Annotated in this window: 48 protein-coding genes and 1 tRNA gene (1 of these 49 running past the window's edge); 24 read left to right on the forward strand and 25 right to left on the reverse strand. The window is 71.0% G+C overall.

Features of this window, described 5'->3' with window-relative positions:
- From IEY87_RS45755 to ppdK, 3 genes are all read left to right on the forward strand, one after another.
- On the forward strand, positions 1–463 hold a 463-nt coding region (locus IEY87_RS45755), incomplete at its 5' end, for an RNA-guided endonuclease TnpB family protein (RefSeq protein ID WP_229699342.1).
- A gap of 24 nt (positions 464–487) precedes the next feature.
- On the forward strand, positions 488–796 hold the full coding sequence (locus IEY87_RS15960) for a hypothetical protein (protein WP_189139455.1): 309 nt from the start codon (positions 488–490) through the stop codon (positions 794–796).
- Between the two features lie 393 nt (positions 797–1189).
- Complete coding sequence (gene ppdK / locus IEY87_RS15965; RefSeq protein WP_225277080.1) at positions 1190–3823, forward strand: pyruvate, phosphate dikinase; 2634 nt, start codon at positions 1190–1192, stop codon at positions 3821–3823.
- A 1-nt stretch (position 3824) separates the two neighbouring features.
- On the opposite strand, the gene IEY87_RS15970 is transcribed toward ppdK, so the two are convergent.
- Positions 3825–5333 carry a M48 family metallopeptidase gene (locus tag IEY87_RS15970; protein WP_189139457.1) on the reverse strand — a complete coding sequence of 503 codons (1509 nt, stop codon included), beginning with the start codon at positions 5331–5333 and terminating at the stop codon, positions 3825–3827.
- 80 nt (positions 5334–5413) lie between these two features.
- Here IEY87_RS15970 and IEY87_RS15975 point away from each other — a divergent pair, with 80 nt between their 5' ends.
- Positions 5414–6634, forward strand: a complete 1221-nt coding sequence (locus tag IEY87_RS15975; protein WP_189139458.1) for a deoxyguanosinetriphosphate triphosphohydrolase — start codon at positions 5414–5416, stop codon at positions 6632–6634.
- Between the two features lie 30 nt (positions 6635–6664).
- Here IEY87_RS15975 and IEY87_RS15980 read toward each other — a convergent pair whose 3' ends face one another.
- The gene (locus tag IEY87_RS15980; protein WP_189139857.1) at positions 6665–7525 is read right to left on the reverse strand and encodes a M23 family metallopeptidase; all 861 of its coding nucleotides are present in this window, start codon (positions 7523–7525) and stop codon (positions 6665–6667) included.
- Between the two features lie 186 nt (positions 7526–7711).
- Here IEY87_RS15980 and dnaG point away from each other — a divergent pair, with 186 nt between their 5' ends.
- Together dnaG and rpoD are read left to right on the forward strand one after the other, a co-directional pair.
- Positions 7712–9553, forward strand: coding sequence for a DNA primase (gene dnaG / locus IEY87_RS15985; protein WP_189139459.1), 1842 nt, complete (start codon positions 7712–7714; stop codon positions 9551–9553).
- Positions 9554–9919: 366 nt separating this feature from the next.
- Positions 9920–11023, forward strand: a complete 1104-nt coding sequence (gene rpoD, locus IEY87_RS15990; RefSeq protein ID WP_373294350.1) for an RNA polymerase sigma factor RpoD — start codon at positions 9920–9922, stop codon at positions 11021–11023.
- Positions 11024–11084: 61 nt separating this feature from the next.
- Here the strand turns inward: rpoD and IEY87_RS15995 are convergent, their stop codons facing one another.
- From IEY87_RS15995 to IEY87_RS16025, 7 genes are read right to left on the reverse strand one after another with little or no spacing between them, the layout of a single operon-like run.
- Entirely contained in the window at positions 11085–11894 is an 810-nt protein-coding gene (locus IEY87_RS15995) for a transporter substrate-binding domain-containing protein (protein ID WP_189139460.1), read from the reverse strand.
- The gene (locus IEY87_RS16000; protein WP_372462244.1) at positions 11891–13276 is read right to left on the reverse strand and encodes a GlnX family signal transduction membrane protein; all 1386 of its coding nucleotides are present in this window, start codon (positions 13274–13276) and stop codon (positions 11891–11893) included. The genes IEY87_RS15995 and IEY87_RS16000 overlap by 4 nt, the downstream gene beginning before the upstream one ends.
- A 2-nt stretch (positions 13277–13278) precedes the next feature.
- Positions 13279–13908, reverse strand: coding sequence for an FHA domain-containing protein (locus IEY87_RS16005; protein WP_189139462.1), 630 nt, complete (start codon positions 13906–13908; stop codon positions 13279–13281).
- Positions 13908–15197, reverse strand: coding sequence for a vWA domain-containing protein (locus IEY87_RS16010; protein ID WP_189139463.1), 1290 nt, complete (start codon positions 15195–15197; stop codon positions 13908–13910). The genes IEY87_RS16005 and IEY87_RS16010 overlap by 1 nt, the downstream gene beginning before the upstream one ends.
- Complete coding sequence (locus IEY87_RS16015; RefSeq protein WP_189139464.1) at positions 15190–16230, reverse strand: PP2C family protein-serine/threonine phosphatase; 1041 nt, start codon at positions 16228–16230, stop codon at positions 15190–15192. The genes IEY87_RS16010 and IEY87_RS16015 overlap by 8 nt, the downstream gene beginning before the upstream one ends.
- Entirely contained in the window at positions 16221–18455 is a 2235-nt protein-coding gene (locus IEY87_RS16020; protein WP_189139465.1) for a serine/threonine-protein kinase, read from the reverse strand. The genes IEY87_RS16015 and IEY87_RS16020 overlap by 10 nt, the downstream gene beginning before the upstream one ends.
- Positions 18452–19621 carry a hypothetical protein gene (locus tag IEY87_RS16025; RefSeq protein ID WP_189139466.1) on the reverse strand — a complete coding sequence of 390 codons (1170 nt, stop codon included), beginning with the start codon at positions 19619–19621 and terminating at the stop codon, positions 18452–18454. Before IEY87_RS16025 ends, IEY87_RS16020 begins: the two co-directional genes overlap by 4 nt.
- Before the next feature lie 166 nt (positions 19622–19787).
- Here IEY87_RS16025 and IEY87_RS16030 point away from each other — a divergent pair, with 166 nt between their 5' ends.
- The 3 genes from IEY87_RS16030 to IEY87_RS16040 are packed head-to-tail and all read left to right on the forward strand — an operon-like array spanning position 19788 to position 21738.
- The gene (locus IEY87_RS16030; protein WP_189139467.1) at positions 19788–19958 is read left to right on the forward strand and encodes a hypothetical protein; all 171 of its coding nucleotides are present in this window, start codon (positions 19788–19790) and stop codon (positions 19956–19958) included.
- A 32-nt stretch (positions 19959–19990) separates the two neighbouring features.
- Positions 19991–21265, forward strand: coding sequence for an amylo-alpha-1,6-glucosidase (locus tag IEY87_RS16035; RefSeq protein ID WP_189139468.1), 1275 nt, complete (start codon positions 19991–19993; stop codon positions 21263–21265).
- Complete coding sequence (locus IEY87_RS16040; RefSeq protein ID WP_189139469.1) at positions 21262–21738, forward strand: hypothetical protein; 477 nt, start codon at positions 21262–21264, stop codon at positions 21736–21738. The genes IEY87_RS16035 and IEY87_RS16040 overlap by 4 nt, the downstream gene beginning before the upstream one ends.
- Before the next feature lie 25 nt (positions 21739–21763).
- Here IEY87_RS16040 and IEY87_RS16045 read toward each other — a convergent pair whose 3' ends face one another.
- Positions 21764–22081 (reverse strand): YtxH domain-containing protein, encoded by a 318-nt coding sequence (locus tag IEY87_RS16045; RefSeq protein WP_189139470.1) that lies wholly within the window; start codon positions 22079–22081, stop codon positions 21764–21766.
- Between the two features lie 124 nt (positions 22082–22205).
- Between IEY87_RS16045 and IEY87_RS16050 the strand changes: the two genes are divergently transcribed.
- The 9 genes from IEY87_RS16050 to IEY87_RS16090 all read left to right on the forward strand — a co-directional run bounded on the left by IEY87_RS16050 (position 22206) and on the right by IEY87_RS16090 (position 31804).
- A tRNA-Asn gene (locus IEY87_RS16050) sits at positions 22206–22280 on the forward strand.
- 429 nt (positions 22281–22709) lie between these two features.
- On the forward strand, positions 22710–23639 hold the full coding sequence (locus IEY87_RS16055; RefSeq protein WP_189139471.1) for an SDR family oxidoreductase: 930 nt from the start codon (positions 22710–22712) through the stop codon (positions 23637–23639).
- A 101-nt stretch (positions 23640–23740) separates the two neighbouring features.
- Positions 23741–24688 (forward strand): SMP-30/gluconolactonase/LRE family protein, encoded by a 948-nt coding sequence (locus IEY87_RS16060; protein WP_189139472.1) that lies wholly within the window; start codon positions 23741–23743, stop codon positions 24686–24688.
- On the forward strand, positions 24685–26121 hold the full coding sequence (locus IEY87_RS16065; RefSeq protein ID WP_189139473.1) for an amidohydrolase family protein: 1437 nt from the start codon (positions 24685–24687) through the stop codon (positions 26119–26121). Before IEY87_RS16060 ends, IEY87_RS16065 begins: the two co-directional genes overlap by 4 nt.
- 80 nt (positions 26122–26201) lie before the next feature.
- Positions 26202–27578: an MFS transporter gene (locus IEY87_RS16070; protein ID WP_189139474.1), complete on the forward strand. Its 1377-nt coding sequence runs from the start codon at positions 26202–26204 to the stop codon at positions 27576–27578.
- Between the two features lie 46 nt (positions 27579–27624).
- The gene (locus IEY87_RS16075) at positions 27625–28563 is read left to right on the forward strand and encodes a fumarylacetoacetate hydrolase family protein (protein ID WP_189139475.1); all 939 of its coding nucleotides are present in this window, start codon (positions 27625–27627) and stop codon (positions 28561–28563) included.
- Positions 28564–28589: 26 nt separating this feature from the next.
- On the forward strand, positions 28590–29123 hold the full coding sequence (locus IEY87_RS16080) for a cupin domain-containing protein (protein WP_189139476.1): 534 nt from the start codon (positions 28590–28592) through the stop codon (positions 29121–29123).
- 48 nt (positions 29124–29171) lie between these two features.
- On the forward strand, positions 29172–30710 hold the full coding sequence (locus tag IEY87_RS16085) for an AMP-binding protein (RefSeq protein ID WP_189139477.1): 1539 nt from the start codon (positions 29172–29174) through the stop codon (positions 30708–30710).
- 176 nt (positions 30711–30886) lie between these two features.
- Positions 30887–31804: a LysR family transcriptional regulator gene (locus IEY87_RS16090; RefSeq protein ID WP_189139478.1), complete on the forward strand. Its 918-nt coding sequence runs from the start codon at positions 30887–30889 to the stop codon at positions 31802–31804.
- A 42-nt stretch (positions 31805–31846) separates the two neighbouring features.
- Here IEY87_RS16090 and IEY87_RS16095 read toward each other — a convergent pair whose 3' ends face one another.
- Positions 31847–32341 (reverse strand): hypothetical protein, encoded by a 495-nt coding sequence (locus IEY87_RS16095; protein ID WP_189139479.1) that lies wholly within the window; start codon positions 32339–32341, stop codon positions 31847–31849.
- A 303-nt stretch (positions 32342–32644) separates the two neighbouring features.
- Between IEY87_RS16095 and IEY87_RS16100 the strand changes: the two genes are divergently transcribed.
- Entirely contained in the window at positions 32645–33778 is a 1134-nt protein-coding gene (locus IEY87_RS16100; RefSeq protein ID WP_225277079.1) for a nitric oxide synthase oxygenase, read from the forward strand.
- 81 nt (positions 33779–33859) lie between these two features.
- Entirely contained in the window at positions 33860–34633 is a 774-nt protein-coding gene (locus IEY87_RS16105) for an enoyl-CoA hydratase-related protein (protein ID WP_189139481.1), read from the forward strand.
- A gap of 97 nt (positions 34634–34730) precedes the next feature.
- Here IEY87_RS16105 and galK read toward each other — a convergent pair whose 3' ends face one another.
- Positions 34731–35846, reverse strand: a complete 1116-nt coding sequence (galK, locus tag IEY87_RS16110) for a galactokinase (RefSeq protein ID WP_189139482.1) — start codon at positions 35844–35846, stop codon at positions 34731–34733.
- 73 nt (positions 35847–35919) lie between these two features.
- On the opposite strand from galK, the gene IEY87_RS16115 reads away from it, so the two are divergent.
- Positions 35920–36765, forward strand: a complete 846-nt coding sequence (locus IEY87_RS16115) for a 1-aminocyclopropane-1-carboxylate deaminase/D-cysteine desulfhydrase (protein WP_189139483.1) — start codon at positions 35920–35922, stop codon at positions 36763–36765.
- Here IEY87_RS16115 and IEY87_RS16120 read toward each other — a convergent pair.
- Both IEY87_RS16120 and IEY87_RS16125 read right to left on the reverse strand, forming a co-directional pair.
- Positions 36690–37361, reverse strand: a complete 672-nt coding sequence (locus tag IEY87_RS16120; RefSeq protein ID WP_189139484.1) for a DUF6766 family protein — start codon at positions 37359–37361, stop codon at positions 36690–36692. The genes IEY87_RS16115 and IEY87_RS16120 overlap by 76 nt on opposite strands.
- Before the next feature lie 79 nt (positions 37362–37440).
- Positions 37441–37821, reverse strand: coding sequence for a hypothetical protein (locus IEY87_RS16125; protein WP_189139485.1), 381 nt, complete (start codon positions 37819–37821; stop codon positions 37441–37443).
- Between the two features lie 41 nt (positions 37822–37862).
- Between IEY87_RS16125 and IEY87_RS16130 the strand changes: the two genes are divergently transcribed.
- On the forward strand, positions 37863–38366 hold the full coding sequence (locus IEY87_RS16130; protein ID WP_189139486.1) for a DinB family protein: 504 nt from the start codon (positions 37863–37865) through the stop codon (positions 38364–38366).
- Here the strand turns inward: IEY87_RS16130 and IEY87_RS16135 are convergent.
- The gene (locus IEY87_RS16135; RefSeq protein ID WP_189139487.1) at positions 38363–38878 is read right to left on the reverse strand and encodes an ATP-binding protein; all 516 of its coding nucleotides are present in this window, start codon (positions 38876–38878) and stop codon (positions 38363–38365) included. The genes IEY87_RS16130 and IEY87_RS16135 overlap by 4 nt on opposite strands.
- Between IEY87_RS16135 and IEY87_RS16140 the strand changes: the two genes are divergently transcribed.
- Positions 38877–40451: a helix-turn-helix transcriptional regulator gene (locus IEY87_RS16140; protein WP_225277078.1), complete on the forward strand. Its 1575-nt coding sequence runs from the start codon at positions 38877–38879 to the stop codon at positions 40449–40451. The two genes, IEY87_RS16135 and IEY87_RS16140, sit on opposite strands and share 2 nt — an antisense overlap.
- Positions 40452–40917: 466 nt before the next feature.
- Here IEY87_RS16140 and IEY87_RS16145 read toward each other — a convergent pair whose 3' ends face one another.
- A complete protein-coding gene (locus tag IEY87_RS16145) occupies positions 40918–41463 on the reverse strand; it encodes a hypothetical protein (protein ID WP_189139489.1) in 546 nt (181 codons plus the stop codon).
- A 131-nt stretch (positions 41464–41594) separates the two neighbouring features.
- Here IEY87_RS16145 and IEY87_RS16150 point away from each other — a divergent pair, with 131 nt between their 5' ends.
- Positions 41595–45455 carry a tetratricopeptide repeat protein gene (locus IEY87_RS16150; protein WP_189139490.1) on the forward strand — a complete coding sequence of 1287 codons (3861 nt, stop codon included), beginning with the start codon at positions 41595–41597 and terminating at the stop codon, positions 45453–45455.
- A 67-nt stretch (positions 45456–45522) separates the two neighbouring features.
- Here IEY87_RS16150 and IEY87_RS16155 read toward each other — a convergent pair whose 3' ends face one another.
- From IEY87_RS16155 to IEY87_RS16195, 9 genes are all read right to left on the reverse strand, one after another.
- Positions 45523–46941, reverse strand: coding sequence for a GH1 family beta-glucosidase (locus IEY87_RS16155; RefSeq protein WP_189139491.1), 1419 nt, complete (start codon positions 46939–46941; stop codon positions 45523–45525).
- 12 nt (positions 46942–46953) lie between these two features.
- Positions 46954–49290, reverse strand: coding sequence for an alpha-xylosidase (gene yicI / locus IEY87_RS16160; protein WP_189139492.1), 2337 nt, complete (start codon positions 49288–49290; stop codon positions 46954–46956).
- 31 nt (positions 49291–49321) lie between these two features.
- The gene (locus IEY87_RS16165; RefSeq protein WP_225277077.1) at positions 49322–50179 is read right to left on the reverse strand and encodes a carbohydrate ABC transporter permease; all 858 of its coding nucleotides are present in this window, start codon (positions 50177–50179) and stop codon (positions 49322–49324) included.
- The gene (locus tag IEY87_RS16170; protein WP_189139493.1) at positions 50176–51096 is read right to left on the reverse strand and encodes a carbohydrate ABC transporter permease; all 921 of its coding nucleotides are present in this window, start codon (positions 51094–51096) and stop codon (positions 50176–50178) included. Before IEY87_RS16170 ends, IEY87_RS16165 begins: the two co-directional genes overlap by 4 nt.
- 43 nt (positions 51097–51139) lie before the next feature.
- Positions 51140–52459: an ABC transporter substrate-binding protein gene (locus IEY87_RS16175; protein ID WP_189139494.1), complete on the reverse strand. Its 1320-nt coding sequence runs from the start codon at positions 52457–52459 to the stop codon at positions 51140–51142.
- Between the two features lie 13 nt (positions 52460–52472).
- Positions 52473–54485, reverse strand: coding sequence for a beta-galactosidase (locus IEY87_RS16180; RefSeq protein ID WP_225277076.1), 2013 nt, complete (start codon positions 54483–54485; stop codon positions 52473–52475).
- On the reverse strand, positions 54482–55564 hold the full coding sequence (locus IEY87_RS16185; RefSeq protein ID WP_189139495.1) for a LacI family DNA-binding transcriptional regulator: 1083 nt from the start codon (positions 55562–55564) through the stop codon (positions 54482–54484). The genes IEY87_RS16180 and IEY87_RS16185 overlap by 4 nt, the downstream gene beginning before the upstream one ends.
- Before the next feature lie 112 nt (positions 55565–55676).
- A complete protein-coding gene (locus IEY87_RS16190; RefSeq protein WP_189139496.1) occupies positions 55677–56333 on the reverse strand; it encodes a response regulator in 657 nt (218 codons plus the stop codon).
- Positions 56330–56678, reverse strand: partial view of a HAMP domain-containing sensor histidine kinase gene (locus IEY87_RS16195; protein WP_189139497.1) — the end only. The gene runs 632 nt beyond the window's last position; 349 of the gene's 981 nt are visible here — the last part of the coding sequence; the start codon falls outside the window, past its right edge; the stop codon is at positions 56330–56332. The genes IEY87_RS16190 and IEY87_RS16195 overlap by 4 nt, the downstream gene beginning before the upstream one ends.

The following is a 56678-nucleotide window of genomic DNA, read 5'->3' on the forward strand; positions in this document are numbered from 1 at the left end:
GGACCTCAACGTGGCCGGGATGGTCCGCAACCGGCGGCTGGCCCGCGCCCTCTCCGACGCCGGGTTCGGGGAGATCCGCCGTCAGCTCGCCTACAAGACCGGCTGGCACGGCGGCCGGTTGGTGGTGGCGAGCCGTTGGTTCCCCTCCTCCAAGACGTGTTCATCCTGCGGTGCGGTGAAAGCCAAACTGCCGCTGCGGGTGCGCACCTACGTGTGTGAGGGGTGCGGCCTGTCGATGGATCGTGACGAGAACGCCGCGCGCAATCTCGCTTCGCTGGTGGAGCGTACGGTCGCCGGGAGTGGCCCGGAGACCCGAAACGGACGTGGAGCCGACCATAAGACCCCGCCCGGCGGGGCAGGTGGCCGTGAAACGTCAACCTCGCACCGGGCACCCGCTGCCCGGATCAGACGGGGACCTTCGCCCACACCGGGCGAATCACCGAGAATCCTTGAAACTCAATGAACGGCTACGACAACGTCATCGTCGGTGCACACGGTGGGGCAGGACGACTGGACCACGCTGCCGGATCTCAACGGCAGCACCGACAGCGTCGTCCCGAGCGAGTGCGAGGCCGGGTTCCCGCTGGCCGGGCACCCGTGCGCGGCGACCGGGACCAGCGGCTCGTGGAACCGGTTCACCGGCAACTCGGGCGGCTGGCAGCCGGTGGCGTTCGACCTGTCCGCGTACGCGGGCCGGCAGGTCGAGGTGTCGGTCAGCTACGTGACCGACCCGGGCTCCGGCGGCGGCCGCCGCGATCAAGAAGATCATGAAGCGGCTGATCGGCTGACGTCATGACCTGGGCGGCCCCTGGGGTTCGGGGGCCGCCCAACCTTGCCGACCGAAAAATCGTAGGCAGATCGTGGACCAGGTCGGGGCCGCGGTGCCGCTGCCGGTCATCGCCCCGCAGCAGGACGCCGCCGGCGGCCCGGCTCCCGGCCACAATCCGCTCACCCGGCGCTTTATTTGACGGCGGCGGCGATGTGCTCGACATCACAATGCCGGATGCCAAGGCCCGGAAAATTGGTTTGAACCATTGGTATAAACCAATCTGGTAAGAGACCGAATAAAGATTGGATTAGACCTGTCTAGGCGTCCCTAGCTGGGGAAACAGTGACTTAACCAATGAGTGCAGTTTCATCATCAATTCCGCCGGTAGAGTCCGGAACAGGAGCGTTGATTGGAGCTGTGGTGGCCAAGTACGTTTACGACTTCACCGAGGGCAACAGAAATCTCAAAGACCTGCTCGGCGGCAAGGGAGCCAACCTCGCCGAGATGACGAACCTCGGGCTGCCCGTTCCTCCCGGGTTCACGATCACTTCGGAGGCGTGCCGGCACTACCTGGCCGAGGGCGCCACGCCCGACGCCCTGGAGCAGGAGGTCGCCGAGCACCTCGGCGCGCTGGAGGAGCGCATGGGCAGGCGGCTCGGCCAGGCCGACGACCCGCTGCTGGTCAGCGTCCGCTCCGGCGCCAAGTTCTCCATGCCGGGGATGATGGAGACCGTGCTCAACATCGGTCTCAACGACGAGTCCGTGCACGGCCTCGCCAAGCAGTCAGGCGGCAACGACCGCTTCGCCTGGGACTCCTACCGCCGGCTCATCCAGATGTTCGGCAAGACCGTGCTCGGCATCGACGGCGAGCTGTTCGAGCACGCGCTGGAAACGGTCAAGGGCGACCGCCAGGACACCGACCTCGGCGCCGAGGAGCTGCAGACGCTGGTCGAGACGTTCAAGGGCATCGTCCGCGAGCAGACCGGCAAGGACTTCCCCGCCGACCCGCGCGAGCAGATGCGCCTGGCCGTCATGGCCGTCTTCGACTCCTGGAACGCTCCGCGCGCCATCCTCTACCGCCGCCAGGAGCGCATCCCCGCCGACCTCGGCACCGCCGTCAACATCGTGGCCATGGTCTTCGGCAACTGCGGCAACGACTCCGGCACCGGCGTCGCCTTCACCCGCGACCCCGGCACCGGCCGGCAGGGCGTCTACGGCGACTATCTGCAGAACGCCCAGGGCGAGGACGTGGTCGCGGGCATCCGCAACACGATCCCGCTGCAGGAGCTCGAACGCCTCGACAAGCGCTCGTACGACGAGCTGATGACGATCATGGAGACCCTGGAGAACCACTACCGGGACCTGTGCGACATCGAGTTCACCATCGAGCGCGGCAAGCTGTGGATGCTGCAGACCAGGGTCGGCAAGCGCACCGCCGCCGCCGCGTTCTGCATCGCCGTCCAGCTCGTCGACCAGGGCCTCATCAGCATGGACGAGGCCGTCACGCGGGTCACCGGCGACCAGCTCGCCATGCTCATGTTCCCGCGCTTCAACGGCGGCGCCGGCAAGCGGCGCATCGCCAAGGGCATGAACGCCTCACCCGGCGCCGCCGTGGGCAAGGCGGTCTTCTCCTCCGAGCGCGCCGTCGAGCTCGCCGGGCAGGGCGAGAACGTCATCCTGGTGCGCCGCGAGACCAACCCGGACGACCTGGTCGGCATGATCGCCGCCCAGGGCGTCCTGACCAGCCGCGGCGGCAAGACCTCGCACGCCGCCGTGGTCGCCCGCGGCATGGGCAAGACCTGCGTGTGCGGCGCCGAGGAGCTGGAGGTGTCGGTGTCGGAGCGCAGGTTCACCGCGCCCGGCGGCGTGGTGGTCACTGAGGGCGAGGTGATCTCCATCGACGGCACCAGCGGCGTGGTCTACCTCGGCGAGGTGCCGGTGGTCGACTCCTCCGTGGTCGAATACTTCGAGGGCGCCGAGCCCGACGAGGACCTGGTCAAGGCGGTGGACCGGATCATGCGGCACGCCGACGCGGCGCGCCGGCTGGGCGTGCGGGCCAACGCCGACACCCCCGAGGACGCGGCCAGGGCCCGCCGGTTCGGCGCGGAGGGCATCGGACTGTGCCGGACCGAGCACATGTTCCTGGGCGAGCGCAGGCAGCTCGTGGAGGACCTGGTGCTGGCCACCGGCACCGAGGAGCGGCAGGCGGCGCTGGACGCGCTGGAGCCGCACCAGAAGGAGGACTTCGTCGGCATCTTCCAGGCGATGGACGGCCGGCCGGTGACGGTGCGGCTCATCGACCCGCCGCTGCACGAGTTCCTGCCCGACCTCGTCGACCTGTCGGTCAAGGTCGCCACCGGCGCGGCCACGGACAAGGACCGCGCCCTGCTGGCCGCCGTCAGGAGACTGCACGAGCAGAACCCCATGCTCGGCCTGCGCGGGGTACGGCTCGGCCTTGTCATCCCCGGCCTGTTCGCCATGCAGGTACGCGCCATCGCCCAGGCCGCCCGTGAGGTGCCCGGCGCCAGGCCGGAGATCATGATCCCGCTCGTCGCCGCCGTGCAGGAACTGGAGGCGGTCCGCGAGGAGGCCGTCGCCATCCTGGCGGAGGCGGGCGTGGACGCCCTCGTCGGCACCATGATCGAGACGCCGCGCGCCGCGCTCACCGCCGGCCAGATCGCCGAGGCGGCCGAGTTCTTCTCCTTCGGCACCAACGACCTGACCCAGATGGTGTGGGGCTTCTCCCGCGACGACGTGGAGGCGTCGTTCTTCTCCCGCTACCTGGAGCTCGGCATCTTCGGCGTCTCCCCGTTCGAGACCCTCGACCGGGACGGCGTCGGCCGCCTGGTCGCCCTCGCCGTGGCGGACGGCCGCAGATCCCGGCCGGACCTCAAGATCGGCATCTGCGGCGAGCACGGCGGCGACCCCGACTCGGTGCACTTCTGCCACGACACGGGGCTCGACTACGTCTCCTGCTCGCCGTTCCGCATCCCGGTGGCCCGGCTGGAGGCGGGCCGCGCCGCGCTGAGCGACAGCGACTCCGACACCCGCTGAGCTAGACGGCCGCCTGCTGCTGTGCCGGCTCGGCCTCGGCCGGCACGTAGTCATGGCGTACGCCCAGGTCGCCCAGCCACTCCCGGAGGCCGGTGACGGCGGCCGGGCCGGTCGCGACCTGGACCGCGTACTCCGCCAGCGCGACCTCCTCGCCGTCGTCGTACACCAGCCGGGCCGGGCCCGACCAGGACAGCTGCCACCGGGCCTGGCCATGCTTGATCAGCACGGCCTCCAGCGCCTGCCCCAGCACCTTGGCCAGGACCGGCTCGGTGGCGGGGCCCCAGCCCAGCTCCCTGAGCCGCTGCTCCAGCTCGCCCTGCGCGCCCCTGGCGATGGCCTCGAACGCCGCGTCCAGGTAGGGCTTGGACGCCCCCATCACCCGCTGGCCCGCCACCGCCAGGTCGCGCAGCGCATGGGCGTTGCGGACGCTGTAGACGCCCTCCGCGACGAGCTCCTCCCAGGAGGCCGGGCGCAGCGACATCAGCGCCTGCGGCGTCCACATCGACTCCTCGACCGCCTGCGCGGCCACGTTGGCGTCCTGCAGCAGCGTCAGCGCCGAGCGCGGGTCGGGGACGTGCTCGGGCTCGGGCAGCAGCTCGATCGCCGCCAGCCGGTCGGCCAGGCTCGGATGCGAGTCGTACGGCGAGGTCTCCTCCGGCCGCTCACCCAGCCGCACCAGCTCCTCCTGCCGGGCCGTGTCGTTCAGCATCGAGTGGAAGCCGCCGAACACCGTCGAGGGACGGTAGCCGCCCGCGCCGGTCATCGACAGGTACGCCTCGGTGTAGAGGTCCCAGGCCGTCGCCGTGTAGTGGATCTTGCGCAGCGCCTGGGCCATGGCCTGACGGCCGCCGATCTGCACCGCGAACTCGTCGGCCTCCAGCTCCTGCTTGCGCGAGACGGCCTGCGAGATCCGCAGGTAGAGCTTGGCGTACAGGGCGAAGATCCGCTGGATGAACGGGTGCTTGCCCAGGTTCTGGACGGTCGCGATGAGCGAGACCCGGCCCCGGTAGACCGGCGCGCCCATGCGGGTGTGCGCGCCGCTGTAGTGGCCCAGTTCGTGCCCGAGCACCGCCCGCATCTCGTCCACGGTCAGCGTCTGCAGCAGCGGCAGCCCGATGTACATCCGCCGCCTGGTCGCCACCAGGCCCAGCAGACGGGTGTCCTCCCCGACGGCCGCGTTCACCTCCGGCACCAGCCGGATCTCGTCCGGCGCGGCCGTACGCACCCGCCGGGCCAGATCCTCCACCGTCTGCCAGAGCACCGGCTCGTGCTCGCGGCCGACCACCACCCCCGGCTGCTCGCCGCCGCGACGGCGGCTCACCATCCACAGGGCCTGGAGGAGCGCCGCCGCGGCGAGGGTGAGCACGATCGCCCCCCGCAGCAGGTTGGCGTGGAAGTCGATGATCAGCAGCACGTCGAGGACGACGGCCGTCGCCACGACGGCGCCGACCAGCACGTAGAAGCCGGCGAGCAGGGCGAAGGCCAGCAGGGCCCGCAAAGCTGTGGTCATGAAGGAGGGCTCCCGGGGAAGGGGTTCTCGCGAGGCTCGACACTAGCGGAGACCGGAAACCGGATAAAATCGCTGCACTTATGATCGGCTACGACGAGCACGACCAGGAGCGGTGGGTTCCTGAGCCCCCCGGCAATCCGGAGCGCAGCGCCTTCGAGCGCGACCGCGCCCGCGTCCTGCACAGCGCCGCGCTGCGCAGGCTGGCGGCCAAGACTCAGGTGGTGGGACCGGGCGAGACGCCCGGCGGCGGCCAGCACATCCCGCGCACCCGGCTGACGCACTCGCTGGAGTGCGGCCAGGTCGGCAGGGAGATGGGCGCCACGCTCGGCGTCGATCCGGACCTGGTGGAGACCGCCTGCCTGGCGCACGACCTCGGCCATCCGCCGTTCGGGCACAACGGCGAGGTGGCGCTCAACGCCCTGTCGGCCTCCTGCGGCGGGTTCGAGGGCAACGCGCAGAGCCTGCGGCTGCTCACCAGGCTGGAGGCCAAGGTGCTCACCGGCGACGGCCGCAGCGCGGGGCTCAACCTGACGCGGGCCGCTCTGGACGCCTCCATCAAATACCCCTGGACCTGCGAGAAGTCGGCGAAGTTCGGCGTCTACGACGATGATCTGCCGGTCTTCGCCTGGATCAGGGAGGGCGCGCCCGCCGGCCGGGTCAGCTTCGAGGCGCAGATCATGGACTGGGCCGACGACGTCGCCTACTCCGTGCACGACCTGGAGGACGCGCTGCACTCCGGCCACGTCACCCCGCAGGCGCTGCGCTCACCCGCCGAGCGGGCCCAGGTCTGCCGGATCGCCCGCACCTGGTACGCGCCACAGGCCGACCCGGCGGAGCTGGAGGAGGTCTTCGCCAAGCTGGTCGCCGACCCGCTCTGGCCGCGCCGCTTCGACGCCACCCTCGCCGACCTGGCCGGGCTCAAGGCCCTCACCAGCGGTCTGATCGGCCGCTTCTGCCGCGCCGCCCAGACCGCCACCCTGGACGCCTACGGCCCGCGCCACCGCGTCGACCTGCTGGTGCCCAACGCCACGCTGCTGGAGTGCGCGCTGCTCAAGGGCGTCACCGCCCACTACGTGATGACCACCGAGGACCATCACGCCAAGCAGGCCAGGCAGCGCGAGCTCATCACCGAGCTGGCCTCGCTCATCACCCTGGGCGCGCCGGACACGCTGGAGCCCGCCTTCCGCCCGGACTTCCTGGCGGCGCCCGACGACGCCGCCCGGGTCCGGGTCGTCATCGACCAGATCGCCTCACTCACCGACACCTCCGCCCTGGCCTGGCACCAGCGCCTGTCCCGGTGACGGGGGCAGGGGCAGGGGCAGGGGCAGGGGTCAGGGCGTGTCGGTCGGGTTGAGCGTGAAGGGCTCGTCCTTGCGGTCCGCCTGCTTGGTCTTGCGCGGGGTCGGGGCCTTCTTCGACGCGCACAGGACGGTGCAGGGCGGCGTCTCGCCGACCCTGCCGCGCAGCGCCAGCGTCTCCTGCCGGGGCGAGAGCGTCGGGTTGCCCGACAGCCAGGCGTCCAGATAGTCCCAGGGCTTGACCATGCCCCGGCGCACCCACCACAGGGCCGGGCCGGTCTTCCAGGAGATCGCGAAGTAGAGGTTGGGCGCGGTGCCGCGGGCGTTGCCGGTGTTGCCGATCCGCCCCAGCTGCCGCCCGGCCTCCACCCGCACGCCCGGCCGGATCCCGTTGGCGACGCTGTCGAGGTGGCCGCCGAGGTAGCGGACGCCGTCGTCGCCGATGACGGTGACGAACCGGCCCTCGCGGTGCGCGCCGGCGTCGGTGGCCGGCGTCCACCGGTTCTGGATGTTGACCTCGTCGACGACGCCGCCGACCGGCGCCACGAACGAGCACCCCTTGGCCGCCCAGATGGTCGTCTTCGGCAGCACCAGCAGCTGGCGCTGGTAGGTGACCTTGCAGCCGTCGACGGGGAAGGCGTAGGTGTACTTCGACAGCTTGGGCGGCGGCACCCGGACCGGGTCGTCACCCTCGGGCGCCCGGACGGCCGCCTGGGTGGACGGGGGCGGCCCGGGGATGGTCGCGGTCACGGCGGGAGTGGCCGTGACGGACACAGGCTCGGACGTCGGTGACTGCGCCCTGACTCCGGCGATGCCGGTCGCCGTGCTGCAGGAGGCCGTCAGCAGCACGGCGCCTGTCACCGCCGCCCATCGCACGCTCAGCCCCGCTCGCATGATCTCCACCCGCGTCACCGTATCCGAGGACAACCTTTACCTTTGTAGCCGACAGGGACCGTTCCCATAACAGCTTTCCCCCTATCGGCGCCATGGGGTCGCCACAGGAGCCCGGACCGTCACGCGGGCCACATCGGTCGCTCACCGGTGGTGAGTCTGTCGGAGGCGGGCAATAGACTCACCGGCGTGGCCGGCCGGATCCGTGATGTCGACATCGCGCTCGTACGCGAGCGTTCCCCCATCGCCGACGTGATCGGCGAGCACATTCAGTTGCGCAACGCGGGCGGTGGCAACCTCAAGGGGTTGTGCCCGTTCCACGACGAGAAGAGCCCGTCGTTCAACGTCACCCCCGAGCGGGGGATGTACTTCTGCTTCGGCTGCTCCGAGGGCGGCGACGTCATCACCTTCGTCGAGAAGATCGAGCACCTGCCGTTCAGCGAGGCCGTCGAGCGGCTGGCCCAGCGGGCCGGCATCCAGTTGCAGTTCGAGCAGGGCGGCTATGCCCCCCGGCGCGACCACGGCGAGCGGGCCCGGCTGATCGAGGCGCATCGGGTCGCCGCCGAGTTCTACGCCGACAAGCTGCTCGGCCCCGACGCCGCGCCCGGCCGGCGGTTCCTGTCGGAGCGCGGCTTCGAGCGGGCCGACGCCGAGACGTTCGGCGTCGGCTACGCGCCCAACGAATGGGAGGCGCTGGCCCGCCACCTGATGGGGCGCGGGTTCACCGCCGACGAGATCGTCAAGGGCGGGCTGGCCAAGCAGGGGCGGCGCGGGCCGATCGACCGCTTCCGCGGCCGGCTCATCTGGCCGATCAGGGACGCGACCGGAGACGTGATCGGGTTCGGCGCCCGCAAGCTGCTCGACTCCGACGACGGCCCCAAATACCTCAACACCCCCGACTCGCCGCTCTACAAGAAGAGCCAGGTCCTCTACGGCATCGACCTGGCCAAGCGGGAGATCTCCAAGCGCGCCCAGGCGGTCATCGTCGAGGGCTACACCGACGTGATGGCCTGCCACCTGGCCGGGATCCCCACCGCGGTCGCCACCTGCGGCACCTCCTTCGGCGAGGAGCACATCAAGATCCTGCGCCGCTTCCTGCTCGACCAGGCCGAGTTCCGGGGCGAGGTGGTCTTCACCTTCGACGGCGACGCGGCCGGGCAGAAGGCGGCGCTGCGCGCCTTCGCCGACGAGCAGAAGTTCGTCACCCAGACCTACGTCGCCATCCAGGCCGACGGGCTCGACCCGTGCGACCTGCGCGTCAAGCAGGGCGACGCCGCGGTCCGCGACCTCATCGCCAGCCGCGAGCCGCTGTTCCAGTTCGCCATCCGCAGCACCATCGCCCGCTACGACCTGCGCAGCAACGAAGGCAAGATCGCCGCCCTGGACGCCGCCGCGCCCATCGTGGCCGCCATCAAGGACGCCGGCCTGCGCAAGCGCTACGCCATCGACCTCGATCGGTGGCTCGGCTTCATGGACGAGCGGTTCGTCATCCAGCGCATCGGCGACGCCGCCCGCGCCCAGCAGGGCCGCCCCCAGCGCGCCCCCAAGGCGGCCCCGCTCGACCCGAGCGTGCGCGTCGAAGGTGAGCTGCTCAAGCTGGCCCTGCAGCGTCCGGCGCTACTTGGGCCCCGCTTCGACGCGCTCGCTCCGGAGACGTTCACGGCTGCCAACCACGTGATCCTGCACAAGGTCATCGTTGAGGCCGGCGGTGTGGCCCAGGCAAAAGCCGGTGGGCGGGAGTGGCTGGAGCGGTTGATGGCGCACGCGCACGAAGAGGGCGCGCGGGCCCTGGTGACGCGTTTCGCGGTGGAGGCCATCCACATCGAGGCGCATGCCGAGGAGAGGTACGCCCGCGACATGCTGATCGCCGCTGAGCTGATGCCACTGGACCGGGCGATCGCGCAGCTCAAGTCGCGACTTGAGCGGCTCAACCCGGTGGAGCGGCAACAGGACTACAACAAGCTGTTCGGCGAGCTGGTGGCGCTGGAGGGGCAGCGCCGCGTGCTCCGCGACGGCGCCGCCGGAAGCTGACCCCGGCCTTACCGAATGAATGTGCGTCCCGGCGCGCCGAAGATCGGGGAAAAGTCCACTCAGCCCTCAGGAAGCGGACGGAGTGGGCGAACTCCCCGGCAATTCCGGAGCCGCGAACGCCCTGATGGGACGGCCTGCGGGCAGCGCCGCACAGGCGTCAGGCGGAGGACCTCAATCCAGAGCGCGTAATTTGCTTTACTTTCCTGATCAAACTCCGGCTAAACATTGAGGGGATCTCAATTCGGTAAGGGTGGTCGCCTTACCTTCCGTACCAAAAATGGGTCTGCCATTTTATGGAACCAATACTGCAGACTGTGTCCCGTGGGTGCATCGGTGCTGCCAAGTGGACCGCCATCCGTTGATCAGGTGGCGGACCTCGTCGCAAAAGGAAGGGAGCGCGGAAGCGTAACCGTCGATGACGTCGCAGCCGCGCTCGACCGATCCGAGTTGCCGTCCGACGCGCTGGAGCGCGTCGTGCGGATGCTCGCCGAGAACGGCGTGGAGGTGCTCGAGCCTCAGGGCGACGAGGAGCCTGCCCGCGCCGATGAGGAAGACGTAGGCAAGCGGGCGCCGACCAGCGATCTGGTCCGGATCTACCTTCGGGAGATCGGCCGCGTGCCGCTGCTGACAGCCGAAGAGGAGGTGGAGCTCGCCAAGTCGATCGAAGCCGGCCTGTTCGCCGAGGACAAGCTCGGCAACGGAGTCTCCCGGCTGGCCTTTCCGGAGTTCAGGGAGCTCGTCTGGCAGGGCACCCGGGCCAAGCAGCGCCTCATCGAGGCGAACCTGAGGCTCGTGGTGTCGATCGCCAAACGGTACGTAGGCCGCGGCATGCTGTTCCTGGACCTGATCCAGGAGGGCAATCTCGGCCTGATCCGCGCGGTGGAGAAGTTCGACTACACCAAGGGCTACAAGTTCTCCACCTACGCCACCTGGTGGATCCGCCAGGCGATCACCCGGGCGATCGCCGACCAGGCGCGGACCATCCGCATCCCGGTGCACATGGTGGAGACCATCAACAAGCTCGTCAGGGTGCAGCGTCAGCTCCACCAGGATCTCGGCCGCGAGCCGATCCCGGAGGAGATCGCCAAGGAGATGGACCTTCCCGTCGATCGGGTGGTGGAGATCCAGCGCATCGCGCAGGAGCCGGTGTCGCTGCAGTCTCCGATCGGTGAGGAGGACTCCGACCTCGGTGACTTCATCGAGGACGCCGACGCTGTCGTGCCCATGGAGGCGGCCGCCTTCATCATGCTGCAGGATCAGCTCGACGACATCCTGGCGACCCTGTCGGACCGCGAGCAGCGCATCATCCAGCTCCGCTTCGGCCTGGCCGACGGCCATCCGCGCACGCTGGAGGAGGTGGGCAGGGAGTTCGGCGTCACCAGAGAGCGCATCCGGCAGATCGAGTCGAAGACCCTGGCCAAGCTCCGCCACCCGACCAGGGCCCAGATGTTGCGGGACTATCTGGACTGAGCATGGTCACGACGGCGGGGCGGGGCATCGCGCCCCGGCCCGCCGTCGTTCCGGACAGCTCTCAGACACAGCCTTCGAACTGCGGTACGGCCACCGTGCCGATCCGCAGCCCGGTGTCGCCGAACCACTTCTTCAGCAGCTTGGCCGCCGTGCCGTCCTGGTACATGCCGGTGATCACCCGGTTGACCTCCTCGCAGCCCGCCACGTCCCCCTTGCGCAGGCCGACGCCGGTGCGCTGCTCGTTGAACTGGGCGTTCACCAGCCGCATGCCACCCCCGTCCTGCGCGGCCAGACCGGCCAGGATGATGTCGTTGGTGGTGATGGCGTCCACCTGGTCCGCCTTCAGCGCCGCCAGGCAGGCCTTGTAGTCCGCGAACGGCAGCACCCGCGCGGCGACCTTGCGCTCCTCCAGCACCCGTGAGGCCGCGTTGGACCCCTGCACCTCACAGATGCGCCGATCTTTCAGATCGCGCACGTTGCGGATGCTCGTCTCTCCCGGCCGCACCAGAATGTCCTGATAGGAGATGTGGTACGGCCCCGCGAACAGCACCCGCGCCTTCCGGTCCTGGCTGATCGTGTACGTCGCCACGACGAGGTCGGCCTGGCCCTCGACGAGGACGCGTTCCCGGTCGGAGGCCAGGACCGGGATGAAGTCGGCCTCCTTGCCGAGCTTGGCGGCGATGTAGCCGGCGACGTCGACGTCGAAGCCCTCGAAGTCGCCGTCGGCGGTGCGGAAACCCACCGACGGCAGGTCGGGGCGGACGCCGATGACGATGCGGTCCTTGTCCACGACGGACTCGACGGCGCCGGCGCCGCAGGAGGTGGCGAGCAGCGCGAGCAGGGCCAGCGCCGCCGTCAGCAGCCGCTTCATCTGTACTCCCTCAGTCGAGGCCACACCCCGGCGACGAGCAGCAGGCCGATGCCGCCCATCGCGTACGGCAGCAGCCGCCACAACTCGTCGAGCGCGGCCTCGCCCTGGCCGACGGCCCGTTCGAAGACCGCCTGGTGCCGGTCGGCGAGCGCCGTCAGCTCCTTGTCGTAGGCGTCGAACGCCTCCCGCACCGGCCCCAGCCGGGCGGTGACCGCCTCGCCGGTGTCGCCGGCGGCCACCAGGTCGCGGAAGGTCGCGTCGGCCGCCTGGAAGCGGGTGTAGGCGTCCAGCGCGGGCCGGCCGGTGGCGACGCTGAGCCGCAGGCCGAGCATGCCGAGGTAGTCGTCGGAGCCCCGCGCCACCTGGGTGTGGTAGGTGTCCAGGTTGCCCGCTTCGCGGTAGAGCACCTTCTGCGACTTGTCGAGGTAGGTGTGCTCGTAGGTGTCGGCCCGCTGCTTGTCCAGCAGGAAGCGGCTCTGGTCGCCCTGCATGCTGTTGCCGATGGCGCGGGCCTTGGCCAGCGTGACGATGGCGTCGAACCCGTCGGACTTGGCGGTCTCCAGATGGCCGAGATCCCGCCCGAGCACGTTCCCGCCGACGACGAGCGTCACCAGGGTCAGCACGGTGGCGGCCACCAGCGCGGGCCCGAACACGCGGCGGAAGTGCCGGGTCAGATAGACCTGCAGGCGCAGCAGGCAGACCAGCGCCAGCAGCCCCGCCACCACCACGGCCCAGCGCAGCGCGGGCAGCATGACGGTCTTGTCGTCGTAGGTGCGGCGCACGATCGTGCCGCTCTCCAGCGTCAGGTTGTACGCCTGCGGCAGCAGCACCAGCCGCATCAGGTCGGTGGCCTCGCGGTAGACCCGCACCACCTCGGTGGGCGGCGGACCGGCGGGGTGGCCGGACTGGGCGTCGAGCAGCAGGGCCCGCGCCGCCAGTTGCTCGTAGCGGCCGAGCCCGTCGAGCACCGACTCGATGGTGCGGCGCTCCGCCTGATCGCTGCCGGCCAGCTCGAACGCCTTCAGCAGCGCCCGGTTGGCCATCGCGCGCTGCTGCTCGTACCGGGTGAGGGCGGCCTGGCGGCGGGAGTCGTTTCCCTGGCCCATCACGAGGACGTCGGCGAGCTGGGAGTCCATGTCGCTCAGCCCGAAGTAGAGCCCGGCGGTGGCGACGACCTGCGGACCGGCGTCGCGGCCGATGACCCGCATGCCGTCGCCCGCGACGGCGGCGCCGGCCGCGACGGCGGCGAAGAGCAGCGCCAGCGCGGCCGCCGCGACGCCGGTGAGCACCCTGATCCGGCCGGGCACGCCGCTGCGGGCGGGCAGCGCTTGCGCGGGCGGCGGCTGCCGCGCGGGTGGCGCGGCCGGCCGCACCTGTGTCACGGTCAAGGCGTCCCCTCCCTGATGGTGATGACCGTCCAGGCGCCCACGTGAATGCGGTCGCCGACGCGGACGGTGACGGGCGTGTTGACGGTGACCGGTCGGCCGTTGACCCGGGTGCCGTTGGAGGATCCCGGGTCGACGAGCGTCCAGGAGCCGCCCGGCTGCGCGATCAGCACCGCGTGCAGGTGCGACACGCCCGGGTCCGACGGCGGCCCGGACAGGTCGATGTCCGGCTGGAGGTCACGGCCCCGGCTGCGCCGCCCGATGCGCACCTGCTCGGCCTCCAGCGGGAAGGAGCGCTCCGGGCAGTACGGCGGGAAGGCGATGGTCTCGGCGTCCGGACCGCCTTCGGCGATGACCTGCTCGTAGTAGCCGCGGTCGGCGGCGGTGACCGCCTCCCAGCGGGCGCTGGTCGTCGTCGGCGGCCGCGCCGGACCGGCCGAGCCGTCGAAGGCGTGGCCGCACACCTCGCAGAACTGCCCGGCCCGCGGCGTCTGGCAGATGGGGCAGCTCTCCGCGCCCGCCGGCTGCGGCGGCGCCGCAGCGGGGGCGGCGGCCCCGCCGATCTGCGCGCCGCACACGTCGCAGTAGTCGTCGCTGCCCGACGCGTGGCCCTGCGGGCAGGTCGCCATCAGCTGCCCTCCTCGCTCTTACGCAGCCTGCTGGTACGGACCGAGCCGGTGTCGAGCTCGATCTCGTCGGCCTTGTCCACCTGGCCGCGCAGCCGGGCGGTGCCGCTGACCGGGTCCACCTCGACGACCTTGTCCAGGAGCCGGACGGTGTCCTCGCGGCCGGAGTCGGCCGCGATCTGCCTGGCCTTGGCCAGCCGGGCGGTGGCCGTCCGCTCGTCGCCGGCCGTGCGGGCGCCGAGCCCCTCCTGGATCAGCTCGTGCAGCTCGGCCTGGCCGGAGAAGTGGATGACCTTGCCGTTCATCTGGGTGGACAGGGCCAGGTCGTCGGTCCACTGGGCCAGCACGTTGCCGCTGGCGTAGACGTCCTGGGTGTCGGGCCGTACCAGCTTCACCCAGGACGCGCGGATCTCCTGGCCGAGCTGGCCGGGCGGGACCTCCACGCACAGCTGGTACTCCCGCTCCTCGGCGCCCCACGAGCCGGTGGGGTAGTCGCCGGTCAGCGGGTTGACGTCGGTCCGCTTGCCGGTCAGGTCGAGCAGCGTGGGGGAGACCTGCTTGACGAACTTGAGCGTGGCCGCCTGCGGCACCCACACGCGCAGGGACAGCTCGGCCACGGTCTTGCTCATCGAGTTCTGGGTGATCCGGCGGAAGAACTCGGCCAGCTCGTTCTGGTTGCGGACGTACTCGAAGGTGCCGAGCAGCGCGTCGGACACCTTGCGGAGCTGGGCGGGCGCCCAGTCGGCGCCGACGCCGAGGCTGTCACAGACGAACTTGCCGCTCCAGGCGGCCAGCACGGCGTCGAACACCTCCTCGCGCTCGTTGTTCTGGCCGTCGGTCATCAACAGGGCGTGCCGGATCGCCTCCGGGTGCGCCGACAGCAGGTGCCCGGCGAGCTTGAGCCATTCGCCCATCGCGGTGCCGCCGTGCGCGTTCAGCTTGGCGACGGCCCGCTGCGCCTCCGCCCGGGTGGCCGGGGTGGCCCGGACGAGCCGGCCGTCGCGCGGGTAGACGACCTTGGCCACGCTGGTCCCGGCGATCACCGCGAAGAAGACGCCGTCCCGCAGGGTGTCCACGGCCGTGGCGGCGGCCAGCCGGGCGTCACGGATCTTGCTGCCGCTCATCGAGCCGGACGTGTCGACGATGATCACTTCGGCGGCCTCGGCGGGGACCGAGGCCGCCGGGGCGCCGCCGGTGGAGGAGACCGTGAGCACGGCGTGCACCTCCCGGCCGCCCGTGGGGAGGTACTTGTTCTGGTCGATCTGCAGCGTGAAGGTGGGCTGGTCACCCATGCGGGCCTCCTAGGGGGATCACGACGATGGTCACGTTGTCCTGGCCGCCGGAGTCGAGCGCGTGGCGCAGCATCTGGCGGGCCTGTTCGAGCGGGGTGCCGGAGGTGGGGAAGCGGTAGCCGTCCAGATAGCGCCACAGGCCGTCGCTGCAGATCAGCAGCGACCCCGGCGCGGACGGGACGAAGGTGCGCACGCGCGGGACCACCTCGGCGTAGTCGGCGCCGAGCCAGGCGGTGATCTCACCGGTGGGGGCGGCGTCGTCCTCGGTCAGCGGGGTGCCGCCGGTCAGTGGTGTGCTGCCGGGCAGCGGGGTTCCACCGGGCAGCCAGTAGGCGCGGCTGTCACCGGCCCAGCAGAGCGTCACCCGTCCCGGCTCGGCCACCGCGGCCACATAGGTGCTGGCCGGCGCGTCGTCCTCGGACGCGGCCAGCTTGACCACGGCCTGCTTCGCCAGCGCGAACGCCTCCTCGTGCGGCAGGCCGCGGGCCAGCGCGGCGGCGGCCGTCTCCACCGCCACGGCGGACGCCTCGTCGGCCCGCGGCGAGCTCCCCACCCCGTCACAGACGACCGCCACGACCGCCCCACTGGGAAGCACCCGCGCCGTCGCCGGCTCGGCGGCCCCAGCGGTGATCGCCTCGCCGGTGGACGTCGCCGCCAGCGCTTCGCCGGTGGACGTCGGTGCCGTCGCTTCGCCGGTGGGCGTCGGTGCCGTTGCCTCGCCGGTGGGCGCCTGCTCTGGCGCGCCGACCGGCGGATGCGGCTCGGCCGCGGCGACCAGGGCCATCGCGTCCTCGTTGCGGGCGCGGCGCAGGCCCCTGTGGGTCACGCCCGCCGGGCCGCCGGCCAGCTCCAGCTCCGCGTCGTCCCTGCCGGTGGGCTGGCGCAGGCCGCAGCGCTCGCAGTAGCCCTCGGCGTCCACGGCGGGCGCGCCGCAGGACGTACAGGAGGGAGCGGAGAGCCGGTGGCCGCACGCCTCGCAGAAGGCGTCGCCCGCCAGCACCTTCCCGGCGCAGATCGGGCAGTTCACAGCCACGTCCGGGGACGTACCTGGTTGGCCTGGTCGACCAGGGTGTGGCGCTCCTGGCGGGTGGGCGCGGCGGCGGCCAGCCCCCGGTAGATCTCCTCCAGTTTGCGGCGCACGCCCCGCTCGGTGAACGGGGCGCCCGCCAGGCGCAGCCCCGCGGGCGGCGCGCTGGTGTCGAGCAGCGCAAGGGCGGCGCGCAGAACCTCGGCGGTGAGGTGCTCGCGGCGGCGCGGGTCGAGGTCGGCGAGCTGCTCCAGCCTGGTCACGGCGGCTGCCAGGTCGCCGTGACCGAGCCGGGTGGGGTCGGGCCCCCTGGAGGTGGCGGCGACGCGCGCGATCTGGGCCGCCACCCGGTGGCTGGAGGTGACGGGCACCTCGTCGAGCACCTCCGTCAGGCCGTGCCTGGCCAGGCCGAAGGCGGCGCTGACGTAGCCGTGGTCGGTCCGCCACACGCTCTCGTACCAGCGCACGGGGTTCTGACCGGCGCATTCGAGGGCGAAGGCGAGGCCCAGCCGGGGCGCGACCTCGCCGGGCATCAGCGACACGCAGGCGTCGAACAGCCGCACGGCCTGCGCCGGGTCGCCCAGGCCGAGCGCGGCCGCCGCGCGGTACCACGTGACGCGCCAGTCGCGGGGCAGCAGCCGGTCCAGCTCGTCCAGCACCTGCCACGCCTCGGGCGAGCCCTCCTCGATGAGCAGCCTGGCCAGGGTGAGCCGGGTCTCCGGGGTCGGGGTCATGGCCCGTACCTCGGTCAGCAGCTCGCTGGGGTGACGGCCCGCGAGGCCGGCCAGCTGACCGGCGGCGGGGTCCTCCGGGTGGGCCAGGGGCACGGGCAGCGCGGCCACCGCGTCCAGCGGGCGGAGGTCGTCGAACACCCGGTCGTCGGCGTCGGCCAGTCTCGTCCCCACCGGCGCCCGCTCCGGCCCGAACAGCGTGGACGCGGCCGGGTACGGCACGCCGTCGGCGGCGGCGCTGATCTCGCGCAGCACGCCGACGAGCTGCTCCTCCATCTCCCTGGCGTCGGCGAACCTGTCGGCGGGGTCCGGTGCGGTGGCCCGGTGCAGCAGCCGGGCGAAGGACTCATGGCCGCAGTCGGCGGGCAGCGGGGAGGCCACGCCACCCCTGGCCGGACTGAAGGACGGGATGGTCAGCACCGCGAGCGTCCTGGCCACCGTGTAGAGGTCGGAGCTGATGGACGAGGGCTGGGTGTCCAGCTCGGGGGCGTGGTAGCCGAGCGTGACCCAGGAGGTGCCAGGCGGCGAGCCGATGCGCTGGACGGCGCCGAGGTCGATGAGCATGAGCCGCTTGCCGACCCGGATCACGTTGGCCGGTTTGAGGTCGCAGTAGACCAGGCCCTGCTCGTGCAGGTAGGCCAGCGCGCGCAGGATCTCGCGCCCGTACATCAGGGTCTCGCGCAGTGGTAAGGGGCCCTGGCGGCGCAGCTCGTGCAGGGACTGGCCGCCGACGTACTCCATGACGATGTAGCCGAGGCCGGCCGAGCGCTGGAAGTTGAAGATCTTGACGATGTTGTGGTGGTCGACCGTCGTCAGGAACTTCCGCTCGGCCTCGGCGGCGGCCAGCGCTTCGGGGTCGGCGGTGTTGAGCAGGCCCTTGAGGACCACCCAGCGGCCGTCGAGGTTCTCGTCGGCGGCCAGGTAGATCCAGCCGAGCCCGCCGTGCGCCAGGCAGCCCAGCACCCGGTACTGGCCCGCCACCAGGTCGTCCTTGGCGAGTTTGGGGGTGAAGGAGAAAGGGGTGCGGCAGTGCGGGCAGAACCCGTCGGCGCGGCCCGGCTGCCCGTCCCGCGAGCGCCCGACGGGCTTGCCGCAGGACAGGTTGGCGCAGAACCGCTTCTCCTCGGCCACCCGCGGGTCGGACAGCACCGCGTCGGCCGGATTCCGGTAGGGCACCGACGGCAGGTCGGCGAGCTCGGCGAGCATGCCGGCCCGCGACCGGCCGCTGCTCAACGGCGAGGTCACGCCCCGGCTCGCCGGCCCGCTGACCAGCGCCCCGCTCGCCTGCCCGCCGGCCGGCACGGTAGGCGGGGCCGGGGACGGCTGGGCGCCGGGGGAGCCGGCCGCGTGCCCGCACCGATCGCAGTAACCATCTTCGATCATGCCCGAGCAGCCGGGTTGCGCGCAGGTCGTCAGTGCCGGGCCGGCCGCGTGCCCGCACTGGTCGCAGTACCCTTCCTCGATCGTGCCCGTACAGCCGGGCTGCGAGCAGGTCGTCATCGCCCACCTCCGTTGATCGCGCGCTTGTACAGGTCGACGGTCGAGGCCGCCTTGGTGAGGTCGCAGGGGGCGGTCCACAGCAGCGCCCGCGCCTGCGCGTAGAGCCGGACGGCCTCGGGGTCCTCGGCCATGCCGGTGCGCGCCGCCTTGGCCTGGGAGGCGATCAGCAGCCCGCGCAGCTCGTCACGCCTGCCGACCAGGCCGAACAGCGCCTTGGCGGTGGTCCGGGCCCGCTGGGCGGCTTCCTCGGCGCGCTGTTCGAGGGCGGCGAGCCGTTTGGCCCGCGCCGACCAGGAGTCGGCGGCGGCGTCCAGTGCGTCGAGCTCGGCGGCCAGCTCGGCCACCCGGCTGCGCGGCTGTGCCTGCGGCGGCAGGGCGATCTTCGCCACGACCGCGCCGTGCGCCAGCCGGGCCTCGCTCTCGGCCGCGCGCACCCGGTCGAGGGCGGCGCCGAGGTCCTCGCGCCGCCTGCCGTACTCGTCCCTGACGGCCAGGGCCTGCTCCAGCTCGGCCTGCGTGTCGGCGAGGAAGCGGGCGATCGGGTCGAGCTCCTGCTTGGCGGAGCCCGCGTCGAGCGGGTCTTCGAGTACGGCGGCGCGCAGGCGGGCCAGGTCGGATCGGGTACGGGCCAGGTCGGCGGTCTCGCCCAGGCGGGTCAGGAGGGCGTCCACCTCGCGCAGGGCGCTGTCGGCCGCGTCGAGCCGGGGGAGCAGGGCGGTCCAGGTGGAGTCGATCTCCGTGAGCGCGTCCGTGGCGGCCTGGAAGGCGGTGTCCATCCGCATGACGGTCTCGTCCAGGGTGAGCCGCTCGTCCGGCTGGGGTAACAGCGAGCGCTGCTCGACCGGCCTGGGCGGGGCCTTGACCACGACGGAGGGCCCGGCCAGCAGCTCGGTGAGCGCGGCGAGCTGGTCGCCGCCGAGCCGGGCGCGTTCGGCCCTGATCCGCTCGGCCTGGCGCAGCACCTCGCGGTAGGCGTCGTTGAGCGACCACATGGTGGCCAGCGCGGCCTGCGCCTGCTCCCAGCGCTGCCGCGTCCGGCCGCGTAATCGCGCGTCCTTGAGCAAGCGGTAGGTGGTGTGCGATTCGAGGTCGAGCAGGTCGCCGGAGATACGGTCACGCTCAACGGCTCTGGCGCCCAGCGCGAACTCGGCGGCTTCCCTGCTCATGGGTGGTCCCAGAGTGATCACGCTCCCCATGCAGCAGTCCCCCGATGTCCGGATCAACGGGAGGACTGACCGGTTGGTTCCAAAGAGTAGGGGTATCCCTGACTTGTCCCTGATTGAACCCCGTCTTACCTGCAAAACACTTAAACGATCTCGTACGGTCGCAGGCATGGGACGCATTCTTCTGATCATCGCAGCGGTCATCGCCGCCCTCTTCCTCCTCGGCCCCCTCCTGGGCTTCGTCTTCTCTCTACTCAAGTGGATCCTCATCATCGGCGCCATCTTCGGCGTCGCGGTGCTCGGTGTGACGTTCCTGTCGACACGGGCTAAAAGGACATAGCGTCCCGGTGCATCCCGGCGCATAGTGGGTTGATGGAGGCGCGGCCAGCGGTCGACGACGCTGCCCTCGGGCGCGAGGCGCTGTCCGTGCTCGAGGCGAACTGGACGGGATGCGCCACCGTGCCCGCGCCCGGCCTCTATCCCCACCAGTGGAGCTGGGACTCCGCGTTCGTGGTGATCGGGCTGGCCAGGCACCGCCCCGACCGGGCCCGCGCCGAGCTCCTCGGCCTCCTCCAGGGGCAGTGGGCGACCGGGATGCTGCCGCACATCGTCTTCCGCACCCCCGAGGCCTACTTCCCCGGCCCGTCCGTCTGGCGCTCACAGGACCACGAGTCCGCGCCGCCGGTGCTGACCTCAGGACTCACCGCGCCGCCGCTGCACGGGCTGGCCCTCTGGTGGCTCTACCGGCACACCGGCGACGTCGCCTTCGTCCGGCGGGTCTTCCCGGCCATCGCCGCCCAGCACGCCTACCTCGCCGCCGCCCGCGACCTCGGCGGCGGCGGCCTGGCCGCCATCGTGCACCCCTGGGAGTCCGGCATGGACGACAGCCCCTCCTGGGACGAGCCGCTCGCCGCGCTCCCGGAGATCAGGTACGGCTACCGCAAGCTCGAGCCGGCCGAACGGCACCCGGACAGCGACCACGACCGCTACGTCTGGCTCGCCCTGCGCTACCGCGACGCCGGCTACCGCGCCGAGTACCTGCGCGACGAGCACCCGTTCGCGATCGAGGACCCGATGTTCAACGGGATCTGGCTCGCCTCCTGCCTGGCCATGGCCGAGCTCGCACCGCTGACCGGCGCCGACGGCAAACCGCACGCCGAGCAGGCCGAGCGCATCAGGCACGCGCTGCTCGAACGGCTGTGGGACGGCTTCTTCTACGCGCGCGACCTGCGTACCGACAGACTGATCAAGGTCTGTACGGTGGGGGCGTTCGGCCCGCTGCTCGACCCCGGACTGGCCAGTGAGCACGTCAGCGCCGCCGTCGACCTGCTCGAATCGGCCAGGTTCATGGGCGCGACCGGCTATCCCGTGCCCAGCTGCGAGATCCGCGCGGCCACGTTCGACCGGACCCGCTACTGGCGCGGCCCCTCCTGGGTCAACACCAACTGGCTGCTGCGCCACGCGGCCACCGTGCACGCGCTCGAACCCCTGGGCCGGCAGCTCGCCAACGGCACGCTGCGGCTGGTGCGGCAGGCCGGGTTCCGCGAGTGCTTCGACCCGTTCGACGGCAGCGGCCGAGGCTGCCGGGACTTCTCCTGGAGTGCGGCGCTCACCCTCGACCTGCTCGCCGATAGCGTGGAGCTATGAAAGCCTTCCGCCGCCTGCCCGCCGACGTCCGCAAGTCTCTGGTCATGGTGCCGGGGGAGCGGGTGCTGACGTTCAGCCCGGCCGGGGACGACGGTTACGTGGTGGCCACGGACCAGGCGCTGTTCCTCGCCGACGGCACGCGGGTGCCGTACGAGACGATCGACAAGGCGTCCTGGGACGAAGAGGGACTGCGCCTGCTCACCACCGACGGCCAGAGCCACCGGGCGCTCGTGCCGGAGCCGCGGCTGCTGCCCGAGACCGTGCGCGAGCGGGTCAACGCCACCATCGTGGTGAACAAGCACGTGGACCTGCCCGGGCGTGGCGGGGTGCGGCTGGTGGCCAGGCGCCGCCCTTCGGGCGAGATGGTGGGCTGGACGCTCGTCTTCGACGACGGCCTCGACCCCGACGACCCGGGCCTGCGCGCCCTGGCCGAGCAGGCGCTGGAAGGACTGCGGCGCAGCATGGGCGTGTGAGAGACGACACGCCCATGCGCGCCGATCAGTAAGGCATCTTGCTCTGCTGGGCGGTCTTCGGTTGGTCCGCCGTCTCCTCGGGCCAGCCCGTGCCGGCCTCCCCGTCGTGGCGGTGCCGATTCCTGAACGGCATCCGCTCCTGGAGCGGGCCCACCTTGGACCGCGCCGTCTCCCCGGCCTTCGACATCTGCGCGCCGACCACCCCCGCGGCCTCCTGCACCCTCGGGTTGTCGGCAACACGCTGTGCCGTCCGCTTGATCTGCTCGTATCGCTCACGGCCTGCCCGGCTGCCGAGCACATAGCCGACAGCCAGTCCCATGACGAATGGCATTCGATATCGCATGTTGCACCTCCGCTCCCACGGCACTACCCGGATCACGATGCGACACGCACTCCACGAGTGCGCTAATCTATTCCTGCGCACGACGGACGGGGCCAAACCCCCGCCGATCAGCGCCATCGTACGATCCCGCGTAGCTCAACGGCAGAGCAGCCGGCTGTTAACCGGCAGGTTAGAGGTTCGAGTCCTCTCGCGGGAGCCATGCTAAAGGCCCTCTCCCGATTCGGGAGAGGGCCTTTGTGCTGTCCGGGGGTGCTGTCGCTCAGCACTCCGTCGGCGCTTCGTCGCCTACCGGCCCCCACGACGTCCCGCTCGCCGACCCCGGGCTGACTGATCCCCTTGACCGTCCCGGAAGTCAACGGCTGGTCGATCCACGCACCCTGGCTCGGCCTGACGTACCACCTGCGCTGGGCGAACCCATTCCTGGCAGGAATATGTGCCGTACCAAATAGGTATTTGAGGCATAGATCGGACTGCTGTTAGCGTCGTGCCAACGGTCCGTACGGCGCCCTCACGGATCACCGACCGCTCTGCGAGATCAGGCGGCGTTCCCCTGAATCCGTCGAATCCTGGTCATATCAGCGTGCGCTGCCCACGGCAGTCGCTGACATCCTCACCGGAGGTAATTACCATGCGCGTGTTCGTCACCGGCGCGTCGGGATGGGTCGGCTCCGCGGTCGTCCCCGAGCTCATCGGAGCGGGGCACGAGGTCACCGGGCTTGCCCGGTCCGACGCGTCGGCCGCCGCCGTCGAGGCGCGGGGCGCCACCGTCGTCCGCGGGTCGGTCGAGGACCTCGACGTGCTGCGCGAGGCGGCTGCGGCGGCCGACGCCGTCGTTCACCTCGCCTTCCGGCACGACATCGCCTTCGCCGGGCGCTTCGACGACGCCGTCGCGTCGGACGTCGCCGCGATCGAGGCCCTGGGGTCGGGGCTGCCGTCCGGCGGGGCGATCGCCATCGCCGCGGGCATCCTCGGGCTCGCGCAGGACGGGGTGGTCCCCGCCACCGAGCGCGCCCTGCCCGCCCCGGGCGGAGTGAGCGAAGCGCGCAATCCTCCGAACGACGCCGTCTTCGCTCTCGCCGAGCACGGGCTGCGGCCGTCGGTCGTGCGACTGTCGCCGACCGTCCACGGCGAGGGCGACGGCGGCTTCGTTTCCAGCCTCATCGACATCGCCCGCAAGCAGGGGGTCTCCGGCTACCCGGGCGACGGGGCATCGCGCTGGCCGACGGTGCACGTCCGCGACGCCGCGCGCCTGTTCCGGCTGGCGATCGAGGCGGCGCCGGCGGGATCCATGCTGCACGCCGTGGCCGACGAGGGCATCCCGGTGCGTGACATCGCCGCGGCCATCGGACGCCACCTCGACGTCCCGGTGCGCTCGATCCCGGCCGAGCAGGTCGACGAGCACTTCGGTTTCCTCGCGATGTTCCTCCGCATCGACGGCCCGACCTCAAGCGCTCTCACCCGCGAGCTGACGGGCTGGGCGCCGCGCGAGCCGGGCCTGCTCGAGGATCTAAACCAGGGCCACTACTTCGCGTCCGGCGCGGGCGGCAAGTGGGGGTGATCCCGACGCCGCCGGGGTACCCGTGCGTGACGCAGCGCGATGGAGATCGTGCTCGCCGGCGATGCGAGCTGACCGAAACCCGATCGAACGGAGGCACGGACATGACCGGATTCCAGACCATTCTGGGTGAGCGGTCCTTCCTCGCGGGAGCACGCTGGCAAGGGGAACGGGTGTGGGCCACCGACTGCTACGCCTACGAAGTCGTCAGCGCCCTCGAGGACGGCTCCGACCAGCGTGTCGAGGCCACCGTCGAGGGCCAGCCGTCTGGCCTGGGGTTTCTGCCCGACGGGCGACTGCTGGTCGTCTCGATGCTCGACAACCGCATCCTGCGCAAGGAAGCTGACGGAACCCTGGTCACCCACGCCGACCTCAACGGTCTGGCCGCGGGCGAGATCAACGACATGGCGGTCGACGCCCAGGGCCGCTGCTGGGTCGGCTGTTTCGGGTTCGACCTGACCAACGGGGCGCAGTACGCGCCGGCACCCCTGATTCGGGTCGGCACCGACGGCACGGCGACGGTCGTGGCCGAGGGGCTGGCCTTTCCGAACGGCGCGATCTGCGACGGGGAGACCCTGGTCGTCGCCGAGACCTTCGCAAGCCGGATCGCGACGTTCGACGTCACGAGCGACGGTTCCCTGGTCAACCGGCGGCTGTGGGCGAAGTTCGGGGAGGAGCCCAACGGCGACGGGCTCACCCGGCTGAGGGCGGCGGACGTTGCCGCCGACGGTCTGACCGAGCGCGATGAGGAGGGGGCGATCTGGGTCGCCGACCCCACCCACCGCCGGGCGCTGCGCGTTGCCGAGGGCGGCGAGGTGCTCGACGAGGTGGTGGTCGACGGTCTCGGCGTCTACGCCGTCGCGCTCGGCGGAGTCGACGGTCGCACCCTGTTCCTGACGGTGTCGCCGAACCAGCTCAAGCATGAACGGGCGCACACCCGCGACTCGATGCTGATCTCGCGGCGCGTGGACGTGCCGCTGGCATCGAGTTCGCCGCAGCCCGCGGCCGTCATCGAAGCGGAAGGGCTCCAGCATGGAATCGAGGTTCGATGAGCGCTGACGAGAATGCGCGACCAGATCCGTCCGCCGAGCGCCGTCTCGAGGCCCTCCTCGAGCGGCACGCCGCCCGGGGTCCGGCGGAGGCGACGCCCCTGCAGATTCTCCTGCGAGGGGGATCGGTGCTGTCGATGGACAGTGACGTGGGCGACTTCGCCGTCGGCGACGTGCTGATCGTCGGGGACCGTATCGCCGAGGTAGGGGCCTCGATCTCCGCGCCGGAGGCGGTCGTCATCGACGCGCGTGACCACATCGTCATGCCGGGCTTCTGTGACCCGCACATCCACTGCTGGGAGGGGTCACTCGGCCGGATCATCCCGGAGAACATCCCCCAGACGACCGAAGACGCCATCGGCGGGGCCCCGGTCTCGGGCCGCAGCTACATGTACGCCGCCCATCGGGCGTTCGCTCCGGCGTGTCGGCCCGAGGACATCCACGCGGGCACCCTGAACACCCTGCTGGCCGCACTCAACGGTGGGATCACCACGGTCGTCGACAACATGCACAACGCCCGCTCGCCCGAGCACTCGGATGCCGGGGTCGAGGCGCTCCTCGCGTCCGGGATACGGGGTGTGCATGCCGTCGGACGCCCCCGCTCGGGCACCTGGGCCGGCACGTTTCCGGCGGATGCCCGGCGGCTGCGGGACCAGTACTTCCGCGGCGGCGACGACCTGTGCTCGATGCGTCTCTTCGCGACCGGTTTCGACGAGCTCACCGATCTCCTGCCTGTCCGCGAAGAACTCGATCTATGGTTCTCCTTCGACAGCGGAATCGAGAAGCAGGACCTCGCACAGTTGTACGCGGATGGATCCCTCGATGGGCGGGAGGCGATCAATCACGCGAATTTCCTTTCCCCCGAGCAGCGGCAGATCGTGATCGACAACGGGGCGCAGGTCAATGTGTGTCCCCGTATCGAATCCCAATTCCGATACGGCCAGATTCCGTACAACGAATGGGTCGAGCAGGGCCTACGGCCGGGCCTGAGCAATGACAATCCGATGACCTACGCGATCGACATGTTCGCCGAGATGCGTGCGCTCTACCTGATGCAGCGGGTAGACCAGCACCGTTCCGGGAGCGCTTCGGCGACGCTGCGGGAGATCCTGCAGTCCGCCACGCAGCAGGGCGCGAACAACTGCGGCGTGGGAGATGTCGCAGGCTCCCTGACCCCGGGCAAGAAGGCCGACGTCATCCTCGTCGACACATCGGCGCCGCATTTGTTCCCTCGGAACAACGTGCCGACCACGGTCGTGCAGGGCGCCGGGGTGGAGTCCGTCACCGCCGTGCTGGTGAACGGCCGTGTCGTCAAGTGGGACGGCCGCCTGATCGGCGTCGACCTGGACGAGGTCCGGCGCCGGGTGCAGGCATCCCACGACTACCTGATCAAAGCAGTGAACTGGCCGCACGCCGCCGTCGACTTCGACGACTAGCGAAGCAGGCTGAATCCCCCCATCGTCTCGTGCGCCGCGGTCTGTCCCATCGCCACGCGCTCACAAAGGATGCCTTACTGATGAGCCAGTCATCGTCGGCCATGGCCGAACGGAGGGCCAAGCGGAACATCCGCCTGGGATCCTTAGGCGCCGCCCTCGAATACTACGACTTCGTCGTCTACCTCTATCTGACGACCTTGATCGGCCAGGCCTTCTTCCCGGCGGGTATGTCGCCGACGATGAGGCTGGTCCAGACCCTCGCCATCTACTCGACCGGTCTCCTGATCAGGCCGATCGCCGGGATCCTCATCGCCAGGGTCGCCGACCGGGTCGGACGCAAGCGGCTGTTCATCCTGACCGTGGTCGTCATGTCTGTTTCCACGCTGCTCATCGGGCTGCTGCCGACCTACGACCAGATCGGCTGGCCCGCGCCGGTGCTGCTGTTGCTGCTGCGGGTCGCCCAAGGCTGTGCGGTGGGTGGGGAACTCCCCGCGGCCGCGGTCTTCGTCACCGAGCACGCCCGGCCGAACGGCGTCGCGCGGGCGGGCGCGTTCCAGCAGATGACGGCGTACAGCGGATTCCTGCTCGGCGCGGGTGCGGCATTCGCGGCCGGCCTCGTGGCGACGCAGCTGACGCCGGACCTGCCCTCGCTCGCGTGGCGCCTTCCGTTCATCGCCGGCGGTCTGCTGGGGGTCGTGTCGATCTACCTGCGGCGCAGGATCGACGAGACGCCCGCGTTCGTGCGCGAGACCCTGGAGGACGGCAGGCGTCCGGCCGCTCCGGTCCGTGAGGTGCTCAGCAAGCATCGCCGCGCGGTCATGTACGCAGGACTCCTCGCCGTCGCCCTGACGCTGGTGAACGTCACCTACTTCAACTACTGGCCGACCTACCTGCAGACGGTCCTCGGCTACTCCTCGACGACGTCGCTGGTCATCAGCCTGGTCTCGATCGCGGGTGCGATGGCGTCCATGCCCGCCTGGGGTTACGTCGCCGACCGGTACGGCTGGAGCCGGATGCTGCTCTGGGCCGGGCTGTCGACCGCGGCGACCGCGGTGCTGCTGCTGGTGGTCCTTCCCACCCTGCCTCCGGATTCCGGACTCGCCGTGTGGATCCACCTGCCCGCGGCGCTGACGGCTGGTGGGATCCCGGCCTCCGTCCCGGGCATGGTCTCGGTGATCTTCCCGACCGAGGTGCGGCAGACCGGCTACTCGGTGCCGTACAACATCGTCATCGCGGTGCTCGGCGGCTTCCTCAACCTCATCCTGGTGTGGCTGGTGGCGAGCGTCGGTCACGGGGCGCCGATGTACGTCGTGCTGGTCGCGTGCGGCCTGACGATCGTCGCCGCCTTCGTCGTCCTGCGGGTCCGCATCTACCTCGGCCGAGGAGCCCGCCCGACCCAGGGCTTCTCGCAGGCCGATGCCCCCGCGGCCATCGGTGTCGCGGCGGAGACCGGATGAGCGGGCGGTCCCGGCGTGCTGAGTTCGGATTCGAAGGAGAGATGCCATGAAGTGGGTCACCTACGAGGCGGGCGACGGCGTCCGCACCGGCGTGCTCGACGGCGGATCCGTCCGAGGGCTCGCCGCGGGCACGACCCTGGAGGGGCTGCTGACGACCGGCGGTCTCACCGAGGCGGGAGAGGACGCGTGGCGCGCGCCCGCGGAGGTCCACGAGCTGGCCGAGGTCCGGCTGCTCGCCCCGCTCCGTCGTCCGCCGTCGGTACGGGACGGGCTGTGCTTCCTCGATCACCTTCGCGGGTGCTACCGGGCACTCGGCCGGGACGTCGAACTGGCCGAGGTGTGGTCGCGGAGCCCGGCCTTCTACTTCGCCAACGCGGACGCGATCGTCGGGCCGTACGATGACGTCCCGATCTCGCCGGGTTCCACGATGTTCGACCTCGAGCTCGAGCTGGGCGCCGTGATCGGGCGGGGCGGCCGCGACCTGCACCCGGACCGGGCCGAGGAGCACATCGCCGGCTTCACTCTCTACAACGACTGGACCGCGCGCGACCACCAGGTCGTGGACATGGCCCAGGGCATCGGGATGGCCAAGAGCAAGGACAGCGCCATCACGCTGGGGCCGGCGCTGGTCACCGTCGACGAGCTCGAGCCGTACCGCCGCGACGGACGTCTGATGCTCGAGCTGTCCGCGACGGTCAACGGCGAGGAGCTGACCCGCGGCACCCTCGCCCAGATGGACTGGACCTTCGGCGAACTCCTCGCCTACATCTCGCGGGGGACCGACCTCACGCCCGGGGCGGTGATCGGGTCCGGCACAGTTCCGGGTGGCTGCCTGCTCGAGCACGTCGACACCCCCGGGCTGGGGGATTTCAAGCGCTGGCTGCGGGCGGGAGACGTGGTGAGCCTCAGTGGGGTGGGGCTGGGCGAGACCCGGCAGACCGTGACGCAGGGGATCGACGTGATCCCGCTGCGAGCCGACGGCTGACCATGCCGATCAGGAAGGACACCTAGGTGGGTTTCACATTCCGACGGGTCGTGACCGGCCACTCCGTGGACGGGAAGGCTGTCGTCAGGTCGGACGAGATCGTCGGCTCGACACCGCGCCTGCCCGGGTACGAGGCGCGGGTCGTGTGGTGCACGGGGCAACTCCCCGCCAGCAACGACGAGGACCGGTTCGACGACGGAGCCCCGGGTCCCAAGGGCTCTCGCGTGCTCTTCCGCGTCGCGGAGTTCGACCCGGCGGAGGCCGAGCACACGAACATGCATCGCACCGAGACACAGGACGTCGCCCTGGTGCTCTCGGGCCGGCTCGACATGGTCCTCGACAGCGGTGAGGTCGTCGAACGGCTGACCGCGGGTGACTTCCTGATCCAGCGGGGCACCATGCACTCCTGGGTCGCGCGGGGCGACGAGCCGGTACGGGTGCTGTTCGTGCTGATCGACGCGCTGCCCGTCCGTGTCGGGGGCGTCACCCTTGGTGAGGACCTGTCAGCGTTGGGCGGACGGGTGTCGCCCATGCCGCAGGGCGGCGGCGATCCCGAATGACGCCATGCCCGGTTGGCATCCTGCACCACCCCACTGGAGGAGAAGTCCATGCCGGACATCGATGACACCGTCGAGCGCTGGCTGAGCCAGTACGCCTCGCCCGAAGCGAACGTCGCGACCCTGCTGTGCGACCGCCACGACCCGGACGCCGTCGCCTTCCGGTTCGTGGACGAGGACCTGTACGGGTCGGCGATGACCTACGGTGAACTCGCCGACCGGTCCCGTCGCCTCGCGACGGCCCTCGCGGACCGGGGGGTGATGCGCGAGGACCGGGTGGCGGTCCTGATGTCCAAGCGGCCCGAACTCGTCGTCACGCTGCTGGCGCTCTGGCGGCTGGGTGCGGTGTACGTGCCGCTGTTCACGGCCTTCGCGGACGGCGCGATCCGCCTGCGGGTCGAGAGCGCGAGCGCGAGGCTGATCATTACCGAGTCCGGGCAGCGGGGGAAGCTCGACGCCCTCAAGGGTGTCGACGTGCTCGAGACCGGCGCGGACTTCGACCGGCTCGTCACCGACAGCGCCCCGTCGATTACGTCCGAGACCGTCGGCGGCGACGGGGCCTTCCTGCAGCTCTACACCAGCGGTACGACCGGGAGCCCGAAAGGGGTCGTCGTCCCCGTGCGGGCGCTCGCCGCCTTCCACAGCTACCTGCACTACGGGCTCGACGTGCGGGCGGAGGACGTCTACTGGAACGCGGCGGATCCGGGCTGGGCCTACGGGCTCTACTACGGCATCGTCGCGCCGATGGCAGGCGGGCGGGCCAGCCTGTTGTTCCGCGGGGCGTTCACCCCGGAATCGACGGCAGCGGTGATGCGGCGGTTCGGCGTCACCGACTTCGCCGGTGCCCCGACCGTGTACCGGGCGATGATGAAGGCGGCGACGGCCGGGCGGATCCCGCTGCGGCGGGCCTCGTCGGCCGGTGAGCCGCTCACCCCGGACGTGGCGGGGTGGGGTGAGACGACGTTCGGGATCCCGATCGGGGATCACTACGGCCAGACCGAGTTGGGCATGGCGATCGGCAACCACTGGCATGACGACGTCGTGCGGCCGATCCGGGCGGGCTCGATGGGACATCCCCTGCCCGGCGTCGTCGCCGGGATCGTCGAGGGTCAGATCGCCGTCGACGCGTCCGCGAGTCCGCTGTTCTGGTTCGGCGGCTACCAGGACGCGCCGGAGAGCACGGCCGATCGCTTCACCGGGGCCGGACGGTGGTACCTGACCGGCGACACCGGCCGCGTGGACGAGGACGGGTACTTCTTCTTCAGTGCCCGCGACGACGACGTCATCCTTGCCTCGGGATACCGCATCGGTCCCTTCGACGTCGAGAGCGTGTTGATCACCCACCCCGCGGTCACCGACGTCGCCGTGGTCGGCGGGCCAGACCCGGAGGGCATCCGCGGGGAGGTCGTCGAGGCGTTCGTCGTCACGAGCGCCTCGCCGGAAACGCGCGACGCGCTGGCCAGGGAACTCCAGGCCCTCGTCCGGGACACGTACTCGCGGCACGCCTACCCTCGTGTCGTCCACTTCGTCGAGGCGCTGCCGAAGACGCCGAGCGGCAAGATCCAGCGTTTCCTGCTGCGGCGCAGGTGAGCGCCGTGTCGCGCCACTGACTCGCCCGAACCGTCGGTCGTTCCATCGCGTCCCGGGCCTGCCGGGCCCAGCGGCATTCCCTGAGGGAATACGTCTGTTACGGTCTGAGGTGCGGTCGTGCGACGCTCCTGCCGGGAACGTCGGCGCGGCCGATCGGTCGGGTACGGAGTGATGCGATGGACATCCGGCAGATCCAGCACTTCTCGACGATCGTCCGCGAGGGAAGTTTCAGCCGCGCGGCCCGCAAGCTGCACATCGGCCAGCCCGCTCTCAGCAAGCAGATCCAGGCGCTCGAGCGTGAGCTGGGCGTCGAGCTACTCGTGCGGCTTCCCGATGGCGTCCGTCCGACGTTCGCGGGCGCCCGCCTGGATGAGATGGCCCAGACTCTCCTCACCTACGTGGACGACATCAGGTCGGCGGTTCGGGAGGCGGCCGCGTCGCTGGTGGGAACCGTGCGGCTCGGCCTGTCGCCGTCGCTTGTCTCCGGGCTGGCGGGCTACCTGCAGGGGAGGTTCGCCGAGGAGCATCCGCAGGCCCGCGTCGAGATCGTCGAGGGCTTGCCGATGTTCCTCACGGAATGGGTCGAGGAAGGGCGCTTGGACCTCGGCATCTTCACTCATCAGCCGGGTCACGCGAACCCGCATCTGTCCTTCACCGAAGTCGGTCTCGACGAGATGCTGCTCGTCGCGAAGCAGGGCACGCTCTCCGGCATCGGAGACCACGCCACCCCGAGTGTGCTGCAGTCCCTTCGGCTGGTCCTGACCCCGGGCTTCCGCGATCTCCTGCGCGCGAGCGTGGAGCTGGGGCAGGCCTCGGATGACATCGGTTCTCGAACCGACTCCATCCACATGGTCAGGGATCTCGTGGCGCGGGGTGAGTACTGCTCCGTCCTGCCGTACACATTCGTCCGGAACGACCTGGACGCGGGTATCCTCACCGCGGTGGCGTTCGCGCCTGTGCTGGAGCGGCGGCTCGTGGCGGTGACCCGCGCGGGACGTCAGCCCTCGCCCGCCGTGCGCGCCGTCATCGAGATGGCCCGGCTCCGACTCGGCGAGCTCGCCGAACTCCGTACATCGACCGGGCCCGATCGGTGAGCGCACCCGCCGGTGGATCGGTGAAGCCCGTACTTCTTCGGTTCAGCCGGTATTAAGAGCTTCAGGTGTGGCCTTGATGACGGCGGGCTCCTCGAGAGGCGATGGCCAGATCTGGAGGTAATGGTCATCTGTGGCGTCGTCCGTGCCCTCTGTGTCCATTCCCTTGACGTGATAGCGGACGCGGTAGGTTCCAGGGCCGGCGGGGAGGGGAGGAAGGGGGCTCATCGGGAGATTGCTGTAGTTGAACCCGACGAGCGCCACCTGGCCTGACGCGGACGTGTAGCTGATTTCGGCGATTTCCTCGTAGCCGGTCAGATCGGCTCCTGGGTCCCGGTCGGCGATCGTCACCGTGAAGTTCGTCGGCCCCCACTGGTGCGTGGTCCACAGGGAAACGTAGTTCTTCGCAACCTGGATGTTCCCGACAGACAGCACTGGTTCTTCTGGATATTGATCCCATTCCTGATCTGCCAGATGTGCGGTGGCGCAGTCCTGTACATCGAATTCCAGGCGTACGGTGCAAGTTTTGTCGTCGCGCATGGGTGGGAAGCGTAGACATCTCCACCGACAAGATCGTTCATGGCATCCCCTGGGCATGGGCAGCTTGCCGCCTGGCGTGGATTTCACTCCATGTAGTCGCAAGGTCACATACTTTGGTGTTTCGCCGGACAAGCGGGGCTTCGAGGGGTGAGGATGGAGCCGCCGCGTCGGTCAGCCCCATGGCCGGCGCGGCAAGCCGCGGACAAGCTGACGAGGTGGCGTGGAGAGGGCGCTGCCGGCAGGAGGCGTCGCCGACCCGGAATCGGCGGGGTGCTCCGTGAAGCGAAAAGTGCTGGTTACTGCGTGCCTACCTGGATCAGATCCCTGCGTCCCTTCGATGCCCTGGCCCTGCCTGGCGTCATCGAGCGTACGACCGACCTTCGTGAGGCGGAGCGCTTCATCAGGCTCTTCCACGGCGAGCATCCGTCCGAGGGCGGGATGCACGCGCGCCTGCGTGACGTGGGCAGGGACATCGCCCGCCACGGAACCTACGTGCACACCTTCGAGGAGTTGCAGTTCGGCGCCCGGGTGGCCTGGCGTAACAGCAATCGCTGCATCGGCCGCCTCTACTGGAAGTCGCTGCGGGTGCGCGATCGGCGGGACGTCGCCGGTGCGGAGGGGGTGGCTCTGGAGTGCGTCGCGCATCTGCGGGAGGCCACCGGTGACGGCAAGATCAGGCCGACGATCACTGTCTTTCCGCCCGACGTGCCCGGTCGGCGGGCGCCGCGGGTGCTGAACGAGCAGCTCATCCGCTATGCCGGGCATCGGACCAGGGGTGGTTCGGTCATCGGCGACCCTCGTCAGGCCGAGCTGACCGCCCTGGCCCGGGAGTTGGGGTGGCGGGGCGGGCTGGGGCGGTTCGACGTGTTGCCGCTGATCATCGATCCCGGCCTGGGTGGGCCGCTGCTGTGCAATCTGCCCGGCGACGCGGTGCTGGAGGTGCCGATCGTGCACCCGGTGTATCCGTGGTTCGCCGATCTCGGGCTGCGCTGGCACGCGGTGCCCGCGATCTCCGGCATGTGCCTGGAGATCGGCGGCGTCTGCTATCCGTGCGCGCCGTTCAACGGCTGGTACATGGGGGCCGAGATCGGTGCGCGCAACCTCGCGGACAGCGACCGGTACAACCAGCTTCCCGTGGTCGCCGAGCGGCTCGGCCTGGACACCTCCACCGAGCGCTCGCTCTGGCGTGACCACGCGCTGGTGGAGCTGAACGTGGCGGTGCTGCACTCGTTCGAGGCGGCGGGGGTGACGATGACGGACCACCACACGGAGTCCGGCCGGTTCCTGACCCATCTGGAGCGCGAGGAGAAGGCGGGCCGTACCTGCCCGGCGGAGTGGTCGTGGATCGTCCCGCCCATCTCGGGCGGCGCGACCCCCGTCTTCCACCGCTCCTACGACAACCCCACCCTCACCCCCAACTTCGTGCCGGGTCACTGAGCTTGCGTGCCCGTCCTCCTCTCACCCCCCAGCGGGCCACTGAGCTTGCGTGCCCCTCCTAGAACATGGTTCTGTTGCCCCATGGCCGAACTCGTACTCTCCTCGCTCGACCGAGGCGTGCTGACTCTCACCTTCAACCGCCCGGACCGGCTCAACGCCTGGACCGACGCCATGGGGCGCAGATACTTCGACCTTCTGACCGAGGCGGAGCGGAACCCTGAGGTGCGGGCCGTCGTGGTGACCGGGGCGGGCAAGGGCTTCTGCGCCGGCGCGGACTTCGAGGCGCTGACCTCGATCCAGGCGGGGACCTACGCCGAGCCGCCGGACCCCCGGCCCGCCACCTTCCCCACCACGATCGGCAAGCCGATCATCGCCGCCGTCAACGGCGCGTGCGCCGGGCTCGGGATGGTGCACGCCCTGGTCTGCGACCTCGTCTTCACCTCCGAAGAGGCGAAGTGGACCACCGCTTTCGCCCGGCGCGGGCTCATCGCGGAGTACGGCCTGTCGTGGGTCCTGCCGCGCGTCATGGGTCAGCAGAAGGCCATGGACCTGCTGCTGTCGGGCCGGACCTGCACCGGGAAGGAGGCCGTGGAGCTGTCCCTCGCCAACTGGGCCGTGCCGGCCGGTGAACTTCTGGAGGCCGCCCGGTCCTACGCCAGGGAGCTGGCCCAGTACAGCTCGCCGGCGTCGATGTCCATCATCAAGCGCCAGGTCTGGTCCGACTGGACGACGACCCTGGAGGAGTCGGCCAAGGCCGCCACCCAGGAGATGCTCGCCTCCTTCCAGCGCCCCGACTTCGCGGAGGGCGTGGCGAGCTTCCTGGAGCGGCGGGCCCCGGAGTTCCCGCCGCTGTGAGCCGGTCCGGGATGGTCGGTGGCGCGCTGAGTCGTCAGAGAGAGCCGGTAGGCGCCTTCGCCGGTGAAGTCCGGTAGGCGCCCTTCACCTGCGAGGCTCAAGCCAGGCGGTGGGCGCCCTTGGCCGGGGTGGCGTCCAGGAAGCGGGGCGGCGTCCAGGAGCGTTCGGCGTAGGCGGCGGCGACGGACTCGCGCACGCTGTCCAGCCGGTCCTCGTCGACCAGCGCGATCGCGGACCCGCCGAAGCCGCCGCCCGTCATCCGGGCGCCCCGCGCGCCGCCGCGCACGGCCGCCTCCACGGCCACGTCCAGCTCCGGCGAGGACACCTCGTACTGGTCGCGCAGCGACAGGTGCGAGGCGTTCAGCAGTGCGCCGATCTCGCGCGTGGCGCCCGCGCGCAGCAGCCCGACCAGGGCCTCCACCCGGTGGCTCTCCGTCACCACGTGCATGACCCGCTTACGCTCGTCGCCCTGCAGCCGCTCCAGCGCGCCCGCCAGGTCGGTGACGTCGCGCAGCGCGTCGACGCCCAGCTTGCGGGCCGCCGACTCGCACTCCGCCCGGCGCTTGGCGTACTCGCCGCCGGCGTGCTCGTGGTGCACCTGCGTGTCGATGATGAGGATGCGCAGATCGTGCGCGGCCAGGTCGAGCGGGATGGAGCGGGAGCCCAGAGTGCGGCAGTCGAGGAACAGCGCGTGGCCCTCCTCGCACAGCGCCGAGGCGGCCTGGTCCATGATGCCGGAGGGCACGCCGACGAAGCCGTTCTCGGCGCGCTGGCTGAGCAGCGCGATCTCCATGGGGGTCAGGCCGAGGTCGTGCAGCTCGTTGAGCGCCGAGGCGACGGACACCTCCAGGGCGGCGCTGGAGCTGAGGCCGGCGCCCTGCGGCACGTCGCCGTCGAGGGCGATGTCGGCCCCGCGCACCCGGTCGCCGAGCATGGCCAGCACGCCGACCGCGTAGCGGGTCCAGCCCGTGGCCTCCTCGCGGGTGGCCAGGGTGATGGGCTCGGTGGTGGAGCCCTGGAGGGACAGCAGGCGGATCGTCTGGTCCGGGCGCGGGCTGACGGCGGCCGTGACACCCCACGGGACCGCGAACGGCAGCACGAAGCCGTCGTTGTAGTCGGTGTGCTCGCCGATCAGGTTCACCCGGCCGGGAGCGCGCCAGACGGTCTCGGGGTCGGCGCCGAACGCGGCACGAAAAGCTTCAACAACGCGCATAACCCAACACTCCTCAACAAGGGCCCGACCGTAGACTAGCGCCAACAGGCGGTGCGACGGCACGAGGAGGACTGTGGAGGAGCTGCTGGATCCCGCGCTCGGCTCTGTACGGGTCTTCCTGGTGCATGACGACAACAAGGCGCGCAAACTCCGCTACAACCTCGGCCCCGCCCGGATCCTCACCTTCGGCGGCGCCTACTCCGGCCACATCAGGGCCGTGGCGGCGGCGGGCCTGCGGCACGGGTTCGAGACCATCGGGGTGATCCGCGGCGAGGAGCACCTGCCGCTGAACCCGTCGCTGGCCCACGCCGTGGCCTGCGGGATGCGGCTCGACTATCTGGATCGGGCGGCGTACCGGCTCAAGCACACAGCCGAGACGCAGGCGCGGCTGCGGGAGCGGTGGGGGGAGGTGACGATCCTGCCCGAGGGCGGGAGCAACGCGGCGGCCGTGCGCGGGTGCGCCGAGCTGCCGGGGGAGCTCGGCGGGGACTACGACGTGATCTGCTGTCCGGTGGGCACCGGGGGGACGCTGGCCGGGATCGCGGCGGGGCTGCCCGAGGGGAGGCGGGCGCTCGGGTTCGCGGTGCTGAAGGGGGCCGGGTTCCTGACGGGGGAGGTGGCCAGGCTGCAGCGGGAGGCGTACGGGCGGGTCTGGTCGAACTGGTCGATCAACCTCGACTACCACTTCGGCGGCTACGCCCGCACAACACCCGCTTTGAAGCGATTTATCGCGAAATATCAGGTGGAGGGGGTGTATGTGGCGAAGATGCTGTACGGCATTCTCGACCTCGTACGGCAGGGCGCCTTCCCCGGCGGCACCCGGATCGTCGCCGTCGTCACCGGTCAGCCGCTGACGTCCGTCGCCGAGTGCGGCGCCCCCACCGGCTTGGACTCGGGCGAGCCGCGCTGGCGCAGATAGATGGAGAGCACCACCATCGACAGCACCGCCAGCAGCTCCGACTGCCAGTTCTGCAGGCTTCTGTCCCAGAATTCCGGCGAAGTGACGTACGCACTCCAGCCGATAGGGTCGCGCAGGTCGGCGAGCCGCTCGGAATTGTACGCCGCCTGCCCCGCGACCGACTGCGCCAGCCACGACAGCAGGAAGACGGTCCCCATGGCCAGCCCCAGCGAGTTGCTGTATAGCCTGAGCCGCCAGCCCTTCACCCTGGCCCACGCGGGCGAGTCGGCCTCGGCGTAAGGGCCGATCCGCTGCTCCTCGTCGGACTCGGCCCCTTCCCTGCCAGGCTCCTTCGACTCCGGCGAGCCTCGCTGCACCATCCAGATGGTGAGCATGATGAACAGCAGGAACTGCAGATACTCCGACTGCCAGTTCTCCGCCACGTCCACGGCGAAGGAGGACGAGGTCACGTACGTGAGAAAGGAGACCGCTTCGCCGCCCTCGACAAGCTGTTGCTCGTTGTAGTGCAGCATCCCCGCCAGCGCCTGACCGGCCAAGGACAGCAGGAACAGCACCAGGAAGGTCAACGAGAGCGCGTTGTCCTTGATCCGGCTCATAGCCGCGAAAGTCCGATCACGAAGACGAAGACCAGGCCGGACACGATCACGAGCACGGTCAGCGCGAACATCACCCGCATCAGCTCTCCACCTCACAGTCGTAGGGCAGATCGCGCACCGGCCGGCAACCGGCGGCCTTGACCCGCCAGCCGTCGCGGTAGTGATGCAGGAACAGGGTGTCGCCCGCGAGCCGCACCTGGGCCTCGTCGCCCCAGACGCGCACCTCGGTGAGGCCGCCGCCGGCGCCCAGGTCGAGGTCACGCAGCGCTTCGGCGCAGTTCTGGCCGGGATGGGGCAGCTTGTCGGCGGTCCGCTTCGCGAGCAGGGCGCAGGCGGCGTCCGGCCGCTGGGCGGCGAGGGCGGCGTGGAACCGCTCCGCGGCGCGCACCGGGCCCGCCGTGTCGACCGAGCAGCCGGCGACCAGGACGGTGGCGAGCGCGACAGCGAAAGAGAGCCGCATGCGATTCTGCTACCCATTCGGTGATCGGGCATGCTGGTGCGGTGAAGAGGACCGACACGCCGACCTCCTGGGACGAGCGCACCACACTGGCCACATTCCACGACTACGTCCGCGCGACGGTGCTCGCCAAATGCGAGGGGCTGAGCAGCGAGGACGCTCGACGGGCGCCGCTGGCCACCTCGCCGCTGATGACGGTGGCCGGCATCGTCAACCACCTGCGCTGGAACGAGCACTGGTGGTTCGAGGTGATGTTCCTGGGGGACGAGGACCGGGGGCCGTGGACCGACGAGGACCCCGACGCCGAGTTCAAGGTCGCGCTGACGATGCCGCTGGGACGCCTCCTGGTGGAGTACGAGGCGCAGTGCGAGCGGGTCCGGGAGCGCATCGCCGGAATTGACCTGGACACCCTGTCGAAGGGCAAGGACAGCAAGGGCGGCCACCTCACCCTGCGCTGGGTGATCGGCCACATGACCGAGGAGACCGCCCGCCACAACGGCCACCTGGACATCTTGCGCGAACTGATCGACGGCACCACAGGCGCCTAGCCGCCGTCTTCGCCCTTGAGCGTGGTCTGGGTGTGGATACGCGCCCAGACCTTGTGGCCGGTGGTGTCGTTGCCCTCGTGGCCGGTCTGGTCGGCGATGGCGGCGACGATGGCCAGGCCCCGCCCGCGCTCCGCGTTCGTACGGCAGCGTCTGGCGAAGCGCGGGATGGGACCCCAGCCGCAGTCGTAGACGGCCAGGGTGATGGTGGCGATGGCGCGGGTGATCTCGACGACGAAGGTGCCGTGCGGGCCTCCGCTGCTGCTGTGCTGGAGGGCGTTGGTGGCGAGCTCGGCGACGATGAGCTCGGCGTCGTCCCGGTGGGGGGAGTCGGCCAGGAGGTAGCGGGCGAAGTACCGGGCGTGGGGGATCTGGTCGGGGGTGCCGGGGAAGGTGCGCCGCCAGCGGAGGCCGCCGGGGTACAGGGCGATCATCGCGTCGACGTGTTCGGGTTTGATCGGGCTCTGGGCGCGTTGCCGGGGGATGAGCGCGTGCACGTTGTCGGTAAAGGTCATGGGGATCGGGCTCCGTTTCGTCGGTGTGGCCGTAGGAGAAGGAAACGGTGGCCGGGGTGGGCGGTGGCAGACCTTCGCGTCGGCGTTCGTCCGGTCGTGCCGGGTCGGCCGGGTCGCTGGTCGTCTTCTGGTCGTTCTGGCTTGTGGTGGGCCTGGTCGGGGCTCGATCATCGACAATGGGTGTTCTTGCGGTCACTCAGCGTTGGGTGGTGGGGTTGTGGGGCGGCCTGAGTTGGTACGGGCGCGTAAGCGGCTGGGGATGAGCCAGGAGGACGCCGCCGAGGCGTTGCTGGTGACGCCGACGACGTTGAGCCGGTGGGAGCGGGGTGCGCAGGATGTGCGGCCGGTGTATCGGGCGCGGATCGCTCAGGTGTTCGGCGTGGGCGGGGCCGAGGTGGAGCGGTGGCTGCATTGTTCGGACCCGGTCGGCACCGAGGTGTGGCCGTTGCCGGACTTCAGCGACATGTCCATCGCGGCTACCGTGAAGGCCGCCGCGAAGCTGTGGAGGGGCGAATTGGACCTCGAACGACGTCACCTGCTGGGCGCACTGCCCTTCGTCCCCGCCGCTCTGGACGGCTGGCTGTCGTCATGGAGCTATGGCGCTCCTGCCGAGACGGCCGCGTCTCAGGGATCTGGGCAGGCGGTGGGGCTCTCGGACGTGCAGCGCATCAATGAGATGCTCCAGACCTTCCACACGATCGATCATCAGTACGGTGGCGGGGTCGTCCGTCCGGCGGTGGTGGACTATCTGAACACCCAGGTCGCTCCGCTGCTGCGCGGCACTTATGACGACAAGGTCGGGTCGGAGCTGCTGGTGGCAGCGGTCCAGATGACGCTCCTTGCGGGGTGGACGGCCTTCGACATAGGCCATCACGGGCAGGCGCAGCACTACTACGGCCAGGCGTTGAAGCTGGCGAAGACGGCTGACGATCCCTTGGCTGGAGCCCGTGTCCTGACCACCATGTCCCATCAGGCACTTCACCTGAACCGCTCCACGTATGCGGTCTTGCTGAGCCGGGCGGCCGTTGACAGCGCGCGCCGGGCTCAGGCGTCACCGCGCGTCATGGCACTCATGCTGACCAGGGAGGCACGGGCGACCGCCGCGCAGACGCAGCCCGCCAGAACTGGAGATGGGCATGCCGCTAAGCAGGTCGAGCGGCTCTTGGGCGAGGCCGAGCGTGCTTACGGTCAAGGCCCGAATGATCGAGACCCCGCATGGCTCGTGGGACACGATGAACCTCAGATGTATGCGGAGATGGGTTCCCCCTGGCGCCTGCTGGGCAAGCATGACCGCGCGGCTGGTTACGCCGAACAAGCCGTTCGCGAGTTCGACGTACGCCGTCCCCGATCGGCCCAGCTCAACCGGCTCGCCGCCGCCAATGCCTACCTGGGCAAGGGAGAGGTGGAGCAGGCCGTCGACACGGTCCGCACGGCCGTTCCCGTTGCCGGGCGGATGTCCTCGCCAAGGCTCGTCGAGAGCATCCGGCAGTTCGACAAGCGGCTGAAGCCGTACGAGAGCACCGTTCAGGTGCGGGAGTTCCGCGCCTACCTCGACCGGCAGTTGGCCTCTTGAATCAACTTTAACGCTGTGTAATCGACATGCAAGTCGATGATCCAACCGGCCAATGACCTTCCCGGCCACGGGAGCGGGGGATTGGGGCAGGTGGCGCATGGTGCGTTTACCTCCTTCCTGTCCGACGCGCAGGACGGGTAAGGGCTCTCTTCTTCGGTTACAACACGCTGCCGGACCCACCGTTTCCGCTGGTGGCAAGCCTGCGATACAACCTCGATAGGTCGGGTGCTATGACTCCAAGAGGAGGCGAGTCGCCTCCGCACGGTGTTCGGAAAAATGTTTCATTTCTTCGGTGAGGTCGTCGATGCCGCCCGATTCGTCGTCGGGCAGCGGATTGTGCTCGGCTCACTGACGTAGGCGGGCCAGGCCGGAGATCAGCTCTGTCATGACGTCCTGTCTTTCCCAGGGCGCGTTCGGGATCGACGTTCATCCGGCCGGACCGCTGTGACCGCCGGAAAGAGGTGTCCTAGCCGAGTTGGTCGAGGACGGGGGTGACCAGGTCGTTCAGCTCGCGTACCAGGACTGTGACCGCTCTTCCGGCGCTCTGCTCCACCTGGTCGTGGGGGCCTTCCGGCTCCGGGGGGAGGTCGCCGAGGGGCACTGGGACGTCGATGAGGAGGCTAGCTCGTACGAACGGGTTTCGGGCCAGGTCCTGCTGGGTGGGCTCGACGTACTGGCCGAAGACCTCCTGCCAGCCGAGCCAGCCGCGGTCCCGCCACCACGTCCGGGAGTCGGTGAGCGGCGCGGGCAGCGGGGAGGCGACCCGGATGCGCGCGTTCAGCGTGCCGTCCCAGGTGTTGCGGACGCAGGTGGCCTCCAGGACCCGCCGGTCCCAGCGCACATAGCCGGGTGACAGCGACGGCGGCGTGGCGAGCCGCCACGCCGCGCAGGCGAACCTGACGGGCGCGATGTCGCCCCACTCGAACTCGTCGAGATTCTTGCGTACGTGTACGGAGAAGCGCCCGTCACGGTCCCTGTCGAACTCCTGGTCGATCCAGAACGCTTTGGCCATGAGGTCTACGCTACGGCGCGGCCCGCCCGACGCGCGGGGGGACCCGCGATCAAGCAGTATCCGGATTGCTCTGTGATCGAAGTATCCATATGTGTAGTTTTTTCACTTCAGAGCTATACGAGGAGTGGCACATGTCGTCAGAGCGGCTCGGGCCGGCCATGCTGAGTTGGGAAGCGGGAGATCTCGACGGGGCCGCCGCGCTGTTCCGGGAGATCGCGGCCACCGGGGACCCCGAGGCGTCACACCTGCTGGCCTGTCTGCTGCAGGACATGGGCGACCTGGACGGGGCCGAGGCCGCGCACCGGTCGGTGATCCAGTCCGACGACCCGGTGTTCGCGCAGCGTTCGGCCATCGCGATGGCGTTGATGCTGGTCAGCGCCTGCGAATGGCCCGCGGCGCACCGGGTGCTGAGCATCGCGGCCGACGGTGCGGACTTCGAGGTGGCGGCGCTGGCCGACACGGCGATGGTGCTGGTCTGTACGGAGCTGGGCGACGCGGCGGGCGCCGAGGCGGCGCTGAGGCGGGCGCGCCGCTGTGACAGCCCCGCCGTCGCCGAGCTGGCCGCCCAGCTGGAGCTGCCGGACTTCGCCTTCCTCACCGCCGCCACGGCGGCCGAACTGTACGAGGTGGCCGAGGACGAGGAGGACTACCAGCGGCTGCTCACCTGCGGCGACCCCGAGGTGGTGTCGCAGTCGGCGTTCCAGCTCTACCGGTTGTACGCCGAGGAGGAGGACTACGAGGCGGCCCGCCAGGTGTGCGAGCACGCGGTCGCCGTGGGGCACCCCGACCACCTGGCCATGGCGTACAAGCTGCTCGGCGCCGTGCTGGTGAACCTGGGCGAGTACGCCGAGGCGGCCGACGCCTACGCCAGGGCGGCCGAGGACCCGCGGCCCGAGCTGCGCCTGCCCGCGCTCCTGGAGCAGGCCAAGGTGCACGCCCAGCTCGGCGACGAGGAGACGACCAGGGCGATCTTCCACCGGGTGATCGCCAGCGGTCAGCGCGAGTACGCCGTCGAGGCGCACGCCTGCCTGGCCCAGTTGCACACCGAGGCGGGCGAGGCGGCCCAGGCCCTGACCGCGTTGCGCGCCGTACTGGAGGCGGGGGAGTCGCCGTGGTCGTCGCCCTGCGTCACCCTCCTGGCGCTGCTGCTGGACCAGCACCCCTCGTCGTACGAGCCCGCGATGGAGCTGGTCAGGGCGGCGGCCGCGCACCCCGACCCCGACACCGCGTACAAGGCGGCGCTGCTGCTCGACCAGGACGCGCGCCGGCAGCCGCCGGCCGACCCCGTGGAGGAGCAGGCGCTTCAGGACGCCGACAGCGGGCTGGCGCGCCTGCGGGCCGGGGAGGTGGCGGAGGCCAGGCGGTTACTGCGCCGGGCCGTCGACTCCGGCGCGCACGCCCAGTCGATCAGGGCCACGGTGGCGCTGGCCGAGCTGGAGATCGGCGAGGGGGATCGGGAGCAGGCCGACGAGCTGCTCTCCTACGTCGCGCAGGGCGACGACGTGGCTCAGGGCTTCACCGCCGCCTTCCTCCTGCACCTGCTGCGCACCTCCGAGGGGCATCCGGTGCTGCGGGCGATCGTCGATCACCAGCGGCTGGGCCGGCAGGAGGGGCTGATCCGCCACCGCGCCGCGATGGACCACGACCCGGCCACGGGCGCCGCCGTCCTCGCCCAGTTGCTGGCGGCGGCCGGGTACGACCTGGCGGAGGCGGCCCGGCTCTTCGAGTCGGCCGCCGACTCCGGCGACCCGCTGGCCCTGTCCTACACGGCGGTGTCGTACAAGGAGCTCCTTCTCGGCCACGGCCGGCGCGACGAGGCGATCGGGCTGCTGCGCCGGGCGCGCGCCGACGGCCACCCGGTGCTCGCGCCGTGGGTGGCGTACGAGCTGGCGGAGCTGGTCGGCGGCGGCGACCCCACCGAGGCGCAAGCCACCGACGGCGAGGCGCAAGCCACCGACGGCGAGGCGCGGGCCGCTTACGGTGAGGTGCTCGCCACCGAGCATGAAGGGTTGCGCAGGGCGGCGGTGGCCGGCCTGGTGCGGGTGCTGGAGCGGCAGGGTGACCTGCTGGCGATCGGGCGGCTGTACGAGCGGCTCGTCGCCGAGGGGGACACCGCGGGCGGCGACTGGCTCCTCGGCCTCACCCGGGTCCGGCTCGACGAGGTGGAGGAGGCGCGGGCGGCGTTCGACCTGCTGCCCGGCGACGATCCCGAGCACGGGACGGCGGGGCAGGCGCGGATCGGGCTGGGCGAGCGGCTCGTCGATGAGGGCGAGCACTCCAGGGCCGAGCTGTGTCTGCTGCCCGCCACGCGTGAGGCGGAGAGCGCGGAGTCGGCCTGGCGCGGGATCGGGGTGGCGCGCAGGCTGCGGGGCGACCTGGAGGGGGCGGTGGAGGCGCTGGAAGCCGCGATGCCGGCCGCCGCCGTGGACCTCGCCGAGGTGCTGGAGGAGCGCGGCGACGTGGCGGCGGCGCGGCGGGCGCTGGAGTCCGGGGTGGCGGCGGGGGATGTGGAGAGCCTGCGCCACCTGCTCGTCCACCTGGTACGGCACGAGGCGCACGAAGCCGTCCCCGGCTGGGCCGGGCAGGCCGTCGGCAGCGGCGACCCGGAGACCGTGGCCATGGGGCACTGGTCGTGGGGGGAGGCGTGCCGGGCCGCCGGCGACCTGGACGGCGCGGTGCTGAGGTTCCGTGAGGCGCTCGCGGCCGGTTACGCCGACGCCGTGCCGTCCATCCGCGGCGACCTGGCGCAGGCGCTGCGCGATACGGGGGACGCCGCGGCCGCGGCCGAGCAGGCGAGGCTGGTGATGGCCGAGGACGATCCGGACGCCGCCGCCCGGTCGGCCCTCGACCTGGGCTGCTGGCTGCACGAGGACGGTGACCCACTGGGGGCGGCGGAGGCGTTCGCGGCGGCGGTGCGGGCGCGGCCGGAGTCCGAGGAGGCGGGGACGGCCGCCGCCAACCTGGTGATCCTCGCCGAGCACGCCTGCGAAGGCGGCGAGCACGCACTCGCCGTGCGGATCCTGTCCCACCTGGGCGCCGACGCCGCCGAACCGGCTCGCCGGCTCGGCGGGCTCTGCACCGACCCGGCCGCCGTACCCCTCTACTTCGGGCTCGCCGGCGCGGATCCGTACATCGAGCTGGAGGTCGCCGGGCGGCTGGCCGAGCTGGGGGAGACCGGCGAGGCCAGGGCGGTGTACGAGCGGCTGAACGAGCACGAGGACCCCGACGTGCGGTTCGTCGCGGCCGGCAGGCTGCTGGAGTTGCTGGACGAGCAGGGCGAGACGGCGGCGTTCTACAGTGTGGCCGAGCAGCGGGCGGGTGACGACGGCGTGTTCGGCAGCCTGTTCGGCCTGCTGCAGGAGGAGCGGGGCGACACGGAGGCGTCGCTGCGCACCCTGCGCGCGGCGGCCGCGGGCGGCGAGCCGACCGCGCTCACCGTGCTGGCGCAGGCGCTGGCCGGCGACGGCCAGGTGGAGGAGGCCCGGCAGGTGTACGAGCAGGTGCTGGAGGCGGGCGACGCCGACCTGGCGGCCAGGGCGATGGTGGGGCTCGGCAACACCTTCCACGAGGAGGACGGGCTGCGCGCCCGCGTCTGGTACCTCAAGGCGGTGACGGCGGCCGAGGGGCACGTCGCGGCAGTGGCGGCCATGCACCTGGGCGCGCTGGCCAAGGGCGAGCGCGACTTCCCCGAGGCGCTCGGCTGGTACCAGCGGGTCATCGACGCGGGCGATCCGGAGTCGGCCATGGCGGCGGCGCACCTCGGCGAGCTGTGCTACTGGCTGGGCGACCGGGACGGGGCGCTGCGCTTCTACGAGCTGACGCTCAATCTGACGGGCCGGCCGGAGCTCGTCGCCGAGGCCGCCTGCCGGCTGGGGGAGATCCGCTACGAGCACGGCGACCTCCCGGCCGCGCGCCGCCTGCTGGAGCAGGCGGTCGCGACCGGCGACGACCTGTACGCCGCCGAGGCGGAGGCCCTCCTGACCAAGCTGTGATGCACAGTGAATGGTCGAACCGCTCACCTGAGGCGGATCGGGCGCGGGCCCGATCCGCCGTCGTGGGTCAGGACGCGGCGGTGGTGACCGGGTCGGAGGCGGGCAGCGCGTTGGCCGCGACCACGTCGCGGTACCAGTGCGCGCTGTCCTTCCAGGTGCGCACCTGCGTGTCATGGTCGACGCGCACGATGCCGAAGCGCTTGGCGTAGCCGTGCGCCCACTCGAAGTTGTCCATCAGCGACCACAGGAAGTAGCCCCGGACGTCCGCGCCGCCCTCGATGGCCTCGGTGACGGCCGTCAGGTGCCGGTGCAGGTAGTCCACGCGCTGCTCGTCGTGGATGTGGCCGTCGTCGGAGACGACGTCGGGGAAGGCCGCGCCGTTCTCGGTGATCATCAGGGGCAGGTCGGGGTAGTCGCGGTGCAGCCGCAGCAGCAGCTCCGTCAGGCCGGTCTCGTCGATGTTCCAGCCCATCTCGGTGTACGGGCCGGGCTGGCGGACGAAGTCGATGTCGTCGCAGGCGATCCACGGTGAGGCGGCGCCGTTGGCGTGGCCGTCGGCCTGGTCGCGCTCGCTCGTGCCGTCCCACAGGCGGACCTGGACGGGGTTGTAGTAGTTGACGCCGAGCAGGTCCAGCGGCGCGGCTGCGGTCGCCTCGTCGCCGTCCTGGACGAAGGACCAGTCGGTGACGGAGGCGGTGTCGTCGATGAGGTCGCGCGGGTAGGCGCCGTCGAGCATCGGGCCGAGGAAGGCCCGGTTGGCCAGCGCGTCGGTGCGGCGCACGGCCTCGGCGTCCTTGTCGGACTCGCCCCGGACGTGGTGCAGGTTGAGGGTGACGGAGATCTTCGCGGCCGGGTCGATCACCTCGCGCAGCGCCCTGGCGGCCAGGCCGTGGCCCAGGTTGAGGTGGTGCACGGCGGCGAGCGCGGCCGCGGCGTCGGTGCGGGCCGGGGCGTGCACGCCGGAGGCGTAGCCCAGGTAGGCCGAGCACCACGGCTCGTTCAAAGTGATCCAGGTGTGCACCCGGTCGCCGAGCTCCTCGCCCATACGCCGGGCGTAGTCGCCGAAGCGCAGCGCGGTGTCGCGGTTGGGCCAGCCGCCGGCGTCCTCCAGCTCCTGGGGCAGGTCCCAGTGGTAGAGGGTCGCCACCGGGGCGATGTCGCGGGCGCGCAGCCCGTCGACGAGCCGGTTGTAGAAGTCCAGGCCCGGCTGGTTGATCCGGTCACCGGCGCCCGGCAGCACCCGAGGCCAGGAGATGGAGAAGCGATAGGCGCCCACGCCCAGGCCGGCGAGGATGTCCAGGTCCTCCTCCAGCCGGTGGTAGTGGTCGCAGGCGACGTCACCGGTGTCGCCGTTGGTCACCAGGCCGGGGGTGTGCGAGAAGGTGTCCCAGATCGACGGTCCGCGACCGTCCTCGAAGGCGGCGCCTTCGACCTGGTAGGCGGCGGTGGCGGTGCCCCACAGGAAGTTTTCGGGGAAAGCGGGCATGGGGAGTCACTCCTATGACTTCAGGACGATCTCGATGTGCTCAGTGTCGCCGTTCGCGGCGACTCGTATACCGGCGGGGGTGGTCTCGAGGGTGCCGCCGGTGGCGCCGGCGGCTTCGGCGACGCCCGCCAGCGACAGGTTCCAGCGGGCGGGGACACCGTCGGTCCGGCGGGCGTGGACGCGGTCTCCCACGCGGGAGACCTCGAACACGGCCGCCGCGTCGCCGCTGGTGTCCGGTACGGTCACCGTCCGCCGATCGCCGTCGGCCAGGCGGTACGCCGTCAGGGTGACGCCGTCGGCGTAATCGTAGTCGGGCCGGTCGCAGTGGGCGCCGGTCGCCAGCACCGCGCCCGGCCGCACCAGCAGCGGCAGGCTGTCGAAGCCGTGCCGCTCGGTGTGCCAGCCGGGCCCGGTCACGGTATCGCCGCCGCCGCCGTCCAGCAGCCGGGTCCAGACGCCGGCCGGGACGTAGTACGACACCTCGCCTCCGGCCGACAGCACGGGCGCCACCAGCAGGTCGGGGCCGAGCATGTACTGGGCGTCGAGGTACTCGCAGCCGCGGTCGCCGGGGAATTCGAGCTGCATCGCCCGCATCACCGGCATGCCCTCCTGGCTCGCCCGTACCGCCGCGCCGTACAGGTAGGGCATCAGGCGGGCCTTGAGCCGGGTGAAGGAGCGCAGCACGTCGACCGACTCCTCGTCGAACAGCCACGGCACCCGGTAGGACTGGCTGCCGTGCAGCCGGCTGTGCGACGACAGCAGGCCGAAGGCGACCCAGCGCTTGAAGACCGCCGGATCGGGCCGCCCCTCGAAGCCGCCGATGTCGTGGCTCCAGAACCCGAAGCCGGCCATGCCGAGGGACAGCCCGCCGCGCAGGCTCTCCGCCATCGCCTCGAAGGTCGACTCGCAATCACCGCCCCAGTGCACCGGCAGCCGCTGCCCGCCGACGGTGGCCGAGCGGGCGAACAGCACCGCCTCGCCGGGCCCGCGGCGCTCGGTCAGCACCTCGTGCACGGTCTCGTTGTAGAGCAGGCTGTAGTAGTTGTGCATCCGCTCGGGGTCGGCGCCGTCGGCGTAGACCACGTCGGTGGGCACCCGCTCGCCGAAGTCGGTCTTGAACGAGTCCACGCCCATGTCCAGCAGCCCGCGCAGCTTGCCCGCGTACCACTCACGGGCGGCCGGCGAGGTGAAGTCCACCAGCGCCCGGCCCGCCTGCCAGTGATCGTCCTGCCAGACGGTCCCGTCCGGGCGGCGCAGCAGGTGACCGGCCGCCATGCCCTCCTCGAACAGCGCGGACGCCTGCCCGATGTACGGATTGATCCACAGGCAGATCTTCAGCCCGCGATCCTTGAGCCGCTTGAGCATGCCCTCGGGGTCGGGGAACACCTCGGGGTCCCACTCGAAGTCGCACCAGCGGAACTGGCGCATCCAGAAGCAGTCGAAGTGGAACACGCTCAGCGGCAGGTCCCGCTCGGCCATGCCGTCCACGAACGAGGTCACGGTCGCCTCGTCGTAGTCGGTGGTGAAGGACGTGGACAGCCACAGCCCGAACGACCAGGCGGGCGGCAGGGCCGGGCGGCCGGTCAGCGCCGTGTAGCGGCGCAGGATCTCGGCCGGCGTCGGGCCGTGGATGATCAGATACTCCAGGTCGTGCCCCTCGGCGCTGAACTGCACCCGCGACACCGTCTCCGAGCCCACCTCGAACGACACCCGGCCCGGGTGGTTGACGAACACGCCGTAGCCGCGGTTGGTCAGGTAGAACGGGACGTTCTTGTACGCCATCTCGCTGCTGGTGCCGCCGTCGTCGTTCCAGATGTCGATCGCCTGGCCGTTGCGCACCAGCGCGCCGAACCGCTCGCCGAGGCCGTACACCAGCTCCCCGGCGCTCAGGTGGAGCTGCTCCATCATGAAGTGCCGGTCGGCGGGGTCGGTCATGACGCCCAGGCACTTCTCGCCGCTGCGCGTCAGCTCCCGCCCGCCGGCGCTGAAGGTCATCTCCCAGGGCGCGTCCCTGCGCACGCTGACCCGCAGCGAGCCGCTGGTCAGCGTGGCCGTCTCGGCGTCCAGGCCGACCTGGACCGCCGGGTGCTCCTCCCGTACCTCGAACGCGGGCGCGGCGGGCACCGACCCGGCGAGGTGCACCGCGCGGACCCGGATCACCTCGGCCATCGGCGAGGAGACGTCCACGCGCAGCACGGGCCCGTCGATGGTGTTGCCACGACGGGTGATCGGCCTGGTCGGCGCCAGGATGCGCAGGGAGTCGGCGGCCGCGGTCACGTCGAAGGCCGCGTTGGCGTACGCGCCCCGCGTGCCGGGGCGCATCCGCCAGTAGCCGTCTTTGAACTTCATGTCGTCCGTTCTCTGATGAGGGGAGTGCGGGTCAGCCCTTGACGCTGCCCGCGACCAGGTCCAGCCGCCAGAAGCGCTGCAGGAAGAGGAACAGCGCGATGATCGGGATGATCGACAGCAGCGAGCCGGTGATCACCAGGGTGTAGAGGGCGGGCTGCGAGGCGCCCCGGTTGAGCAGGGAGTAGAGCCCCACGGTGAGCGGGAACAGGCTGTCGTCGGCGAGCATGATGTACGGCAGCAGGAAGTTGTTCCAGATGGCGATGAACTGCAGCAGGAACACGGTGACCAGGCCCGGCGTCATGACGGGCGCGGCCACCGACCACAGCAGCCTGAACTCGCCGGCCCCGTCGATCCGCCCGGCCTCCAGGATGTCGTCCGGCACGGCGGCGCCGGCGTAGATCCGGCACAGGTAGATGCTGTACGGGCTGATGATGCTGGGCAGGATGACCGACCAGTAGGTGCCCACCAGGCCCATCTCCGACAGCATCAGATACTGCGGGATGGCCAGCGTGATCTGCGGCACCAGCACGCCGGCCAGCAGCGCCCCGAAGATCAGCCGCTGTCCGGTGAAGCGGTACTTCGCCAGCGCGTACCCGGCCGCGGTGGAGACCACGACGGTCAGGAAGGCGCCGCCGCCCGCGTAGATGAGGCTGTTGAGCATCCACAGCCAGAACCGGCCGTCGCCGTAGTCGTTGAGCGCGCTGAGGTTGCCGGTGAAGCCGCCGTTGAAGCTCGGCCACCCGGAGAAGGTGGTGAACAGCTCCTCGGAGCTCTTCGTGGCCGCGAATACCACCCAGAGCAGCGGCAGGACGGCATAGAGCCCGCCCAGCGCCAGCACGATCGTGGGCACGATCTTCATGCGGGTGCCGCGGTCTCGCGGGACGCTCATCGCTCGCTCCTGTTGGTCCGGATCCGGAAGACGCCGATCGCGCCGAGCGACAGCAGCACGGTCGCGGCCGCCAGCAGGACCGAGGTGGCGGCGCCGAGGTAGACGTCGTTCTCCACGAACGCCTGCTGGTAGACCCGCATCAGGGGCACCCAGTCCTGCGTGATGGCGTTGGTCATCGGCCGCAGCGTGGCCGGCTCGCTGAACACTTGCAGCATGCCGATCAGGGTGAAGACCGAGGTCATGACGAGGGCCGGGCGCAGCAGCGGGATCTTGATCTGGAGCGCGATCTGCCACTCGGTGCACCCGTCCAGCCGCGCGGCCTCGTACAACTCCTTGGGGATGGCCCGCAGGGTGGTGTAGAGCACCACCATGTTAAAGCCGACCGACCCCCAGACCGCGATGTTGGCGATCGAGAAGAAGATCGACGTGTCACCGAAGAAGTCGGCGGCGGGCAGCCCGACCGCCTCCAGGGCGGCGCTGATCGGGCTGACCGCGGGCAGGTAGATGAACCCCCACAGCAGGCTCGCGATGACCCCCGGGACCGCGTACGGCAGGAAGATGGTGATCCGCGAGTAGCGCTTGCCGCCGACCCGCGGCGCGTCCAGCAGCAGGGCGAACAGCAGCGCCAGGCCCATGGTGGCGGGCACCATGATCAGGCCGTAGACCAGCATGTTCCCCAGCGCCTCCACCAGCGCCGAGTCCCGGAACGCGTCGAGGTAGTTCTCCAGGCCGATGAACACTTCGGTACGGATGCCGAACCCGGCGCCGCGCACCCGCATGGCGTGCAGGCTGAGCCAGATCGCGTACCCGATCGGCACCAGGATGAAGACGACGAACAGCGCCACGGCGGGCGCCGTCATGAGGTAGGGCGCCGAGGCCGTACCGCGCCGCCCGGGGGCGGCCTTGTTGACAGTCATGGTCATATCCGTTCTGCGAGCTGGAACGCTCCAAGGGGGCGTCTCAGCCGCCGGAGACCTCGTAACCCTGCTTCTTGAGGTCGGCCAGGCTCATCTCCTGGACCTTGGTGGCCACGGCCGCGAAGTCGGCCTTCTCCTTCACCGCGGTCGGCATCAGGTCCTCCAGGGCGCCGTAGGTGACGTTGGTGTTCGGGCCCCAGCTGCTGAAGCCGCGGGCGGTCTGCGCGATCGCCGCGGCGGACTCGTAGTAGTCGGTCTGGCTCGCCATGTAGTCGGGCGCGGCGCCGAGCCCGCCGGAGGTCTGGCCGGCCGTGGCCGAGGGGTAGAGGCCGATCTCGACGAGCACCTTCAGCGCCTCGGGGTCGGTGTTCATCCACTTGGCGAACTTGGCGGCCTGGGCCTGCTGCTTGGAGGAGGCGGCGACGGCGGTGGAGGAGCCGCCCCAGAAGCCGGTGAACCGCTCGTCCGCGCTCCACTGCGGCAGCGGGGCCATCTTCCACTTGCCCTTGCTGGACGGGGCGACGCCCGCCAGCACGCCGGCTCCCCAGACGGCGCTCGGCCAGGCGATGATGGTGCCGTCGTTCATCTGGCTGTTCCACTGCGGCGTGTACATCGGGTCGCCGAGCAGCGTGCCGGAGTTGACCAGCTCGCCCCAGAAACTGAGCATCTTCTTGGTCGCCGGGTCGTCGATGGAGACCTTCCAGGCGCCGCCCTCGTTCGTCCACCAGTTGGCCCCGGCCTGCTGGGCGAAGCCGGACAGCCAGCCGGCGTCGCCGGGGGAGAACGTGGTCAGGTAGCGCTTGTCGTCCTTCTTCCGCACGGTCTCGGCCAGCGCGCCGAACTCCTCCCAGGTGGCGGGCACCTTCAGGCCCAGGTCCTCGAAGATGTCGGCGCGGTAGAAGAGCATCATCGGGCCGACGTCCTGCGGCACGCCGTAGGTGGCGCCGCCGAAGGAGGTCAGGTTCCAGGTGCCGTCCGGGAAGGCGGACTTCACGTCGCCGATCACGGGGGTCAGGTCCTGCAGGGCGTTGTTGGTGATGAGGGTCGGCAGCGACTGATACTCCACCTGAAGGATGTCGGGCGCGTTGCCCGCCTTGACCGCGGTGAGGAACTTGGCGATCAGCTCGTCGCTGGCGGCCTGGCCGCTGAGGGTGACCTTCTGCGTGGGGTTCTTGGAGTTCCACAGGTCGACGACCCGCTGGATGTTCTCCGCCCAGGCCCAGAAGGTGAGCGTCGCGGCGGCGTTCTCGTCGCCCCCGATGGGGGAGGCGGCGGGGGCGGCGTCGTCCGCGCCACCGGAGCCGCAGGCGGACAGGAACAGCATCGCCGCGGAGGAGGCCAGGAAGGTTCTTCTGCTGTGCATGGGGATCTTTCTCCTAGGGGGTGTCGAGCGGGCGCAGGACGGCGACCGCCCTGGGGGCCAGGGTGATCCGGCCCTCCGCCGTGGTTCCGGTGAGCAGGTCTTCGGCGCGGTGCGGGATCGGCACGTCGGCGTCGTCGTCGCCGTGGTTGAGCAGGAACAGCGCGGGGCCGCGGCGGACCGCCTCCACGCCGGGCGGCACGTCGGGCAGGACGCCGGTGACGCCGGCGTCGGCCAGCGCCCTGGCGGTCAGCTCGGCGAGCGCGTCCTGCTCCGGCAGCGTCGCGACGTACCACGCGACGCCCCGGCCGCTGCGGTGCCGCAGCACCGCCGGGTGACCGGCCGGTTCGCCCTCGGTGAAGGCGGCCACCGGCTCGGCGCCGTCGGAGCGCACCAGCTCGGTCCAGGTGCGCGCGGCGAACGCGGCGCCGTCCGACCAGCGGCAGGGCACCGGCCGATCCTCCGGCACGGGCCGCCACTCCTCGCCCGAGGCGCCCAGCACCTCGCGCAGCGGGGCGGGGAACCGGCCCGTGCGGACGTGCGCGCGAGGGTCCACGACCCCGGAGTAGGGGCCGACCACGAGCACGCCGCCGGCGCGCACGTACGCGGTCAGTGACGCGGCGTCGGCGTCGCTGATCAGGTAGAGGTTCGGCACCACGACCAGCGCGTACGCCGACAGCTCGGCCGAGGGCGGCACCACGTCCACGGCCACCCCGCGCTCCCACAGCGGCCGGTAGTAGCTGAGCAGCTGGTCGGTGGGGTCGAGCCGGTCGCTCGGCTGCCCGCGCTCGTCCAGCGCCCACCAGCTCGCCCAGTCGTGCACCAGCGCCACCCGGGCGGGGACGGTCGTGCCCGCGATCGGGGCCAGGCGGCGCAGCTCGGCGCCGTGCGCGCGCACATCGGCGTGCAGCCGGGTGTCGGGCCCGGCGTGCGGCAGCATCGCGGCGTGGAAGCGCTCCGCGCCGAACCGGGAGGCCCGCCACTGGAAGTAGCACAGCCCGTCCGCGCCGCGAGCCACCGCCTGCAGCGACTCCAGGCGCAGCTGCCCGGACGGCTTGGGCAGGTTGTGCGGGCGCCAGTTGACCGCCGCGGTGGCCTGCTCCATCAGCATCCACGGCCGCCCGCCGCCGAGGCCGCGCATCAGGTCGTGGACGAGCGCCGTACGGGCCGGCGCCAGCGGGTCGGCCGGGTCGGGGTAGTGGTCGTTGGAGACCAGGTCCTCCTCCGGCGCCCACGACCAGTAGTCGATCGGCTTGAACAGGCCCATGAAGTTCGTCGTGACGGGTGTGTCCGGGGTGCGGGCGCGCAGCAGGTCACGCTCGGCGCGGTAGTGCGCGAGCAGCGCGTCCGAGCTGAACCGCCGGAAGTCCAGCAGTTGCGTCGGGTTGATCAGGTACGGCGCGCGGCGCGGCGTGATGACCTCGGCCCAGTCGCTGTAGCGCTGACTCCAGAAGGTCGTGCCCCACGCCTCGTTGAGCCCGTCCAGGTCGCCGTAGCGGTTCTGGAGCCAGGCCCGGAAGGCCGCCGCCGAGTCGTCGCAGTGGCAGATCTGGCCGTACTCGTTGCCGACGTGCCACAGCGCCAGCGCCGGATGACCGGCGTAGCGGTCGGCCAGGTCGGCCACCAGGGCCAGGGCCCGCTCCCGGTAGACCGGCGAGCTCGGGCAGAACTGGTTGCGGGCGCCGTACCAGAGCCGGTGTCCCGACTCGTCGACCGGCAGCGTCTCCGGCCAGCGGTGGCCCAGCCACGGCGGCGGTGAGGCGGTCGGGGTGGCCAGGTCGACCGCGATCCCGGCGTCGCCGAGCAGGCCGAGCACCCGGTCCAGCCAGCCGAAGTCCCTGGCGCCCGGCTCCGGCTCCAGCCGCGCCCAGCTGAACACGCCGACGGTGACCAGATTGACCCCGGCCGCCCGCATCAGCTCGACGTCCTCGGTCCAGACGCTCTCCGGCCACTGCTCGGGGTTGTAGTCACCGCCGAAGAGCAGGCCACGGCCGGCCGTGAGGGTGTGCATGCCCAGACGCGGCGTCATCGCCGTCCCCCTGTCCGGTCGACCGGCGGTGCGGCGGAGTTGTCGCGTCTCTCTGTCCGGTCGACAGGCGGTGGGGCGGAGCTGTCGCCGGTCACCAGCCGGCAGGCCACCAGGCGCTGCCGGGGCGGCCCGTCGCCGTCGCCGGTCAGCCGGTCGATGAGCATGCCGGCGCCGAGCCGGCCCAGCTCGGCACTGGGCGGCTCCAGCGTGGTCAGCCGCGGGTGGAACATCTCGGCGACCCGGGCCGAGGACAGCACCAGCATCAGGGTCAGGTCCCGGGGGATCTGCCAGCCGTGCTCGGCCACCGCGGCGATCACCCCGACCGCCGCGTGGTCGTTCATCACGGCCAGCGCGGTCACCTCGGGGTGCTCGGCGACGAGCCGTTCGAACGCCTGCCGCCCCTGCTCGGCCGAGTCGGCGCGGAAGTCGCCGACGTAGCCCAGGCCGGCCTCGCGGGCGGCGGCCTCGAACTCCTCGCCGGCGCGGATGGCCGGGCCGTACTGCGCGGAGTAGCCGTCGGTGGAGTGGTTGAAGAAGGCGAGCGCGCGATGGCCGAGCCCGGCCAGGTGCGCGACCGCGTCCCCGGCCATCCGGGCGAAGTCGATGTCGGCGTAGTCGATCGAGCCCGGTTCGCGGGTCCTGCCTATCATGCTGAACGGGAAACCGGCCTCCGCCAGCCACCGCGTCCGCTCGTCGTCGAGCCGCACCTCCATCAGCAGCACGCCGTCGACCAGGCCCAGCCCGGTCAGGTGGCGCAGCTCCTCGATCGGGTCGGCGTTCTCCGGCGACAGCAGCAGGTGATAGCCCCGCTCACTGGCGGCCTCGGCCGCACCGGTGGCGAACTGCATCTCGGTCAGGCCGAATCCGCTGCGCGGCGCGGGGAACAGCAGCGCCAGGATCCGGGTGCGCTTGCTCACCAGCCCGCGCGCCAGCACGTTGGGGCGGTAGCCGAGCTCGGCCGCGGCCTGCTCGATCCGCTCCTTGGTCGCCGCCGCCACCGGGCGGGTGCCGTTCAGCGCCGCGGAGACCGTGCTGACCGCGACCTGTGCGCGCTCGGCCACATCCCGCAATGAGGACATCCGGTTCTGGCCCCCTTCGGCCCATGAGAAGCTTGTCGAAACGTTTCGCAAAGCTAAGGGCCGATTTATGCAGATGTCAATGGGGGGTTATGGGATGTCCTAAACGACCTTGCTACGGCTCGACCAGGCCCGCCCGGATGGCGTAGCGGGTCAGCTCCAGGCGGTCCCGCATGCCGAGCTTGCTCAGCACGTTGGCCCGGTGCCGCTCGACGGTCTTGATGCTGATGACCAGCAGGTCGGCGATCTCTTTGGACGAGTGCCCCTCGGCGATGAGCTTGACGATCTCCTCCTCGCGCGGCGTCAGGATGCTGGCCGGCAGCCCTTCGCCCTGGTCGTCGCGCTGCAGGTAGTCGCGGATCAGCGCGGTGACGGCCCCCGGGTAGAGAAAGGGCTCGCCGCGCATCGCCGCCCGGCACGCCTCCAGCAGGTCCCGGTCGGCGACCGACTTGAGCACGTAGCCGCTGGCTCCCGCCTTCAGCGATTCGAACAGGTACTGCTCGTTGTCGTACATCGACAGCATGAGCAGGCGGACCTCCGGCGCGCGGCGGGAGATCTCGCGGGCGGCCTGGATGCCGGTCATGCGCGGCATGGCGATGTCCAGAATGGCCAGGTCCACGCCCTGGTCGGCCAGCTCGACGGCTTCGGCGCCGTTGCCCGCCTCGGCCACCACCGTCAGGTCCGGCTCGGCGTCCAGGATCAGCCGGAGCCCGCGGCGCACCAGGGCGTGGTCGTCGGCGAGCAGGATGCGGGTAGGTTCCAACCTGATCATTTCCCTTCGGCCCGGACCGGAACGGCCAGGCGCACCGCGGTCCCGCCCTCAGGCGGGTGTTCGATGGACAGGCGGGCGCCGATGAGCAGGGCGCGTTCGCGCATGCCCCGGATGCCGGCGCCTTCGTGGATCGGACCGCCCCGGCCGTCGTCGACGATGGACAGCAGCACGCCGCCCGGCTGTCCGCACAGGGTCAGCTCCGCGCGGGAGGCGTGCGCGTGGCGGCCGATGTTGGTCAGGCCCTCCTGCGCGATGCGATAGAGCACCAGCTCGGCCTCGCTGCCCAGCGGGGGCAGCCCGGGGTCCAGGCGGCGGACCACCTGCACGCCGCTCATCGAGGCGACC

The organism is Nonomuraea glycinis, from assembly GCF_014646515.1.
Lineage (GTDB): Bacteria > Actinomycetota > Actinomycetes > Streptosporangiales > Streptosporangiaceae > Nonomuraea > Nonomuraea glycinis.

What these genes read in the sequence shown, in the direction of transcription:
- IEY87_RS15970 (WP_189139457.1), bottom strand. Translation starts at nt 5,333, where the DNA reads ATGACCACAGCTTTGCGGGCCCTGCTGGCCTTCGCCCTGCTCGCCGGC.
- IEY87_RS15975 (WP_189139458.1), top strand. Translation starts at nt 5,414, where the DNA reads ATGATCGGCTACGACGAGCACGACCAGGAGCGGTGGGTTCCTGAGCCC.
- IEY87_RS15980 (WP_189139857.1), bottom strand. Translation starts at nt 7,525, where the DNA reads ATGCGAGCGGGGCTGAGCGTGCGATGGGCGGCGGTGACAGGCGCCGTG.
- IEY87_RS15995 (WP_189139460.1), bottom strand. Translation starts at nt 11,894, where the DNA reads ATGAAGCGGCTGCTGACGGCGGCGCTGGCCCTGCTCGCGCTGCTCGCC.
- IEY87_RS16005 (WP_189139462.1), bottom strand. Translation starts at nt 13,908, where the DNA reads ATGGCGACCTGCCCGCAGGGCCACGCGTCGGGCAGCGACGACTACTGC.
- IEY87_RS16010 (WP_189139463.1), bottom strand. Translation starts at nt 15,197, where the DNA reads ATGGGTGACCAGCCCACCTTCACGCTGCAGATCGACCAGAACAAGTAC.
- IEY87_RS16020 (WP_189139465.1), bottom strand. Translation starts at nt 18,455, where the DNA reads ATGACGACCTGCTCGCAGCCCGGCTGTACGGGCACGATCGAGGAAGGG.
- IEY87_RS16025 (WP_189139466.1), bottom strand. Translation starts at nt 19,621, where the DNA reads ATGAGCAGGGAAGCCGCCGAGTTCGCGCTGGGCGCCAGAGCCGTTGAG.
- IEY87_RS16030 (WP_189139467.1), top strand. Translation starts at nt 19,788, where the DNA reads ATGGGACGCATTCTTCTGATCATCGCAGCGGTCATCGCCGCCCTCTTC.
- IEY87_RS16035 (WP_189139468.1), top strand. Translation starts at nt 19,991, where the DNA reads ATGGAGGCGCGGCCAGCGGTCGACGACGCTGCCCTCGGGCGCGAGGCG.
- IEY87_RS16040 (WP_189139469.1), top strand. Translation starts at nt 21,262, where the DNA reads ATGAAAGCCTTCCGCCGCCTGCCCGCCGACGTCCGCAAGTCTCTGGTC.
- IEY87_RS16045 (WP_189139470.1), bottom strand. Translation starts at nt 22,081, where the DNA reads ATGCGATATCGAATGCCATTCGTCATGGGACTGGCTGTCGGCTATGTG.
- IEY87_RS16055 (WP_189139471.1), top strand. Translation starts at nt 22,710, where the DNA reads ATGCGCGTGTTCGTCACCGGCGCGTCGGGATGGGTCGGCTCCGCGGTC.
- IEY87_RS16060 (WP_189139472.1), top strand. Translation starts at nt 23,741, where the DNA reads ATGACCGGATTCCAGACCATTCTGGGTGAGCGGTCCTTCCTCGCGGGA.
- IEY87_RS16065 (WP_189139473.1), top strand. Translation starts at nt 24,685, where the DNA reads ATGAGCGCTGACGAGAATGCGCGACCAGATCCGTCCGCCGAGCGCCGT.
- IEY87_RS16070 (WP_189139474.1), top strand. Translation starts at nt 26,202, where the DNA reads ATGAGCCAGTCATCGTCGGCCATGGCCGAACGGAGGGCCAAGCGGAAC.
- IEY87_RS16075 (WP_189139475.1), top strand. Translation starts at nt 27,625, where the DNA reads ATGAAGTGGGTCACCTACGAGGCGGGCGACGGCGTCCGCACCGGCGTG.
- IEY87_RS16085 (WP_189139477.1), top strand. Translation starts at nt 29,172, where the DNA reads ATGCCGGACATCGATGACACCGTCGAGCGCTGGCTGAGCCAGTACGCC.
- IEY87_RS16090 (WP_189139478.1), top strand. Translation starts at nt 30,887, where the DNA reads ATGGACATCCGGCAGATCCAGCACTTCTCGACGATCGTCCGCGAGGGA.
- IEY87_RS16095 (WP_189139479.1), bottom strand. Translation starts at nt 32,341, where the DNA reads ATGCGCGACGACAAAACTTGCACCGTACGCCTGGAATTCGATGTACAG.
- IEY87_RS16105 (WP_189139481.1), top strand. Translation starts at nt 33,860, where the DNA reads ATGGCCGAACTCGTACTCTCCTCGCTCGACCGAGGCGTGCTGACTCTC.
- galK (WP_189139482.1), bottom strand. Translation starts at nt 35,846, where the DNA reads ATGCGCGTTGTTGAAGCTTTTCGTGCCGCGTTCGGCGCCGACCCCGAG.
- IEY87_RS16120 (WP_189139484.1), bottom strand. Translation starts at nt 37,361, where the DNA reads ATGAGCCGGATCAAGGACAACGCGCTCTCGTTGACCTTCCTGGTGCTG.
- IEY87_RS16125 (WP_189139485.1), bottom strand. Translation starts at nt 37,821, where the DNA reads ATGCGGCTCTCTTTCGCTGTCGCGCTCGCCACCGTCCTGGTCGCCGGC.
- IEY87_RS16140 (WP_225277078.1), top strand. Translation starts at nt 38,877, where the DNA reads ATGGGGATCGGGCTCCGTTTCGTCGGTGTGGCCGTAGGAGAAGGAAAC.
- IEY87_RS16135 (WP_189139487.1), bottom strand. Translation starts at nt 38,878, where the DNA reads ATGACCTTTACCGACAACGTGCACGCGCTCATCCCCCGGCAACGCGCC.
- IEY87_RS16145 (WP_189139489.1), bottom strand. Translation starts at nt 41,463, where the DNA reads ATGGCCAAAGCGTTCTGGATCGACCAGGAGTTCGACAGGGACCGTGAC.
- IEY87_RS16150 (WP_189139490.1), top strand. Translation starts at nt 41,595, where the DNA reads ATGTCGTCAGAGCGGCTCGGGCCGGCCATGCTGAGTTGGGAAGCGGGA.
- IEY87_RS16155 (WP_189139491.1), bottom strand. Translation starts at nt 46,941, where the DNA reads ATGCCCGCTTTCCCCGAAAACTTCCTGTGGGGCACCGCCACCGCCGCC.
- yicI (WP_189139492.1), bottom strand. Translation starts at nt 49,290, where the DNA reads ATGAAGTTCAAAGACGGCTACTGGCGGATGCGCCCCGGCACGCGGGGC.
- IEY87_RS16165 (WP_225277077.1), bottom strand. Translation starts at nt 50,179, where the DNA reads ATGAGCGTCCCGCGAGACCGCGGCACCCGCATGAAGATCGTGCCCACG.
- IEY87_RS16170 (WP_189139493.1), bottom strand. Translation starts at nt 51,096, where the DNA reads ATGACTGTCAACAAGGCCGCCCCCGGGCGGCGCGGTACGGCCTCGGCG.
- IEY87_RS16175 (WP_189139494.1), bottom strand. Translation starts at nt 52,459, where the DNA reads ATGCACAGCAGAAGAACCTTCCTGGCCTCCTCCGCGGCGATGCTGTTC.
- IEY87_RS16180 (WP_225277076.1), bottom strand. Translation starts at nt 54,485, where the DNA reads ATGACGCCGCGTCTGGGCATGCACACCCTCACGGCCGGCCGTGGCCTG.
- IEY87_RS16185 (WP_189139495.1), bottom strand. Translation starts at nt 55,564, where the DNA reads ATGTCCTCATTGCGGGATGTGGCCGAGCGCGCACAGGTCGCGGTCAGC.
- IEY87_RS16190 (WP_189139496.1), bottom strand. Translation starts at nt 56,333, where the DNA reads ATGATCAGGTTGGAACCTACCCGCATCCTGCTCGCCGACGACCACGCC.